The 56,262-nt window shown below is 61.7% G+C and carries 54 protein-coding genes, 2 pseudogenes and 1 riboswitch (1 of these 57 only partly in view); of the genes and pseudogenes, 30 read left to right on the top strand and 26 right to left on the bottom strand.

Annotated features, from left to right (window positions below; genetic code table 11):
- Nucleotides 1-298 carry the 5' portion of a carboxy terminal-processing peptidase gene (locus QM707_RS10955; protein ID WP_415001907.1) on the bottom strand. Its footprint begins 1,841 nt before the window's first position, so the window shows 298 of its 2,139 coding nt (coding positions 1-298); its start codon is at nucleotides 296-298; its stop codon lies beyond the left edge, outside the window.
- A 124-nt stretch (nucleotides 299-422) separates the two neighbouring features.
- Between QM707_RS10955 and QM707_RS10950 the strand changes: the two genes are divergently transcribed.
- A complete protein-coding gene (locus tag QM707_RS10950) occupies nucleotides 423-710 on the top strand; it encodes a hypothetical protein (protein WP_415001906.1) in 288 nt (95 codons plus the stop codon).
- A 28-nt stretch (nucleotides 711-738) separates the two neighbouring features.
- Here the strand turns inward: QM707_RS10950 and QM707_RS10945 are convergent, their stop codons facing one another.
- Nucleotides 739-987 carry a hypothetical protein gene (locus QM707_RS10945; protein ID WP_415001905.1) on the bottom strand — a complete coding sequence of 83 codons (249 nt, stop codon included), beginning with the start codon at nucleotides 985-987 and terminating at the stop codon, nucleotides 739-741.
- 128 nt (nucleotides 988-1,115) lie between these two features.
- A complete protein-coding gene (locus QM707_RS10940) occupies nucleotides 1,116-1,307 on the bottom strand; it encodes a hypothetical protein (protein ID WP_415001904.1) in 192 nt (63 codons plus the stop codon).
- A gap of 229 nt (nucleotides 1,308-1,536) precedes the next feature.
- On the opposite strand from QM707_RS10940, the gene QM707_RS10935 reads away from it, so the two are divergent.
- Nucleotides 1,537-2,499: a Gfo/Idh/MocA family protein gene (locus QM707_RS10935; protein ID WP_415001903.1), complete on the top strand. Its 963-nt coding sequence runs from the start codon at nucleotides 1,537-1,539 to the stop codon at nucleotides 2,497-2,499.
- A 59-nt stretch (nucleotides 2,500-2,558) separates the two neighbouring features.
- Here the strand turns inward: QM707_RS10935 and QM707_RS10930 are convergent, their stop codons facing one another.
- From QM707_RS10930 to gspC, 5 genes are all read right to left on the bottom strand, one after another.
- Nucleotides 2,559-2,825, bottom strand: coding sequence for a hypothetical protein (locus tag QM707_RS10930; RefSeq protein ID WP_415001902.1), 267 nt, complete (start codon nucleotides 2,823-2,825; stop codon nucleotides 2,559-2,561).
- A gap of 101 nt (nucleotides 2,826-2,926) precedes the next feature.
- Entirely contained in the window at nucleotides 2,927-4,156 is a 1,230-nt protein-coding gene (gene gspF, locus QM707_RS10925) for a type II secretion system inner membrane protein GspF (RefSeq protein ID WP_415001901.1), read from the bottom strand.
- A 12-nt stretch (nucleotides 4,157-4,168) separates the two neighbouring features.
- Nucleotides 4,169-5,650 carry a type II secretion system ATPase GspE gene (gspE, locus tag QM707_RS10920; protein ID WP_415002146.1) on the bottom strand — a complete coding sequence of 494 codons (1,482 nt, stop codon included), beginning with the start codon at nucleotides 5,648-5,650 and terminating at the stop codon, nucleotides 4,169-4,171.
- 57 nt (nucleotides 5,651-5,707) lie between these two features.
- Nucleotides 5,708-7,792, bottom strand: a complete 2,085-nt coding sequence (gene gspD / locus QM707_RS10915) for a type II secretion system secretin GspD (protein ID WP_415001900.1) — start codon at nucleotides 7,790-7,792, stop codon at nucleotides 5,708-5,710.
- Nucleotides 7,793-7,821: 29 nt separating this feature from the next.
- On the bottom strand, nucleotides 7,822-8,853 hold the full coding sequence (gene gspC / locus QM707_RS10910; RefSeq protein WP_415001899.1) for a type II secretion system protein GspC: 1,032 nt from the start codon (nucleotides 8,851-8,853) through the stop codon (nucleotides 7,822-7,824).
- Between the two features lie 387 nt (nucleotides 8,854-9,240).
- Between gspC and clpS the strand changes: the two genes are divergently transcribed.
- On the top strand, nucleotides 9,241-9,558 hold the full coding sequence (gene clpS / locus QM707_RS10905; protein ID WP_415001898.1) for an ATP-dependent Clp protease adapter ClpS: 318 nt from the start codon (nucleotides 9,241-9,243) through the stop codon (nucleotides 9,556-9,558).
- A 44-nt stretch (nucleotides 9,559-9,602) separates the two neighbouring features.
- Nucleotides 9,603-11,876 (top strand): ATP-dependent Clp protease ATP-binding subunit ClpA, encoded by a 2,274-nt coding sequence (gene clpA, locus QM707_RS10900; protein ID WP_415001897.1) that lies wholly within the window; start codon nucleotides 9,603-9,605, stop codon nucleotides 11,874-11,876.
- 104 nt (nucleotides 11,877-11,980) lie between these two features.
- Here the strand turns inward: clpA and infA are convergent, their stop codons facing one another.
- The 4 genes from infA to trxB all read right to left on the bottom strand — a co-directional run bounded on the left by infA (nucleotide 11,981) and on the right by trxB (nucleotide 15,158).
- Nucleotides 11,981-12,199, bottom strand: a complete 219-nt coding sequence (gene infA, locus QM707_RS10895; RefSeq protein WP_415001896.1) for a translation initiation factor IF-1 — start codon at nucleotides 12,197-12,199, stop codon at nucleotides 11,981-11,983.
- 105 nt (nucleotides 12,200-12,304) lie between these two features.
- A complete protein-coding gene (aat, locus tag QM707_RS10890; RefSeq protein WP_415001895.1) occupies nucleotides 12,305-12,916 on the bottom strand; it encodes a leucyl/phenylalanyl-tRNA--protein transferase in 612 nt (203 codons plus the stop codon).
- Between the two features lie 50 nt (nucleotides 12,917-12,966).
- Nucleotides 12,967-14,160 carry a GNAT family N-acetyltransferase gene (locus QM707_RS10885; protein ID WP_415001894.1) on the bottom strand — a complete coding sequence of 398 codons (1,194 nt, stop codon included), beginning with the start codon at nucleotides 14,158-14,160 and terminating at the stop codon, nucleotides 12,967-12,969.
- An 11-nt stretch (nucleotides 14,161-14,171) separates the two neighbouring features.
- Nucleotides 14,172-15,158 (bottom strand): thioredoxin-disulfide reductase, encoded by a 987-nt coding sequence (gene trxB / locus QM707_RS10880; protein WP_415001893.1) that lies wholly within the window; start codon nucleotides 15,156-15,158, stop codon nucleotides 14,172-14,174.
- A gap of 287 nt (nucleotides 15,159-15,445) precedes the next feature.
- Between trxB and QM707_RS10875 the strand changes: the two genes are divergently transcribed.
- The 5 genes from QM707_RS10875 to serS all read left to right on the top strand — a co-directional run bounded on the left by QM707_RS10875 (nucleotide 15,446) and on the right by serS (nucleotide 21,728).
- Nucleotides 15,446-17,755 (top strand): DNA translocase FtsK, encoded by a 2,310-nt coding sequence (locus tag QM707_RS10875; protein WP_415001892.1) that lies wholly within the window; start codon nucleotides 15,446-15,448, stop codon nucleotides 17,753-17,755.
- An 89-nt stretch (nucleotides 17,756-17,844) separates the two neighbouring features.
- Nucleotides 17,845-18,591, top strand: coding sequence for an outer membrane lipoprotein chaperone LolA (gene lolA, locus QM707_RS10870; RefSeq protein ID WP_415001891.1), 747 nt, complete (start codon nucleotides 17,845-17,847; stop codon nucleotides 18,589-18,591).
- Nucleotides 18,591-18,977 carry a VanZ family protein gene (locus QM707_RS10865; protein WP_415001890.1) on the top strand — a complete coding sequence of 129 codons (387 nt, stop codon included), beginning with the start codon at nucleotides 18,591-18,593 and terminating at the stop codon, nucleotides 18,975-18,977. The genes lolA and QM707_RS10865 overlap by 1 nt, the downstream gene beginning before the upstream one ends.
- 53 nt (nucleotides 18,978-19,030) lie before the next feature.
- A complete protein-coding gene (locus QM707_RS10860; RefSeq protein WP_415001889.1) occupies nucleotides 19,031-20,314 on the top strand; it encodes a replication-associated recombination protein A in 1,284 nt (427 codons plus the stop codon).
- Nucleotides 20,315-20,447: 133 nt separating this feature from the next.
- Nucleotides 20,448-21,728, top strand: coding sequence for a serine--tRNA ligase (gene serS, locus QM707_RS10855; protein ID WP_415001888.1), 1,281 nt, complete (start codon nucleotides 20,448-20,450; stop codon nucleotides 21,726-21,728).
- Between the two features lie 145 nt (nucleotides 21,729-21,873).
- On the opposite strand, the gene QM707_RS10850 is transcribed toward serS, so the two are convergent.
- The 4 genes from QM707_RS10850 to QM707_RS10835 form a co-directional block, all read right to left on the bottom strand.
- Entirely contained in the window at nucleotides 21,874-22,578 is a 705-nt protein-coding gene (locus QM707_RS10850; RefSeq protein WP_415001887.1) for a hypothetical protein, read from the bottom strand.
- Between the two features lie 364 nt (nucleotides 22,579-22,942).
- Nucleotides 22,943-23,572, bottom strand: a complete 630-nt coding sequence (locus tag QM707_RS10845; RefSeq protein WP_415001886.1) for an AAA family ATPase — start codon at nucleotides 23,570-23,572, stop codon at nucleotides 22,943-22,945.
- On the bottom strand, nucleotides 23,565-23,915 hold the full coding sequence (locus QM707_RS10840) for a type II toxin-antitoxin system Phd/YefM family antitoxin (protein WP_415001885.1): 351 nt from the start codon (nucleotides 23,913-23,915) through the stop codon (nucleotides 23,565-23,567). The genes QM707_RS10845 and QM707_RS10840 overlap by 8 nt, the downstream gene beginning before the upstream one ends.
- 186 nt (nucleotides 23,916-24,101) lie before the next feature.
- On the bottom strand, nucleotides 24,102-24,734 hold the full coding sequence (locus QM707_RS10835) for a TetR family transcriptional regulator (protein WP_415001884.1): 633 nt from the start codon (nucleotides 24,732-24,734) through the stop codon (nucleotides 24,102-24,104).
- 177 nt (nucleotides 24,735-24,911) lie between these two features.
- On the opposite strand from QM707_RS10835, the gene QM707_RS10830 reads away from it, so the two are divergent.
- The 6 genes and pseudogenes from QM707_RS10830 (at nucleotide 24,912) to metB (ending at nucleotide 33,322) form a co-directional block, all read left to right on the top strand.
- Nucleotides 24,912-26,138: an efflux RND transporter periplasmic adaptor subunit gene (locus tag QM707_RS10830; protein WP_415001883.1), complete on the top strand. Its 1,227-nt coding sequence runs from the start codon at nucleotides 24,912-24,914 to the stop codon at nucleotides 26,136-26,138.
- Nucleotides 26,139-26,156: 18 nt separating this feature from the next.
- Entirely contained in the window at nucleotides 26,157-27,848 is a 1,692-nt protein-coding gene (locus QM707_RS10825) for an efflux RND transporter permease subunit (protein ID WP_415001882.1), read from the top strand.
- Nucleotides 27,751-29,319, top strand: a complete 1,569-nt coding sequence (locus QM707_RS10820) for an efflux RND transporter permease subunit (RefSeq protein WP_415001881.1) — start codon at nucleotides 27,751-27,753, stop codon at nucleotides 29,317-29,319. Before QM707_RS10825 ends, QM707_RS10820 begins: the two co-directional genes overlap by 98 nt.
- A complete protein-coding gene (locus tag QM707_RS10815) occupies nucleotides 29,312-30,754 on the top strand; it encodes an efflux transporter outer membrane subunit (RefSeq protein WP_415001880.1) in 1,443 nt (480 codons plus the stop codon). The genes QM707_RS10820 and QM707_RS10815 overlap by 8 nt, the downstream gene beginning before the upstream one ends.
- A gap of 101 nt (nucleotides 30,755-30,855) precedes the next feature.
- Nucleotides 30,856-30,982: riboswitch (SAM riboswitch) on the top strand.
- 152 nt (nucleotides 30,983-31,134) lie between these two features.
- Nucleotides 31,135-32,130, top strand: coding sequence for a homoserine O-succinyltransferase MetX (gene metX, locus QM707_RS10810; protein WP_415001879.1), 996 nt, complete (start codon nucleotides 31,135-31,137; stop codon nucleotides 32,128-32,130).
- An 11-nt stretch (nucleotides 32,131-32,141) separates the two neighbouring features.
- Nucleotides 32,142-33,322: pseudogene (metB, locus tag QM707_RS10805) on the top strand (cystathionine gamma-synthase).
- Between the two features lie 121 nt (nucleotides 33,323-33,443).
- Here the strand turns inward: metB and QM707_RS10800 are convergent.
- Nucleotides 33,444-34,343 (bottom strand): fructose bisphosphate aldolase, encoded by a 900-nt coding sequence (locus QM707_RS10800; RefSeq protein ID WP_415002145.1) that lies wholly within the window; start codon nucleotides 34,341-34,343, stop codon nucleotides 33,444-33,446.
- 419 nt (nucleotides 34,344-34,762) lie between these two features.
- Between QM707_RS10800 and QM707_RS10795 the strand changes: the two genes are divergently transcribed.
- The 7 genes from QM707_RS10795 (at nucleotide 34,763) to QM707_RS10765 (ending at nucleotide 42,139) form a co-directional block, all read left to right on the top strand.
- The gene (locus QM707_RS10795; RefSeq protein WP_415001878.1) at nucleotides 34,763-35,215 is read left to right on the top strand and encodes a POTRA domain-containing protein; all 453 of its coding nucleotides are present in this window, start codon (nucleotides 34,763-34,765) and stop codon (nucleotides 35,213-35,215) included.
- A 142-nt stretch (nucleotides 35,216-35,357) separates the two neighbouring features.
- Nucleotides 35,358-35,798: an RrF2 family transcriptional regulator gene (locus tag QM707_RS10790; protein ID WP_415001877.1), complete on the top strand. Its 441-nt coding sequence runs from the start codon at nucleotides 35,358-35,360 to the stop codon at nucleotides 35,796-35,798.
- Nucleotides 35,799-35,950: 152 nt separating this feature from the next.
- The gene (locus tag QM707_RS10785; RefSeq protein WP_415001876.1) at nucleotides 35,951-36,379 is read left to right on the top strand and encodes a group III truncated hemoglobin; all 429 of its coding nucleotides are present in this window, start codon (nucleotides 35,951-35,953) and stop codon (nucleotides 36,377-36,379) included.
- 167 nt (nucleotides 36,380-36,546) lie between these two features.
- Nucleotides 36,547-38,823, top strand: a complete 2,277-nt coding sequence (locus tag QM707_RS10780) for a nitric-oxide reductase large subunit (protein ID WP_415001875.1) — start codon at nucleotides 36,547-36,549, stop codon at nucleotides 38,821-38,823.
- A gap of 79 nt (nucleotides 38,824-38,902) precedes the next feature.
- Nucleotides 38,903-39,301, top strand: coding sequence for a SirB2 family protein (locus QM707_RS10775; protein WP_415001874.1), 399 nt, complete (start codon nucleotides 38,903-38,905; stop codon nucleotides 39,299-39,301).
- A 106-nt stretch (nucleotides 39,302-39,407) separates the two neighbouring features.
- On the top strand, nucleotides 39,408-40,733 hold the full coding sequence (locus QM707_RS10770) for an NAD(P)H-dependent flavin oxidoreductase (RefSeq protein ID WP_415001873.1): 1,326 nt from the start codon (nucleotides 39,408-39,410) through the stop codon (nucleotides 40,731-40,733).
- Between the two features lie 56 nt (nucleotides 40,734-40,789).
- Entirely contained in the window at nucleotides 40,790-42,139 is a 1,350-nt protein-coding gene (locus tag QM707_RS10765; protein ID WP_415001872.1) for an HPP family protein, read from the top strand.
- On the opposite strand, the pseudogene hisIE reads toward QM707_RS10765, so the two are convergent.
- From hisIE to QM707_RS10720, 9 genes and pseudogenes are all read right to left on the bottom strand, one after another.
- Nucleotides 42,052-42,685, bottom strand: a pseudogene (gene hisIE / locus QM707_RS10760) (bifunctional phosphoribosyl-AMP cyclohydrolase/phosphoribosyl-ATP diphosphatase HisIE). The gene QM707_RS10765 and the pseudogene hisIE overlap by 88 nt on opposite strands.
- A gap of 20 nt (nucleotides 42,686-42,705) precedes the next feature.
- On the bottom strand, nucleotides 42,706-43,473 hold the full coding sequence (hisF, locus tag QM707_RS10755) for an imidazole glycerol phosphate synthase subunit HisF (protein ID WP_415002144.1): 768 nt from the start codon (nucleotides 43,471-43,473) through the stop codon (nucleotides 42,706-42,708).
- Complete coding sequence (locus tag QM707_RS10750; RefSeq protein ID WP_415001871.1) at nucleotides 43,418-44,194, bottom strand: HisA/HisF-related TIM barrel protein; 777 nt, start codon at nucleotides 44,192-44,194, stop codon at nucleotides 43,418-43,420. The genes hisF and QM707_RS10750 overlap by 56 nt, the downstream gene beginning before the upstream one ends.
- A gap of 17 nt (nucleotides 44,195-44,211) precedes the next feature.
- On the bottom strand, nucleotides 44,212-44,805 hold the full coding sequence (hisH, locus tag QM707_RS10745) for an imidazole glycerol phosphate synthase subunit HisH (RefSeq protein ID WP_415001870.1): 594 nt from the start codon (nucleotides 44,803-44,805) through the stop codon (nucleotides 44,212-44,214).
- Nucleotides 44,806-44,814: 9 nt separating this feature from the next.
- Nucleotides 44,815-45,882, bottom strand: coding sequence for a bifunctional histidinol-phosphatase/imidazoleglycerol-phosphate dehydratase HisB (gene hisB, locus QM707_RS10740; protein WP_415001869.1), 1,068 nt, complete (start codon nucleotides 45,880-45,882; stop codon nucleotides 44,815-44,817).
- Entirely contained in the window at nucleotides 45,879-46,964 is a 1,086-nt protein-coding gene (gene hisC, locus QM707_RS10735) for a histidinol-phosphate transaminase (RefSeq protein ID WP_415001868.1), read from the bottom strand. The genes hisB and hisC overlap by 4 nt, the downstream gene beginning before the upstream one ends.
- Nucleotides 46,961-48,289, bottom strand: coding sequence for a histidinol dehydrogenase (gene hisD / locus QM707_RS10730; protein WP_415001867.1), 1,329 nt, complete (start codon nucleotides 48,287-48,289; stop codon nucleotides 46,961-46,963). The genes hisC and hisD overlap by 4 nt, the downstream gene beginning before the upstream one ends.
- Nucleotides 48,290-48,307: 18 nt before the next feature.
- Nucleotides 48,308-49,207: an ATP phosphoribosyltransferase gene (gene hisG / locus QM707_RS10725; protein ID WP_415001866.1), complete on the bottom strand. Its 900-nt coding sequence runs from the start codon at nucleotides 49,205-49,207 to the stop codon at nucleotides 48,308-48,310.
- Nucleotides 49,208-49,278: 71 nt separating this feature from the next.
- Entirely contained in the window at nucleotides 49,279-49,608 is a 330-nt protein-coding gene (locus QM707_RS10720; protein WP_415001865.1) for a YerC/YecD family TrpR-related protein, read from the bottom strand.
- 408 nt (nucleotides 49,609-50,016) lie between these two features.
- Between QM707_RS10720 and rpsP the strand changes: the two genes are divergently transcribed.
- The 8 genes from rpsP to QM707_RS10680 all read left to right on the top strand — a co-directional run.
- Complete coding sequence (gene rpsP, locus QM707_RS10715) at nucleotides 50,017-50,274, top strand: 30S ribosomal protein S16 (protein WP_415001864.1); 258 nt, start codon at nucleotides 50,017-50,019, stop codon at nucleotides 50,272-50,274.
- A gap of 69 nt (nucleotides 50,275-50,343) precedes the next feature.
- Nucleotides 50,344-50,898, top strand: coding sequence for a ribosome maturation factor RimM (rimM, locus tag QM707_RS10710; protein ID WP_415001863.1), 555 nt, complete (start codon nucleotides 50,344-50,346; stop codon nucleotides 50,896-50,898).
- A 61-nt stretch (nucleotides 50,899-50,959) separates the two neighbouring features.
- Entirely contained in the window at nucleotides 50,960-51,724 is a 765-nt protein-coding gene (gene trmD, locus QM707_RS10705; RefSeq protein WP_415002143.1) for a tRNA (guanosine(37)-N1)-methyltransferase TrmD, read from the top strand.
- Nucleotides 51,725-51,771: 47 nt separating this feature from the next.
- Nucleotides 51,772-52,119 carry a 50S ribosomal protein L19 gene (gene rplS, locus QM707_RS10700; protein WP_415001862.1) on the top strand — a complete coding sequence of 116 codons (348 nt, stop codon included), beginning with the start codon at nucleotides 51,772-51,774 and terminating at the stop codon, nucleotides 52,117-52,119.
- 358 nt (nucleotides 52,120-52,477) lie between these two features.
- Nucleotides 52,478-54,319: a signal peptide peptidase SppA gene (gene sppA, locus QM707_RS10695; RefSeq protein WP_415001861.1), complete on the top strand. Its 1,842-nt coding sequence runs from the start codon at nucleotides 52,478-52,480 to the stop codon at nucleotides 54,317-54,319.
- Between the two features lie 15 nt (nucleotides 54,320-54,334).
- Nucleotides 54,335-54,640 carry an RNA-binding S4 domain-containing protein gene (locus tag QM707_RS10690; RefSeq protein WP_415001860.1) on the top strand — a complete coding sequence of 102 codons (306 nt, stop codon included), beginning with the start codon at nucleotides 54,335-54,337 and terminating at the stop codon, nucleotides 54,638-54,640.
- Between the two features lie 180 nt (nucleotides 54,641-54,820).
- Complete coding sequence (locus QM707_RS10685) at nucleotides 54,821-55,528, top strand: queuosine precursor transporter (protein WP_415001859.1); 708 nt, start codon at nucleotides 54,821-54,823, stop codon at nucleotides 55,526-55,528.
- A 40-nt stretch (nucleotides 55,529-55,568) separates the two neighbouring features.
- The coding region (locus QM707_RS10680) for a YdiY family protein (protein ID WP_415001858.1) at nucleotides 55,569-56,262 on the top strand (694 nt) is incomplete at its 3' end.

The raw sequence follows: 56,262 nt of genomic DNA, 5'->3' as shown, positions 1-56,262 counted from the left end.
CCAGGAAGTAGCTGCGGGCGGCGTCCAGCGACTCCAGATAACGGTCCAGCATCACCGAGGAAATCGGATCATTGATGGCCGACTGGCGGTAGTGCGAGCGTTCCACCACGGCGCTGACCAGTTTGCTGACCCGCCGCTGCTTTTCGGTGGGAGCGTAATTTTCGGTACCGGCGGCGCTGGCTTCGTTGATGGGGGTTTGCGAGGAGGTGGACAGGCCCAGTACCAGCACGGCGACAACAGCGCTGCTCAGCCACAGGCCGCGCTTGTGTAGATATCTGCTCGCAGTCGGTAAAGTCATTGCCTGTTACACTCGCTGTACCAAAATCCGCCCCGTCCGGTGGTCAGAGTAGAGGCGGGCATCAGGGCAATCAAGCCCTCAATCGAGAGACTTTTGTGGCAAATCGTGAACAGGAGCGGCCATCATGGGGCCGTTAGCGGCGTTGAACGCCATTGTGCTGGGGTCGGCTGTGGCGATCGCTTTCGGCCTGAGCGCAGTACTGGTCATTTTTCTGGTGATCCGTGGTGATTCCGAGCAGGTGGGGGTGGAGATAGGCCGCCTGCCCGTGTACTGCGTGCTGTTTCTGGCCTTGTCGGCAGTGGCCGGGGCAGCGATGTTCAGCCTGATGAAAGAACTACGCTGGCGCTGGTGGGCACAGCTGGCTATGTGGTCGTGTGTGGCCGGACTGGTGCTGTGGTTCGCACTGCGCTGAGTGACAGGCAAGTCCGGGCGTGTCCTGCCTATTTGCGGATCACGCGTTCCCAGGTGCGTCGGCTATCGAAGACGCCGCTGTTATAGGGATCAAAACCCTTGTTGCTTGATTTGACCGCCGGGTTGCCTGAGTCCTCGGCCAGTTCCAGTGTCTTTGCCTTGCCATTGGTGGCTGTAGCGCGGGATGGACGCACAGAAGCGGGTGTGGCGGGTTTGGCCGTATCGGTCGGCGTATCACCGGTGGTGTGCGGAGTTTTGGCGGATTTCCAGAACGCCATGAGAGCCTCGGATATCTGGTGCTTGGTAATTCAACTGACTACAGAGAGTACATAACACTCCATCCGCAGTCCTGCTGGCCGCGGGTTTTGTGAGGAGCGTCACGCTTTTTCCGGGGCTTTACCCGGTTTCAATTGCCGACGGTGGGTTCGCGCCGCAGCGGACGGGAACGATTGCTGGCGGCGGCAGGCGGGGTGTGGCGGGTGAGGAAAAACAGCAACCGCAATCCGAACAGGGCGATGGCTGGTACCAATGCCAGCGCCCAGGCCGCCAGCCGCGGCACACTCAGGTCGCTGAGGGTGGCCTGATACAGACTGGACATGCTGGCGCCATACGTCGCCAAACAGCCGGCTGCCCACCACATAAATCAATCCCGGCAGGGTCAGCAGACTCAGCGGAATCATTAAGGCGGCGATCAGCAGTTCGCGCGGGAGTGAGTAATGACGGTTGGACATAGTGGGAACAGGCTGCCGGTGCGGTGCATCTTCCAGTAAAGTGCCGGCGCATTGCAAATCCGCCAACCGCCATCTTTGATGAGAAGTGAGCCGAGGATGACCGAACAGAGCCAACAGTCCCCGTTGCGTACCGCCGTGATTGGCGTGGGTTATCTGGGCCGGTTTCATGCGCAGAAGTATCGCGACCTGCCGGGTTCACAGCTGGTGGCGGTGGTGGACAGCGTGCCGGCAGCGGCCGAGCAGGTGGCGGCCGAACTGGGAGTGCCGGCGCTGGCGGATTATCGCGAGTTGCTGGGTAAAGTGGACGCGGTGAGCATCGTGGTGCCGACCCCGTTGCACTTCGCCGTGGCCGAAGCCTTCCTTGAACATGGCGTGCATGTGCTGGTCGAAAAGCCGATTACCGAAACCATCGAGCAGGCGCGTGCCCTGATCGAACTGGCCAGACGCCGCGGTTGTGTGCTGCAGGTGGGGCATCTGGAGCGTTTCAATCCGGCCATCCAGGCGGCCGCCAAGGTGATCAGCACGCCGCGTTTCATCGAGTCGCATCGCCTGGCGCCTTTCAAGCAGCGTGGTACGGATGTCAGCGTGGTGCTGGACCTGATGATCCATGACATTGACCTGATCCAGGAACTGGTGGGGCGGCCCATTGCCAGCATCGATGCGGTGGGCGCGGCGGTGTTCTCGCAGGACATCGACATTGCCAACGCACGTATCCGTTTCGAAGGAGGCTGCGTGGTGAACACCACGGCCAGCCGGGTCAGCCTGAAGCAGGAGCGCAAACTGCGTATCTTCCAGGACGATGCCTATCTGTCGATTGATCTGCAGCAGAAAATTCTCAGCACCGTGCGCAAGCGCGCGGCCGGTCCGGTGGAATCGCCGGCGCAGGTGGCCATCGACGAGCAGAGTTTCGATCAGGGCGACGCGCTGCGCAGCGAAATCGCAGCCTTCCTGCAGGCAGTTCGCGAGGGTTCCGAGCCGGTGGTTACGGGCGAGGATGGCTTGCGGGCACTGGCCACGGCCATCAAGATCACCGAACTGGTGAATCAGCAGCGTCAGTAAGCTGGAATGATGCTGGGGGAGGGCGTTGGCCCGGGCCGTCGTTCTTGCCGGCGCGGTGCTCAGAAGCTGGGGCGGTGCTTGCGCCGCTTTTTGCCGCTCCCGTCATCGCCGATGTCGTAATCGTCGAAGTCGGACAGTTGCTCGGCGGTCTGTTTCTGTTCGCGGTATTTTTCCAGCTTGCGCCAGGCAGGTTCACCTTGCGGTACTGCGCCGCGTTTGGGGCGTCCCAGGTCTTCCAGCAGGAACTCATAATCCGAGTCATCGGTACCGGCGCCCGGCAGATCGGCGTCGTCGTCAAAATCGTCTGATTCCGGTTTCTCGCTCATGGACGAATCCGTACGGGTCGGATGTCAGGGAACTGCGCGAATATATATTTCGATTCCCGGCGTCCTGCAAGCACCGCGTGTGACCAGCTGAGTGAGTTTGCTCAGCCTGTCACCAGTTCGTTCAACTGGAAGATGGGCAGCAGCATGGCCAGCACGATGAACAGCACCAGGGCCGCCATCACCACGATCATCAGCGGACCCAGCAGGCCGACAAAGGCGCCGAGTACGGCGTCCATCTCGCGCTCCTGGTTGCTGGCGGCGCGATCCAGCATGGTTTCCAGTTCGCCGCTGGCTTCGCCGCTGGAGATCAGGTGGATCATCATCGGCGGAAACTGTTTGGTGGCGCCCAGCGAACGGCCGATGGGAGAGCCTTCGCGTACCTTGACTGCTGCGGCCTGTACCGCCTCGCGCATGGGCAGGTTGTTGATCACTTCGCCTGAAATACGCAGTGCGTCCAGCACCGGCACGGAGCTGGAGGTCAGCGTGGCCAGGGTGCGGGCGAAGCGTGTGGTGTTGGTGCCGCGCACCACTCGTCCCAGCAGCGGTACGCGCAGCAGAAAGGCATGAAAACGTCGCCGGTTGTCGGCATTGCGCAGCGAGCGGGCAAACAGGAAGCCACCGATGATCAGTGCGGCCAGCAACCACAGTCCCCATTCGCGCATGAAGTTGGAAAACGCGATCAGGATGCGCGTCATCACCGGCAGGGTGGCCTTGGCATTGTCGAACTGCTTGACGATCTTGGGTACTACATAGGTGAGCATCAGCATGACGATGCCCGAACACACCAGGAACAGCAGCACCGGATACAACAGGGCATTGATGGTGCGGCTGCGCAGCTGCTCGCGCGCCTCGGTGTAGTCGGCCAGCCGTTCCAGCACCGTGTCGAGGTGACCCGACTGTTCGCCGGCCGCGACCGTGGCACGATAGATTTCCGGGAAGGAACTGGGAAAGTCACCCAGACCATCCGCCAGCGGGTGGCCTTCCAGCACCTTGGCGCGCACACCCATCATGATGCTGCGGATATGCGGGTGTTCGGTCTGTTCTGACACGGCCAGCAATGATTCATCCAGGGGCAGGCCAGAGCGCACCAGTGTGGCCAGCTGGCGGGTCACCAGCGCCAGATCGTGCGCGTTCATCGATTTGCCGCGCTTCAGGCTGAAGCTGCTGGATTGCGCCAGGCGTGCTTCGCGGCGCTGCACCTCTTCGACAGTGACCGGCAGCAACTGCTGATCGCGCAGTAACTGGCGAACCTGCTTGGCGGTATCGCCCTCCAGGACGCCCTGGCGTTCCTGGCCGGCATTGTCGATGGCCGTGTATTGAAAGGCGCCCATGGTCGCTCAGCTTCAGTCTTCGCGGGTGACGCGCAGCACTTCTTCGATGGTGGTAATCCCCTGCAGGATTTTGGCGCGGCCATCATCACGGATGCTGGGTGTCAGGGTGCGGGCGTAGCGTTCCAGTTCGTGTTCGCCGGCTCCATCGTGGATCATGGTGCGCAGGGTGTCGTCCACCGGTACGAATTCGTGGATGCCGGTACGGCCCTTGAAGCCCTGGGTGGCGTCGGGGCGTGGCCGGTACAGGGTGACCGGTGGCGCCTCAGTAGGAATATTGAGCAGGCGACGTTCGTAGTCGCTGGCGATGTAGGCTTCGCGTTGTTCCGGATTGAGCACCCGCACCAGGCGTTGCGCCAGCACGCCCAGCAGCGACGATGACAGCAGGAAGGGCTCGATGCCCATGTCGCGCAGACGGGTCACGGCGCCCACTGCGGTGTTGGTATGCAGGGTCGACAGCACCAGATGACCGGTGAGCGAGGCCTGCACGGCAATCTGGGCGGTTTCCAGGTCACGGATTTCGCCTACCATCACCACGTCCGGATCCTGGCGCAGGATGGCACGCAGGCCACGTGCGAAGGTCATGTCCACCTTGGTGTTGACCTGGGTCTGACCGATGCCATCGATGTAGTACTCGATGGGGTCCTCCACGGTCATGATGTTGCGGGTGTTGTCGTTGATGCACTCCAGCGCTGCATACAGGGTGGTGGTCTTGCCCGAGCCGGTGGGACCGGTGACCAGCACGATGCCGTGTGGACGATGCACCAGCTGGTCCATCCACTGCTGGGTGTCGGTGGCCATGCCCAGCGAATCGAGGTTGAGGCGGCCGGCCTGTTTGTCGAGCAGGCGCAGCACCACCCGTTCGCCATGACCGGCGGGAATGGTGGAGACGCGTACATCCACCGCACGACCGGCCACGCGCAGCGAAATGCGGCCGTCCTGCGGCAGGCGTTTCTCGGCGATGTCCAGTTTGGACATCACCTTGATGCGCGACACTACCAGCGGCGCTACCGCGCGTTTCGATTGCAATACTTCGCGCAGCACGCCGTTGACACGGAAGCGCACTACCAGCCGGTTTTCGAACGGCTCGATGTGGATGTCCGAGGCGTTTTCCTTCACTGCCTGGGTGAACAGTGCATTGATCAGCTTGATGATGGGCGCGTGATCATCGCTTTCCAGCAGGTCGGCCTGTTCCGGCAGGTCCTGGGCCAGGTGCGCTAGATCGGTATCGTCTTCCAGGCCACCCGCGGCCTGTTGTGCCGCATTGTCGCCGGCTTCGTACTGGCTGCGCAGTTCGCGTTCGAACTGCTCGGCATCGATGCGTCGCAGGGTCAGGGGCAGATTGATGTAGCGACGCACCTCGGCGATGGCGGCGGGGGTCACATCCTGACGGCACAGCAGCAGCGGCGCAGTGTCCGCGGCTTCCAGCAGCAGCACACCATGGCGCTTGGCGAAACCGAAGCTCAGCAGTGGCGACTGGCGGTGTGGCGCGGCCATGGCTGCCGGTTCGGCCTGCTTGTCGAATGAGGCGCTCATGGGCTGCTGACGTTCCGCTTATTGTCCGGACAGGGGCGTGGTGACCACGCCGGTTTCAGCGGGAGCGGCCGCTGCGCCGGGTTTGATGACCAGCTCCGGCAGCGTGGGTTGTTTCTCGCCGGTCTGCAGCGTCACTTTGCCGCCGTTGATATTCAGCTGCTGATTGCGCATCAGATTGTATTTGGAGTTGGTTTCGATCGCAGCCTGTACACCGTCGCGCAGGATGGTGGGACGGATGAACACCATCAGGTTGGTTTTGGTCTTCTGGCTGTAGCGGGCCTTGAACAGGTTGCCGATGATCGGCAGCGAACCCAGGATGGGCACACGCGAATTGGTTTCCTTGAGGTCATCGCCCAGCAGGCCGCCGAGCACGATGATGCCGCCGTCTTCCACCATCACCTTGGTGTTGATGCTGCGCTTGTTGGTGACCAGATCCACGGCATCGCCCTGGGTGCCGAGAGAGGACGCTTCCTGTTCGATGGTCAGGCGTACCGAATCGCCTTCATTGATCTGCGGGGTGATCTTCAGCTTGGTGCCCACCGATTCACGCGAGATGGTCTGGAACGGATTGACCGACGAGCTGCTGGTGCCGCTGGTGGTAGTTGAGGAATACTGGCCGGTGACGAACGGCACTTCCTGCGCCACTTCGATGGTCGCCTCCTCGTTGTCGAGGGTGATGATCGAAGGCGTGGAGATGATGTTGGTGTTGCCGTCTTCACGCAGTGCCCGGAGGATGGCGGCAAAGCTGGCGCCGGAGTCCACCACCCGGCCAATGCCCAGCGTGGTGCCGGTGGGCAGCGACGAGATGGAGTCGGACAGCGCCAGGGTGGCGATGTCGGTGATGTTGGTGTTGCCACCGCTGAACACGGCAGCCGGCACATTCGAACCATCGCTGCCGTAAAGTGCCCAGTTCACGCCCAGCTCGGCAGTTTTGGTGGCCGAGAGTTCCACCACAATGGCTTCGACATGCACCTGGGCGCGGCGGATATCCAGCTTGTCCACGATGGCCATGATCTGCTGCATGATTTTCGGCTGGGCGCTCACCACCAGAGCGTTGGTGTTCTTGTCCGCCCAGATCGAGGTGCTGTTGCTGGCGCTGCTGCTGGTGGTGCTGGCTGCCGGTGTTGCGCCAGCCGGCGCGGCCGTGGCGGCGGTGGCCTGGGTGATGCCCTGGATCTGTTCCTTGAGACTCTTGGCCAGGGTTTCGGCATCGGCATAACGCAGATAGCGGATCTGGGTGTTGCCACCACTTTGCAGCGGGGTGTCGAGATAGGTGATCAGGGTCTTGACCCGCAGCCGGGCCGACTTGTCGCCGCTGAGCAGGATGCTGTTGGTGCGGTCATCGGATACCACCCGCAACGGCTGGCCGCCATCGGCGGTGGCCTGCGCGGCGGCGCCGGTGGTGGCGTTCAGCGCGGTGACCGTCTTGACCATTTCGGCGGCCGTGGCGTTCTGCAGCTGGATGACTTCGATCTCGTCATCGCTGGTGCGGTCGATGCGCTCAATGATGCGCATCATGCGGTTCACGTTGTTGGCGCGGTCAGTGATGATCAGCATGTTCGAGGCCGAATAGGCGGCCAGCTGGCCATACTGTGGAATCAGCGGCCGCAGGATCGGCACCAGCTGCGCGGCGCTCACGTTGCGCACGGCAATCACCTGGGTGACCAGTTCGTCGGAACTGCTGCTGACGCTGCCCGGCAGGTCGTTGCCAGGTACCTGGCGCGCATTGGCGTCGGGAATGATCTTGATGGTGTTGCCGGCCGGGACGGCCACATAGCCATGCACCTGCAGGATGGACAGAAAGGCTTCATAAAACGCATTGGGCGACATGGGCGTGGATGACAGCATGGTCACCTGGGCCTTGACGCGCGGGTCGATAATGAAGGTCTTGCCGGTGACGGCGCTGACCGCTTCGGTGATCTGCGCCAGATCGGCATCCTTGTAATTGGGCGTGATGGTGGCGCGTGAACCATTCTGCTGTTGTGCCTGCACGCCGCTGGCCGTGGTCAGCAGCAGAGCGGTCAGCAGCAGGGCCAGAGGCCGTATGCCCCGGCCTGGCAGGCGGAGCGATGGCCGGACATTGTCTGGATAGTGATAAGTCATCATCGGTCCTGGATTACTGTGTGCTGGCTTCACCGGACTGCCCGCCCGGCGTACCACTGCGGTTGCTGCGCGAGCCCCCGGTTGCCCGGCGGGCCATTGAAGCCGCCGCGTGGCGACTCGCTGTTGCCGCTGCTTTCCGAGCTGCTGGCCCCGCTGCTGCTCTCCGGCAGGGCGAGTTGCGCCATGTCCAGAGTCAGCTGTTGACTGGCGCCATTGCGTTCCACCGTTACCTGGGCAGTGGTGGCTGACGTCAGGGTGTTGAGAATTTCCGTACCGCGATTCGGATCATCCAGGGCGCTGCCGTTGATGGCGGTCACCAGATCGCCCGGCTGCAACCCCAGTCGGGTGAACTGCTGGCGATCCCGTCCCGGATATACCCGATAACCTTTTTGCACACCATTGCTGAACACCGGCTGCGCGCGCATCAGTTCACCCAGTGCACTGGGATTGCTGCTGGCCAGCCGGCGCAGGTTGTCCCCCGGTGTGTTGGTGTTCGCTACGGTTCGGGCGCTGGGTACGGGGGCGGTGCTGGGCGTGCCTCGTGGCAGGATCAAGGTCTCCAGGGTGCCGTTGCGTTCGATGATGACCCGTTCCGGATACACCGAGTGCAGGCGGGCGCTGCCATTGATGCTGGCTCCCACCTTGTAGAACTTGGCGCTGGCGGCGGTTTCGCCCACGATGGCATAGCCGGCTTCCGGATCATCCAGCGCCATGGTGCCGGCCAGCACCAGGCTCATGCTGGTCTGCGGCAGATTGTTCGGATCGGCGCCGGTGCTGGGTGCGCCGGCAATGCCAAACAGGTGCGCGTCGGCCACCTGTTGCGGGTTGACCCGCTCAGCGGCAGCAGCCGGGGAGCAGCAGCTTACTGGTTGTGCCATCGTGTTTCCGGTGCCGGACGCCAAGCCCAGCCAGGTCAGCTGTGCGGCCTGCCAGGCGATGCCGACCACTGCCAGTCCGGCGACCAGTTGTGGCGCGTAGCGCCGGCCCAGTTCCATCAGTTGCGCACCGTCCAGCGCGCCGGACGGCAACAGCGTGGTCGATGAATTGAGCTGGAAAATCATGGCGTCATGTGCTGGGCGTGAGGGGCTGACCGGTATTGCGGGTATCCAGAGGACAAGCTTAACCTGTTCTGTAGCCAAGAAATTGTTTCAATTCGACTACAGGGGCGCAAGGCTTGCTGCGGTTGATTTGGCAGTTTTTGCATTTCCTCACGCAAGTGTCGGGGTAGGTAAAAATCCTGTCGGACCGGGTCAAGAAACCGGCTATGCCGGCCGTTAGCTTGTTCAGGTTGTGATCGTGTGCCATGGCCGGTTTGCAGGTGCATCCGCCCAGTTTGCCAGCCGTGCATGACAGTATTTTTGACCGTTGTTGATCGCCTGCTGCGAGCAGCGCTTGTTTTGCACTGCGCGGGCTCCTATATAGGGAGCTGACAACTGTCCTGAATGGTCATGAGCGAACACAACCCCGATTACGAACGTGGCCTGGTGGTGGAGGAGGTCGCGCCCAAGCTGAAGCGGCCGCCTCTGTACCAGGTGCTGCTGCTGAATGATGACTACACCCCGATGGAGTTTGTGGTGGATGTGCTGGAGCGGGTGTTCGGACTGGATCGTCCGACCGCCACGCGTGTGATGTTGGAAGTGCATACCCGCGGCAAGGGGGTATGCGGCGTCTTTACCTACGAGATTGCCGAGACCAAGGTGGCCCAGGTCATGGCCTTCGCCCGGCAGCAGCAGCATCCGCTGCTCTGCACGATGGAGGAGGCCTGAAATGCAGCCGACATTGACTCTGGTCCCGGCAAGAGGGTGCGTGAGTGTTAAGCAGCGAACTTGAACTGTGCCTCAATGAGGCATTCCAGGCGGCCCGCGAGGCTCGGCACGAATTCATGACGGTCGAGCACCTGCTGCTGGCCATCGTCGACACCCCCAAGGTGCGTGAAGTGCTGCGCGCCTGTGGCGCGGATGTGGTGCGTCTGCGCAAGGAGCTGCAGGAGTTCATCGATCAGACCACGCCACGTCTCAAGGAAGGCGATGATCGCGAGGTGCAGCCCACCCTGGGATTCCAGCGGGTGCTGCAACGTGCGGTGTTCCATGTGCAGTCCAGCGGCAGGAAGGAAGTGACCGCCGCCAATGTGCTGGTGGCCATTTTCAGTGAAAAGCATTCGCATGCCGCCTACCTGTTGTCCATGCAGGAAGTGGCGCGTCTGGACGTGGTCAATTTCATTTCGCACGGCCTGTCCAAAGTGGGCGACGACGCGGTGCCCAAGGACAAGGACGAGGCCGGCACCGAGGCCGGCGATCGCGACAGCGAGGGCGGCGCGGCGCTGGAAAAATACGCCACCAATCTCAACAAGCAGGCGCTGGAAGGGCGTATCGATCCGCTCATCGGCCGTCAGCATGAAATCGAGCGGACGGTGGAAATTTTGTGCCGCCGTCGCAAGAACAATCCGCTGTATGTCGGCGAAGCCGGCGTGGGCAAGACCGCGCTGGTGGAAGGGCTGGCGCGCCTGATCGTCGAAGGCAAGGTGCCTGAGGTGCTGAGCGACTGCACCGTGTATTCACTGGACCTGGGCTCGCTGATCGCCGGTACCAAGTACCGGGGCGATTTCGAGAAGCGTCTGAAGGCGGTGCTGTCCGAGCTGAAGAAAAATCCCGGCTCGATCCTGTTCATTGACGAAATCCATACCGTCATCGGCGCTGGTGCCGCTTCGGGCGGCGTGATGGATGCCTCCAACCTGATCAAGCCGGCGCTGGCCAATGGCGAGCTGCGCTGCATCGGCTCGACCACCTATACCGAATACCGCGGCATCTTCGAGAAGGATCATGCGCTGGCGCGGCGCTTCCAGAAGGTGGACGTGTTGGAGCCCAGCGTGCCCGAGACCGTGGAGATCCTCAAAGGCCTGCGTTCGCGTTTCGAGGAGCACCATGGCGTGCGTTACGAGGACGAAGCGCTGAAAGTGGCGGCCGAGCTGGCGGCGCGGCACATCAACGATCGCCAGCTGCCGGACAAGGCCATCGACGTGATCGACGAGGCCGGTGCCCGCCTGCGCCTGAAACCGGTGGGTGAGCGCGACAGCGTGGTGACCGTGACCATGATCGAAGACGTGGTGGCGCGTATTGCGCGCATCCCGCCCAAGAATGTCTCGACCTCGGACCGCGATCTGCTCAAGAACCTGGAGCGCAACCTCAAGCTGGTGATCTACGGTCAGGATCCGGCCATCGAATCGCTGGCCTCGGCGATCAAGATGGCCCGCTCCGGCCTCAACGACCAGCGCAAGCCGGTGGGTTCGTTCCTGTTCGCCGGCCCCACCGGTGTGGGCAAGACCGAAGTCACGCGCCAGCTGGCGCTGGCGCTGGGGGTGGAGCTGATCCGCTTCGACATGTCCGAATACATGGAGCGCCACACCGTGTCGCGCCTGATCGGTGCGCCGCCCGGCTATGTCGGTTTTGACCAGGGTGGACTGCTGACCGAGCAGATCAACAAACATCCGCATGCGGTGCTGCTGCTGGACGAAGTCGAGAAGGCGCATCCCGATGTGTTCAACCTGCTGTTGCAGGTCATGGACCACGGCACACTCACCGACAACAACGGCCGCAAGGCCGATTTCCGTCACGTCATCATCGTCATGACCACCAATGCCGGCGCCTTTGAAATGAGCCGGCCGGCCATGGGCTTTGTGCCGGGAGACAATGCGCCGGATGGCATGGAGGCGATCCGCCGGCTGTTCTCGCCGGAATTCCGCAACCGTCTGGATGCCATCATCCAGTTCAATGGCCTTGACCAGCGCACCATCCAGCGGGTGGTGGACAAACTGCTGGTGGAAGTGGAGTCGCAGCTGGAACAGAAGGGAGTACTGCTGCACATCGATGACAGCGTGCGCGAATGGCTGGCAGCCAAGGGCTATGACCCGAAGATGGGCGCACGGCCGATGGCGCGTCTGATCCAGGAGTCGATCAAACGTGCGCTGGCTGAGGACCTGTTGTTCGGGTCGCTGGTCAATGGCGGCCATGCTTATGTCAGCGTTGGCAAGGACGAGCAGCTGAAGATCGAAACCCGTTCCCACGAGGAGCCGGCGCTGCTGGAGTGAACGACGTGCTGCCCTGATTCACCAGGGCTGAAACGCAAAAAGGCCGACGCAATGTCGGCCTTTTTTGTTGCAACCGCTCTTGGGTTGCGGTGCGGTCGCCGGAATCAGCGGGCGCGGTAAACGATGCGGCCCTTGCTCAGGTCGTAGGGCGTCAGTTCCACGGTGACGGCGTCACCGGTGAGGATGCGGATGTAATTCTTGCGCATCTTGCCGGAAATGTGGGCGATCACTACATGGCCGTTGTTGAGTTCGACCTTGAAGGTGGTGTTGGGCAGCGTATCGATCACGCGGCCTTCCATCTGGATGGCATCTTCCTTCGACATGTAGCTCGCAGTTCTGAGTCGTTATCAGGGTTTGGGCCGGAAAAGGCGCGCGAATTGTGCATAAGTGCGCGCCCCAATGCAATTGCCGACTGGCGGCGGCGGTTGTCAGTCGAGATATTGGTGCAGCAAAGCCTGGAATTCACGGCGTTCGATGCTGCGTACGCCCAGGCTCAGCAGATGATCGGTAGTCATCTGGCAGTCGATCAGCCGTACCGGCCGGGCAAACGGCTGCTGGCACAGGCCAAGCAGCGCAACCTTGGAGGCATCGCTGACCCGGCTGAACATGGATTCGCCGAAAAATACCGAGCCCAGCTGCACGCCGTACAGGCCGCCCACCAGTTGTTCGTCCAGCCAGATTTCCACGGAATGCGCATGGCCGAGGCGATGCAGCTGCAGATAGGCCTGACGCATTTCTCGGGTGATCCAGGTGCCTTCGGGGCGCAGCAGCGGATCGCCGCAGGCGGCCATGACGCCGGCAAAATCGCTGTTGATCCGGGTGACGAAGCCACGGTTGCGGGCGCTGCGGCGCAGGCTGCGCGAGACCCGCAGTTCTTCGGGAAACAGCACGGCACGCGGATCGGGTGACCACCAGAGGATCGGCTGGTCATGGGAATACCAGGGAAAAATGCCGCGCCGGTAGGCCGCCAGCAGCCGCTCCGGCCGCAGATCGCCACCAGCGGCCAGCAGGCCTGGCGGGTCGAGCAGCGCGTGTTCCACGGGTGGAAAGGCTTCCGGTGGATCGGTATCGCTCAGCCAGACCAGCTGGGTCATGGTGCGTCACTCGCGGCGTCTGCGTCTGGCGCGGTGGCTGGAGCGGCGTGAAAGGGTATATGCCGGCGCATCTGCTGCGCGTACTCGGCCACCGCTTCGCGTTCCCAATGCAGGTGGGCCTGCACGGCCTGACGGAATCCGGGATCACGCAGGTAGTGGGCCGAATGGCTCAGCGTGGGCTCGAAGCCGCGGGCAATCTTGTGTTCACCCTGGGTGCCGGGTTCGAAGCGCTGCAGGCCGCGTTCGATGCAGAACTCGATGCCCTGGTAGTAACAGGTTTCAAAATGCAGGCTGTCGTACTGACCGGCGGCGCCCCAGTAGCGGCCGAACAGGGTGTCGTGGCTGTGAAAGAAAATGGCGGCAGCCACCGGTCGGCCCTGATGTTCGGCCAGCTTGACCATCACCTGATCCGGCAATGCCTGGGCCACCCGCTGCAGGAAATCGGCGCTCAGATAGTGTTCGTGACCATGCTGGTGAAAGGTGTTCTCGGAAAAGCCGAACACCGTGCGCCATTGTCGGGCATCCAGCTCTGCGCCCTTCAGGGTCTGGTAGCGGATGCCGTATTCCTCCAGTACCCGCCGGCGTTCGCGTTTGGCCTTCTTGCGTTTGTCGGCGCGAAAGGTACCGAGAAAATCATCCATGCGGGCATAGCCGCGATTGAACCAGTGAAATTGACAGCTGGTGCGTGGCAGCCAGTCGGCATCGACCAGGATTTGTTGCTGGTGCTGTATGGGAAATAGGGTGTGGGCGCTCGACAGGCCCAGTTCTGCAGTCAGATCCTGCAGGGCGGTGACCAGCCGGGTGGCGGTGTGGGGTGGGGCGTTGCGGGCCAGCAGCAGGCGTGGACCGCTGGCCGGCGTAAAGGGTATGGCGCTGACCAGCCGTGGATAGTAGTAGCGGCCCTGTGCCTGAAAGGCACGGTCAAAAGCCTGCGCCCAGCTGAAATCGAATACGAATTCGCCGAAGGAATGTTCTTTCAGATACAGCGGCAGCGCGCCATGCAGCTGTCGAGTGTGTTCATCCCGCAGCAGCAGGTGCTGCGCCGTCCAGCCGGTATCGGCGGTGGCGCAGCCAGTGTCTTCCAGCGCGGCCAGGAATTCGTGGCGCAGGAAGGGCTGTCCGTGTAGTTCGAGTGCGTTCCATTCGGCCGGCTCGACCTCATGAATGGAACGCAGTACCCGGACAGTCATTGTCGTGGATTTTAGTGTCCGGCGTCGTGCCCGGCATCGAGCTGGTCCAGATACTTGTCGGCGTCCAGCGCCGCCATGCAGCCAGTGCCGGCCGAGGTGATGGCCTGGCGATACACATGGTCGGCCACATCGCCGGCGGCAAACACGCCGGGAATGCTGCAGGCCGTGGCATTGCCCGCTGAGCCGCTCTTGACCACCAGGTAGCCGTTGTTGAGCTCCAGCTGGCCTTCGAACAGCTGGGTGTTGGGCGCATGGCCCACGGCGATGAACACGCCGGTCAGGTCCAAATCCTGCTTGGTGCCGGCAGGCTCGCCATTTTCGGTGGCGACCACTCGCAGGCCATTCACGCCCGAGTCGTCACCCAGCACTGCATCCACGGCGTGATTCCACAGGATTTTCACCTTGCCTTCCTTCTCCTTGGCGAACAGGTGGTCCTGCAGGATCTTTTCCGAACGCAGCTTGTCGCGACGGTGCACCAGGGTCACGTGATCGGCAATGTTGGACAGGTACAGTGCTTCTTCCACGGCGGTGTTGCCGCCACCGATGACTGCCACTTTCTGGTTGCGGAAGAAGAAGCCGTCGCAGGTGGCGCAGGCCGACACACCGCGACCGCGGTATTCCTGTTCCGAGGGCAGGCCCAGGTACTTGGCAGTGGCGCCGGTGGCGATGATCAGCGCGTCGCAGGTGTACTTGCCGGCATCGCCTTCCAGCGTGAAGGGGCGTTGCGACAGGTCCACCTTGTTGATGTGGTCGTTCACAATCTGGGTGTTGAACCGTTCGGCATGGGCGCGCATGCGTTCCATCAGTCCGGGACCGGTCAGGCCGTGGGCATCGCCGGGCCAGTTGTCCACTTCGGTGGTGGTCATCAGCTGGCCGCCGGCTTCCATGCCGGTGATCAGCAGCGGCTGGCGGTTGGCACGGGCCGCATACACGGCAGCGGCATAGCCGGCCGGACCGGAACCCAGAATGATCAAGCGCGAGTGGACAGGGGCCGTCATGTATACTCCAGAGTCATCGTGTGAGCGGGCAGGCGTGGTGTTGGCACCCGTGCCAGCCTTGGAAATTCAATACCTTGTTGCAAGTTCGTGGTGCATGGTTCTCAAGCCTGCCGGCGTGAGAGCGGGCCATGGTATGTGAGCATGGTGGGCGCGCCAAGCGGCTTGCAAACCGGTTCCATGCGTATGGGGGCGGTCGGCGCCAGCACAAGCCCGCAGCGCGATCAGGGTACTGAACAAATGCTTGGGTCGATATGAATGATGGTTGGTTGTCAGCACAGGTTGAGTGAGTGAGCAGTTCAGCAGCACAGGCGAAAGGGGTGAGTGGTCTGGTGGCGCGCGCGCTGCGCGAGAGCGCCCTGTTCGTGCTCGGCGCGCTGGCGCTGATCCTGTTCGTGGCGCTGCTCAGCTTCGACAACGCCGACCCGTCGTTCTGGACCACGGGCGAACCAGGTCCGGTGGTCAACTGGATCGGTCCGGTGGGCGCCAATCTGGCCGGCCTGCTGATGTGGCTGTTCGGCCGTCCCGCCTTCCTGTTTCCGGTGATGCTTGGTCTGGCCGGCTGGCTGGTGTATCGCGGTGTTGCTAACGACAGCGAAGCCCAGAGCCGTGCCACCCTGGCATTCCGCAGCGGTGGATTCATCCTGACCCTGCTCACCAGCTGTGGTCTGGCGACCCTGCATTTTTCCGGCGTCGGCTATCCCAATACCGCGGGTGGCGTGCTGGGCGATCTGATCGGCAGTGGCCTGCTCAAGGGCCTGAACATTCTCGGTGCGACGCTGCTGCTGCTGGCGCTGTGGCTGGCCGCGGTGTCGCTGTTCTCCGGTCTGTCCTGGATCGAGGTGATGGATCGCATCGGCCAGTGGGTGCTCAAGGGCATCGAATGGTCGCAGGCGCGCAGGCAGGAAGCGCAGGACAAGAAGGTCGGTCGTGAAGTGAAGGAAGCGCGTCTGGAAGTGGTGCGCGAGGAGCAGAAGCGCGTTGCCAAACGTGCGCCGCCCAAGATTGAAGCCGCCGTGCCCAAGGTCGAGAAAAGCGAGCGCGTCGAGAAGGAGCGGCAGGTGCCGCTGTTCGATGCCACCACGCCCAACGATCTGCCGCCGCTGTCGCTGCTGGACGATGCGCCGCCACGTCAGGTGGGCTATTCCGCCGACGCGCTGGAAGCCATGTCGCGTCTGGTGGAGCTGAAGCTGCGCGATTTCGGTGTGGAAGTGGAAGTGGTGGCAGTGCATCCGGAACCGGTGATCACCCGTTTTGAATTGCAGCCGGCATCGGGCGTGAAGGTCAGCCAGATCAGCAATCTGGCCAAGGATCTGGCGCGTGCGCTGTCGGCCATCAGTGTCCGCATCGTGGAAGTCATTCCGGGCAAGTCCACGGTGGGTCTGGAAATTCCCAACGAGAAGCGCGAACTGGTGACCTTGGGCGAGATCATCAAGTCCAAGGCCTATGACGACATGGCTTCGCCGCTGGCGCTGGTGCTGGGCAAGGACATCAGCGGCGCGCCGGTGGTGGCCGATCTGGCGCGCATGCCACACCTGTTGGTGGGCGGTACCACCGGTTCGGGCAAGTCCACCGCCGTAAATGCCATGGTGCTGTCGTTGCTGTACAAGGCCAGCGCCGATCAGGTGCGCCTGATCATGATCGACCCCAAGATGCTGGAGCTGTCGGTGTACGAAGGCATTCCGCATCTGCTGGCGCCGGTGGTTACCGACATGAAGCAGGCGGCCAATGCACTGCGCTGGTGTGTGGCCGAGATGGAGCGGCGTTATCAGCTGATGGCGGCACTGGGCGTGCGCAACCTCGCTGGCTTCAATCGCAAGATCAAGGAAGCCCAGGACGCCAAGCAGCCGATCCGCGATCCCATCCAGATGAAGCGCCTGCCGCCGGATGGCACGCCGGAGATGGTGCCGTTCCTGGAGCCGTTGCCCTTCATCGTCGTGATCGTGGATGAGCTGGCCGACATGATGATGATTGTCGGCAAGAAGGTGGAAGAATTGATCGCGCGTCTGGCGCAGAAGGCGCGCGCTTCAGGCATTCACCTGATTCTCGCCACGCAGCGTCCGTCGGTGGATGTGATCACTGGTCTGATCAAGGCCAACATTCCCACGCGTATTGCCTTCCAGGTGTCCGCCAAGGTGGACTCGCGCACGATTCTCGACCAGATGGGCGCGGAACAATTGCTGGGGCACGGTGACATGCTGTTTCTGCAGCCGGGTACTTCGGTGCCGCAGCGTGTGCATGGTGCGTTCGTGTCGGATGCCGAAGTGCATCGGGTGGTGGGCGCGCTCAAGAGCACCAATGGTCCGACCTACATTGACGAGATTCTCGATGGTCCCACCGGTGCGATTCCCGGCCTGCCGGGTGAAGAGGGCGAGGGTGGCGAAGGCGGCGATGCCGAGCAGGACAACCTGTATGACGAGGCGGTCAAGATTGTGGTGGAGAGCCGTAAGGCATCCATTTCCTATGTACAGCGCCGCCTGAAGATCGGCTACAACCGCGCAGCGCGCATGCTGGAATCGATGGAAGCTGCCGGACTGGTCAGTCCGCTGCAATCCAACGGTTCGCGCGAAGTGCTGGTGCCGGGACCGGAGCAGGAATAAGCCGCTTGTGAAGTTTGCTGCATGGGTCTGGTCTTATGAGCTTCGTCCCATGAGCTTCACTCTATGAACTTCGACCCATGAACTTAGACATGTATGTGCCGGTCGGACAGATATCCGGTCGCGAGGTGACGCCCGCCATGTATCAGGCCATCTATCAGCATTTGTACAAGCAGGGCATGTGGATGCTGACCCTGCTGTGTGTGTGGGTGATGGTGCCGGCCACGGTGTTGGCACAGGACGTGGTCAGCGCCGAATCCGGTGCCGTGCAGCTGGACAAATTCATGACCGGTCTGCAGTCCCTGCAGGCGTCGTTCACGCAGACCGTGAAAGACAGCCGCAATCAGCTGGTGGAACAGAGCAGTGGTACGCTGGCCATCAAGAAACCGGGCAAGTTCCGCTGGGAGTATCTCAAACCCAATGCCCAGACCATTGTGTCCGATGGCGCGCGTATCTGGCTTTACGATCCCGAGCTGGAACAGGTGACCATCCGCCGTGCCGAGCTGTCGCTCAATGGCACGCCGGCCGCGCTGCTGTCCGGCACCGGTGGCAGCTGGCGCGACAGCTTCGAAGTGGAGCATGTCGAGCAGCGTGATGGCATGACGGTACTCAACCTTGCGCCCAAGCGTACCGACACCGATTTCAAGCTGCTGCAGATGGCGCTGCGCAAGGATGAGCTGGTGGCCATGTCGCTCACCGACAAGCTGGGCCAGACCACCTTGCTCGAGTTCCGCCAGTTCAAGCGCAATGCCGGCGTGACCGAAGCGCAATTCAAATTTGCTGCGCCCAAGGGTGTGGATGTCATCGATCAGAGCGGCGCTGCCGCCAAGGGCCAGTGATGTTGTCGGGTCTGCGTTATGGCTATTTCTGGTGGTTGTTCGGCTGGTGTGCGGTGGCGGCGGCGCTGGTGCTCAGCCTGTTGCCCAGCTCGGCGCCGGTACTGCCACACTGGAACGACAAGCTGCAGCATGCGCTGGGTTATTTCCTGCTGACTTTCTGGTTCTGCGGCATCTATCCGCGGCAGCGTTACTGGCTGGTGGCGCTGGCCATGTTCGGCATGGGGGTGCTGGTGGAAGTATTGCAGGGCGTCATGCATCTGGGGCGTCAGGCCGAATGGCGTGATCTGCTGGCGGATGCAGTGGGCATCGTGCCGGCGGTGCTGCTGGCGTTGACGCCGCTGGGACAATGGCCGCGCTGGATCGAAGCACTGATTAGGCGTGCCTGACTTAAGTCCACATGACCCAAGTTCATATGACTCAGGTCCACATAACTCAGGAGATGGCCAGTCCTGACAATCGCCCACTGGCTGACCGCCTGCGACCGCAGGCGCTGGAAGAGGTGGTGGGGCAGGAGCATCTGCTCGGTCCCGGCAAACCCCTGCGGCGCATGCTGGAAGGGCAGCACCTGCATTCCATGATCCTGTGGGGACCGCCGGGCACTGGCAAAACCACGCTGGCCCGGCTGATCGCACAGCGCTGCGACGCCGAATTCATGATGCTGTCGGCGGTGATGGCCGGGGTAAAGGACATTCGCGCTGCGGTGGAGCAGGCGCAGCTGGTCCGGCAGCAATCGGGTCAGCGCACCCTGCTGTTTCTGGACGAAGTGCATCGCTTCAACAAGTCGCAGCAGGATGCCTTCCTGCCCTGGGTGGAAGACGGCACGGTGACCTTCATCGGTGCGACCACCGAAAATCCTTCCTTCGAACTGAACAATGCCTTGTTGTCGCGCGCTCGCGTGTATGTGCTGCGCGCTCTGGACGAATCGCAGCTGCTCAGCCTGCTGCAACGTGCCGTGCAGCTGGAAGCGGCGCGTGGCAACGGCTGTGTACTGGCGCCTGCGGCACTGGAGCTGATTGCCAAGGCCGCCGATGGTGATGGCCGTCGTGCGCTCAACATGCTGGAACTGGGGCTGGATCTGGCGCAGGCAGAAGTACCGCCCGCCCTGACGCTGGCCATTGCCAATGAAGTGGCTTCCGGCACTTTGCGGCGCTTCGACAACAAGGGCGATGCCTTTTACGACCAGATTTCCGCGCTGCATAAATCGGTGCGTGGCAGCGATCCGGATGCGGCGCTGTACTGGCTGTGCCGCATGCTCGATGGCGGCTGCGATCCCCGTTACATCGCCCGGCGTGTACTGCGCATGGCCAGCGAGGACATCGGCAATGCCGACCCGCGCGGTCTGACCCTGGCGCTGGAGGCTTGCGAAGTGTACGAACGGCTGGGCAGTCCGGAAGGCGAGTTGGCGCTGGCGCAGGCGGTGGTGTTCCTCGCCGTGGCTGCCAAAAGCAATGCCGTGTACATGGCGTTCAACGAAGCCATGCAGGATGCCCAAAATTCCGGCTCGCTGGACGTGCCCATGCGTCTGCGCAATGCGCCGACACGCCTGATGAAGCAGCTGGGGCACGGCGAAGGCTATCGCTATGCCCATAATGAACCGGATGCCTACGCTGCCGGCGAAAAATACTTTCCAGATGCCCTGCCGGCGCGACATTATTATCGTCCGGCGCCACGCGGCCTGGAGATCAAGATTGCCGAGGCGCTGGAAAAATTGCGGAAGAAATAGGTTTTTGCAGGGGTGCCTCATGAGGCGCCCGATTTGAATGAATGCGAAAGGGCGAGGCATGCTTTGCCCCGGTAGATAAACCAAGGCCCCTCATTTCCGCGCAGGCGGGAATCAAGCTCACAACGAATACATCATGCTCGACTCAAAACTACTGCGTACCGACACTGAAGCCGTGGCTGCCAATCTCGCCCGGCGTGGCTTTCAACTGGATGTAGCCAGGCTGCAGCAGCTGGAAGAACAGCGCAAGAAGTGGCAGATCAAGGTGGATGAGCTGCGCAACGAGCGCAACCAGAATGCCAAGTCGGTGGGCATGGCCAAGGCCAAGGGACAGGATGTTGCGCCCCTGCTCAAGCAGGTGGAAGACCTGGGCAACCAGCTGACGCAGGCGGAAACTGAATTCAATGCCGTGCAAGCCGAGCTGGATCAACTGGCGCTGGGGCTGCCCAACCTGCTGCAGGACAGCGTGCCCGATGGCAGCGATGAAAATGCCAATGTCGAAGTGCGTCGCTGGGGAACGCCCAAACAATTCGAATACACGCCGCTGGATCATGTGGCAATTGGCGAAGGTCTGGGCTTGCTCGACTTTGCCGCGGCGGCCAAGATCACTGGTTCGCGTTTCGTGGTCATGCATGGCGCACTGGCCAGGTTGCAGCGTGCGCTGACGCAGTTCATGCTCGACCTGCACACTACTGAACATGGCTATCAGGAAGTGTATGTGCCGTACATGGTCAACGCTGCATCACTGCTCGGCACCGGTCAGTTGCCGAAGTTTGCCGATGACCTGTTCGGCCTGAAGGGCGAACACGGCTACTGCCTGATTCCTACCGCCGAAGTGCCGGTCACCAATCTGGCGCGCGATGAAATCATCGATGCGGCACGCCTGCCGATCCGCTACGTGGCGCATACGCCATGCTTCCGTTCCGAAGCCGGCTCGGCCGGCAAGGACACTCGTGGCATGATCCGTCAGCATCAGTTCGAGAAGGTGGAAATCGTGCAGCTGGTGCGCCCGCAGGATTCACGGGCAGCACATGAAGAACTGACTTCGCATGCCGAAGCCGTGCTGAAAAAACTTGAACTGCCCTATCGCGTCATGGCGCTGTGCGCCGGCGATATCGGCTTTGGTTCCTCGAAGACCTACGATCTGGAAGTGTGGTTGCCCGGCCAGCAGAAGTATCGCGAGATTTCTTCCTGTTCCAACTTCGAGGCCTTCCAGGCGCGGCGCATGCAGGCCCGCTGGCGCAACCCCGATACCGGCAAGCCCGAACCGCTGCATACCTTGAACGGTTCCGGTCTGGCGGTCGGCCGCACCCTCGTCGCCATCTTGGAGAATTATCAGCAGCCGGACGGCAGTGTCGCGATTCCTGATGCGCTGCGGCCGTATATGGGTGGAGTGGAGAAGATTCGGAAGGGTTGAGATGAAGGCTAAGGGCGTCGGTAAGTGCGTCGCGCTTGCCACACCCTGTGCGGGCTGGGTTAAAGGCTTTTTGAAAGTTGGCATTCGAAAAAAGAAAGGCCGGGATTTCATCCCGGCCTCGCCAATGAAAATGATTACGCCCTTGTTACAAGGGCAAAGCATCAAACGTTTCATACACATTTCGTAACCACACTTTCACGCGCTGCCGTTCCAGCATGCCGAGCGCGTCGGCAGAGCTACGATCATTGACGGCAGCCCAGAAGCTGGTGTTGAAGCGATCAATCTTGTTCATGCTGGCTTCGTGCAGTTGCGGCAAGTCGATCACGTGGGCACCTGTGGATAGTGCTTTCTGCATGGATTCTGATTTATCGAGATAGCTGAAGTCGGAGCCGCGTCCCTGGTTTCTCACCACAATGTAGTTGGGCCGGGCGCCATAGGTATTGATCAGGCGAGTCAGCAGATCGACGGAATCCTTGCTGGAGTCGGTGACATGCCAGAAGTTGGTGGTAACGCCCATGTCGGACAATAGCGTGAGCAGGTCTGCATCCATGATCCAGCGTGAGAGCGGCGCGGCGGTTTGAGCGGCGAGGTCCACGATAACACTGGTGGCCGTATTGCTTTGCGAGGCTTCATCGAAGTTGCCGACGATCTGGTCCAGTCCTTCATAGCCATCGACAACCACGGGCGATGCATAGTCGGCATAGAAACGCGCGAACGAATTGTGTGAGCGATCGGTATCGAAGGCAGTGAACGGCTGATTCTTGTCGATGAAGTACTGGGCCAGCAGTCGTGCGGTAACTGATTTTCCTACGCCGCCTTTTTCGCCGCCGATGAAATTGAGTGAGCTCACAGAATTGTCCTTTAAAATCGAATTAATTCGATAATTATAGGCATTTATGCATGGTTTACGTTGCAAAAAATTGAATTCTCAGATGCACCAGGATTGATCATTTTAGGGAATTTGTTGGTGCAATGGATAAGGGGCTGGGTGAGGGTAATTCTTCATCGTTCAAGTTATGAGGATGAAATATGGATCATGTTCGCTGCGTAGCGTCTTTGTTAATCGTCAGATAGCGGGGCGATGCGTAATTACTCATTAGTGTCATATGCGCCAGATGGCGTGCCCGGCACCTTCGAAGTAGTTTGCGAGGCCCGCAATCGTGAAGATGGCGCCAAGGCGCTGGAGTTGCCACCGCCTTGGGTGTAAGCGCTGATTACTTGCTGAGTGCTGCTGCCACAATCGGCTTGGCCCAGTCAGGCGTGCTTGCCAGCCGTTTTGGTCCCACTACCTTGCCGCGCAGGGTATGCAGCACCAGTTTCGGAGCGGGAGTCTTGCCGGCATGTGGATCGGCTTCGAAGCTGTTGTCGTAGACACGCAATTCGGTGAGCAACGGAAGCAGCCTGATGAGATTCAGGCGGCTCTGGTTGAAGCGGTGTCGCACGTCTTTCTCCGGAATATCATGGCCGCCTTTTTTGACGCGGGCTTTGACGCGCGACAGATGGGTGTCCACATTGCTTAAGCCCACGTACCAGATGCGGACTTCGATGCCCTGCTGTAGCGCCTGCTCCAGCAGATGGGTGATGGTGTGACCGCCCAGTGTGGTTTCAAAGTTGAAGTGCAGGCGCTCCTTGATGGCGCGTTCCAGCAGTCTTCGGCCTTGATGCCAGGCGAGGCTGTTGGCTTCGGCGATGCTCAGTTTGGGATTGAGCTTGAGAATGCGTCGTGCCGCTTCATCCGGATTGAAGTACTCGCTGCCTTGCTCACGAAACATGCTGCCGGCAACGCTGCTTTTGCCAGCACCATTGGTGCCGGCAAGCACATGGATGCAGGGTGTATCAGCCACGCTTGCGGGCTTGGCTGACTGCGGCCTTGCCTAGCGCGGAGGGCGCGGCGTTGAAGGCCGTGCGTGCGCCACGTCTGGTTTTTGGTGTCTGCATCTGTGCCAGCAACGAGTCGAATTCCTGGCTCAGATCGTCCAGTTTCTGGCTGCCGGCATCCACCAGCGCCTGATACTGCTCGATGGACAGCAATACGGCCTCTGGCGCGTTGTGACGGGTGATGGCTACCGCGCCTTTGCGGGCTGCAGCCTGCATCAGTTTGCCAAAGCTGTTCTTGGCATCGGTGGCGGCATAGCTGGGCATGGCCACGGTTTCGCCGCTGCGGTTGCGGAAACTCAGAGTGCTCATGAGGGCCTCGCTGGTTGACTGCCACTGGTCCCGTTCCGGAGGCGGGCAGGAGTGGCTGATGGCTATTGTAGCCAAAATAGCTAATCTGGCCAGATGTGTGGCGGACCGGGGAAAGTATCCGGTATCAGGTTGACAGCGGTCGTGCGTTTGCGTCGCCAGCGGCGAGGCAACACTGAGGGTGCTGGTTTACTTGCTGGTGGTATCGGCCGGCGCATCGAGACAGGCCTGGATGGCGGCGCCGAGCAGGGGAATGATCTTGTCGCGGTCGGCGGCGACCATGGAGGGGGAGTTCAGGGCCTCGCGCAGGGTGAGAATGCCGATGATGTAGGCAGAGATCAGTCCAGCCCGCATCTGAGCATCGGGGCCGGGCAGCAGCTTGGCCAGGGGTTGCAGGAATTCACTGTGGAAACCGTCCGAGACGACACTGGCCGTGGTCGGGCTGGCGGCCGAGCTGAGCAGCAGCTGCAGGGCGTCGCAGTCTTCGGCGCTGCATTCGCTGTTATCGGCCAGCAGGCTGCGTGCCATCCGGTAGCCCAGATCCGGCACCTGCTGGCGCGCGGCGTCCAGATCATTGGCCATGTGCTGTTCCAGACAGAAGGCCCCGGTAACCACCTCGGCAAACAGTTTTTCCTTGGAGCCGAAATAGCGGCAGACCAGTGCCGGATCGACGCTGGCGGCGCCGGCAATGTCGCGGATTCCCACGGATTCGTAGTTGTTGCGTGCAAAGCAGGTGCGCGCGGCGGCCAGGATGCGTGCCCGGGTATCGGCCAGACATCGGGCGGGGCGGGTGCTGGGCAGTTCTGAGGTGGTGTCGTTCATGGGCCCTAAAAAGTTTATCAACAGCTGTTGACTGGCACTATTGATGCGCCGCACAATCCTGTCAACAACTGTTGACGAGCCGGATTATCCATTAGTTCCCCAATAAATCCGGTTCAGCATCGTCCTGGCAATACCCAGATTTCAGCCCCGGTACCTCCGAGTCATAAGGACAATCACATGTCTCCCCGCCATTCTGTAGAGAGCCTTCGTCTGCTGCCAGTCTTGACACTCGCGGCGTTGCTCAGCGCCTGTGGTAACGGCCAGTCGCAGGAGGCAGCGGCCGGTGGCATGTCGGCACAGGCCGTGACCGTGCAGACCCTGGCGGCGCGTGATGTGGCCATCGACTTCGAATATCCGGGCCAGACCGCTGGTTCGCGCGAGGTGGAAATCCGTGCCCGGGTCAGCGGCATCATCGACCGGCGCTTCTATGAGGAAGGCAGCCAGGTCAAGGCGGGCGCGGCACTGTTCCGCATCGATCCGGCGCCTTATGCCGCGGCCGCGGCAGCGGCTGAAGCCAATGTGGCCACGGCACAGGCCAACCTAGCCAAGGCCGAGCGTGATCACGCGCGTTACCAGCCGCTGATCGAAGCCCGGGCCATCAGCCAGATGGATTTCGATAACGTGGCGTCGGCGCTGGACATCGCCCGCGCCAACCTGAAGGCGGCTCAGGCGCAGTACAACACCGCGCGCATCAATCTGGGCTATACCGAGATCCATGCGCCCATTCCCGGCGTGATTGGTCGGGCATTGAAGGTGGAGGGCGCGCTGGCTTCGGCGGACAGTGACAGCCTGCTGGCCACCATGGCGCAGATCGATCCCATCGATGTGAACTTTGCGGTGTCGGATGCTGACCGCACCAAGCTGCAGAGCGAGGCGCAGGCCGGCACGCTGCTGCTGCCGGCCGGCAACGCTGGCTACAGCGTCAGGCTGAAAAGCAATGACGGTCGCTGGCTGGCCCAGGCTGGCAAGCTGAATTTCAGCGATTACAAGGCGGATACCAACACGGGTGCCTACTCCACTCGTGCCCGGTTCAATAACCCCAAGGGTGAACTCACGCCCGGCCAGTTCGTGCGGGTGGTGGTCAGTGGAGTGAAGCGTCCTAATGCCATCGTGGTGCCGCAGCGTGCGGTGCTCGACGGCGCCACTGGCAAGTATGTGTACGTGGTAGGCAAGGGCCAGGATGGCAAGCCGGCCGCCGAGCCGCGTCCGGTGGTGCCCGGTGAATGGGTGCAGCTGGAAGGTGCGGAAGGCAACGGCTGGGTGATCAAGCAGGGTCTGAAGGCTGGCGACCAGGTAGTCGTGGATGGCACGGCGCGCATTTTCTTCCCGTTCCAGCCCATCAATCCGCTCACTGCCGAACAGGCCGCTGCCGCAGCTGCTGCACAGCCGGCTGCACGTCAGTAATTCACGGAGGCCACGGACATGTTCTCACGATTTTTTATCGACAGGCCCATTTTTGCCTTCGTGATTTCTATCTTTGTCGTCATCGCCGGGCTGGCGGCGATGCGTGTGCTGCCCATTGCGCAGTATCCGGAGATCGCGCCGCCGGTGGTGACCGTGCGCGCCTTCTATCCCGGCGCTTCGGCTGAAACCATTGCCGAGACGGTGGCTGCCCCCATTGAAAACGCCATCACCGGTGTGGAGAACATGATGTACATGTCCTCCACCTCGACCTCCAACGGTGCGGTGGAAATTTCCATCACCTTCGAGATCGGCACCGATGTGGACCAGGCGGCGGTGAACGTCAACAACCGCGTCAAGCAGGCGGATGCGCGCCTGCCGGAAGAAGTGCGCAAGCAGGGTGTGACGGTGGAGAAGGGCTCCTCGGCCTTCCTGCAGATCTATGCCTTCTATTCGCCGGATGGCACCTATGACGATCTGTTCACTTCCAACTACGTGACGCTCAACGTGCTGGATGCGGTGAAGAAGATTCCGGGCACCACCAACGTGCAGATCTTCGGCGCCAAGGATTACGCCATGCGCATCTGGCTCAAGCCGGACCGCATGACCCAGCTGCGCGTGACGGTGCCGGAAGTCGCCGCCGCGTTGCAGGAACAGAACGCGCAGTTCGCGGCCGGCAAGATCGGCCAGTCGCCCAACGGCGGCGGCCAGGAACTGGTGTACACCGTGACCGCCAAGGGCCGTCTGTCCACGGTCGAGGAATTCGACAACATCATCCTGCGTTCCAACGCCGATGGCAGCCAGCTGCGCCTGAAGGACGTGGCGCGGGTGGAGCTGGGCTCCAAGGACAATGATTTCAACGGCACTTACAACGGCATGCAGGCCGTGCTGCTGGCCGTGTTCCTGCAGCCGGGCGCCAATGCACTGGATGTGGCCACCAGCGTCAAGAACACCATTGAGCCAATGGCCAAGAATTTCCCACAGGGGCTAAGCTACGCCATTCCTTACGACACCACGCGTTTCGTCGAAGTGTCCATCGAGGAAGTGATCAAGACCCTGGGCGAGGCCATGGTGCTGGTGTTCCTGGTGGTGTTCCTGTTCCTGCAGAACTGGCGCGCCACGCTGATCCCCACGCTGGCGGTGCCGGTGTCGCTGATCGGCACCTTTGCCGGCCTGCATCTGCTGGGCTACTCCATCAACACGTTGACGCTGTTCGGCATGGTGCTGGCCATCGGCATCGTGGTGGACGACGCCATCGTGGTGCTGGAGAACATCGAACGCATCATGCACGAGCAGCACCTGCCGGCGCGTGAGGCGGCGACCAAGGCCATGCAGGAAGTTACCGAGCCGGTGGTGGCCATCGTGCTGGTGCTGTGCGCGGTGTTCATTCCCATCGCCTTCCTGGGCGGCCTGACTGGCGAGTTGTACCGGCAGTTCGCTGTCACCATCTCCATTGCTGTGGTGCTGTCCGGCATCGTGGCGTTGACCATGACACCGGCGCTGTGCGTGTTGATGCTGCGTCGTGAACACAAACACACAACCGGCTTCGCGTTGTGGTTCAACGATTTCTTCCATCGCATCACCGGACGCTATACCCGATGGCGTGAGCTTCATGATGCAGCGTTCGCTGCTGGGCATCTTCCTGTTCGTCGGCATGGTGATCATCACCGGCGTGTTGTGGAAGTCCACACCCAGCTCGCTGGTGCCGGATGAGGACCAGGGTTACTACATCACGGCAGTCTTCCTGCCTGACGGCGCATCGCTGGAACGTACCGACAAGGTAGTGGCGGAGGTTGTCAAGACTGCGCAGTCGAATCCGGCCAATGAACATGTGATCGCGTTCAGTGGCCTGGACTTCATCGGCGGCGGTTACAAGAACAACGCGGCCACCATCTTCGTGGCGCAACGCGCCTGGTCGGAGCGCGACGTGTCGTCCAGCCAGCTGGTGGGCGAGTTGTATGCCAAGACCGCCTCGATCAAGGAAGCGCTGGTGCTGGCGTTCAGCCCGCCGGCGATCTTCGGTCTGGGCAACACCGGCGGTTTCGAACTGTACGTGCAGAATCGTGGCGAGGGTGGCACCAAGCAGCTGGTGGCGGGCATGCAGCAGTTGCAGGCGGCCGCACAGCAGAGCCCCGTGTTGTCGGGTGGTCTGCAGACATTGTGGAAACCCAATGCGCCGCAGCTGTTCGTCGATGTGGATCGCGATCGCGCCAAGGCGCTGGGCATCTCGCTGGATGATGCCTTCAATACCCTGGCCGGCACACTGGGTACTTACTACGTCAACGACTTCAACAAGTTCGGTCGTGCCTGGCAGGTACTGCTCAGCGCCGACAACCAGTACCGCAAGCGTCCGGAGGACATCGGTCGCATGTATGTGAAGAATGCGCGCGGCGAGATGGTGCCGCTGTCGGCGTTTGCCAGTGTCACCTACAGCAGTGGCCCGGACACCATGGACCGCTACAACAACCTGCCGGCGGTCAAGCTGCTGGGGTCGGCGGCACCCGGTTATTCGTCGGGACAGGCGCTGGCGGAAGTGGAGCGACTGGCGGCGCAGGCGCTGCCCGCCGGCGTGAGTTTCGAATGGACGGGTTCGGCCTATCAGGAAAAGCTGGTGTCGAATGCCGCGGCGTTCTCGCTGATCCTGGCGGCCATCATGGTGTTCCTGATCCTGGCTGCGCAGTATGAGAAATGGTCATTGCCGTTCTCGGTGTTGCTGGCCATGCCGTTCGGCATCTTCGGCGCACTGGTGGCGGTGTGGTTGCGCGGTTATACCAACGATGTGTATTTCCAGATCGGTCTGGTGACCCTGCTGGGGTTGGCGGCCAAGAACGCCATCCTGATCGTGGAATTCGCGGTGATGAAACATCGCGAGGGTTATCCCGTGGCGGCCGCGGCGATCGAAGCGGCACGGCTGCGTTTCCGTCCCATCATCATGACCTCGCTGGCCTTCATCCTGGGTGTGTTGCCGCTGGCGCTGTCCACCGGTGCTGGTGCGGGCGCGCGTACCTCGGCGGGTACCGGTGTGGTGGGCGGCATGCTGGCTGCTACCTTCCTGGCGATCTTCTTCGTGCCGCTGTTCTACAAGCTGATCACCGATCGCCGGTTGCGCACTCCACCTGAAGAGCTGTTGCCACCGCCTGAGACACCGTCGGCCACGGTCAGCGGAGGTCACAGCCATGACTAATTCAATTTCTTCGCGGCAGCGGCTTGCATTGGCGGTGCTACTGGCACTGGGATTGTCTGCCTGCGCCAGCACGTATCGTGCACCGGCGCTGGAGCTGCCGGTGGTCGAGCCAGCCAGCGCTGAGTCGGCCCCAACTATATTGACTGAGGCCACGCCGGAACTGACCAGCTGGTGGCAGTCATTCAATGATCCGGTGTTGACGGCGCTGGTGAGCGAGGCATTGACGCATAACGTCGATGTATTGAGCGCCATGCAGAGTGTCGAACAGTCGCGCAGCACGCTGCGCCAGGCCTGGTTGACACTGCTGCCTGACATCAGCGCTGGCGGCAGCGTCACGCGGCAACAGCCCAGCGACTACACCGCACAGCCGGGACAGAGCGGCATCAGCAATGTGTACAGCGCTGGTTTCAGCGCCTCGTATGAAATCGACTTGTGGGGCCGTGCCTGGAAGGCGCGCAGCGCTGCCAGCAGCCAGCTGCTGGCCAGTCAGTACGCACGTGACACCGTGCGCAGCAGCATTGCGGCACAGACCGCCAGCAGTTACTTCGCACTGCTGAGGCTGGATGCACAGCTGGCCCTGTTGCAGCAGACACAACGCACCCGTAGCGAAGCCCTGGAATTGCAGCAGGTGCGCAACCGCGCCGGTGTGTCCGGCGATTACGAACTGCAGCTGGCGCAGGCGGAACTGGCGGCCATCGACGCGCAGTTACCAGCCACCCGTTCGGCACTGACACAGGCTGAGGCGGCACTGGCGGTGTTGCTGGGGCGGTCGCCCCGCGCCGTGATGTCCGGACAGATCGAGCGAGGCGGCGCATTGCAGTCGCTGGCGGCCACGCCGGAAATTCCGGCCGGGCTGCCGGCCGATCTGCTGGTGCGTCGTCCTGATGTGCGTCAGGCCGAGGCCCTGCTGGCTGCGGCCGATGCCAGTCTGCAGGAAACGCGGCGTCGTTACTTTCCAACGCTGGGCATCACCGGCTTCTTCGGCAATGAAAGCCTGACGTTCTCGACGTTGTTCGATCAGGCGGCACGCAGCTGGAATGTGGCTGGTGCTGTGACCCAGCCCATCGTCGGACTGGCCAGGACCCGTGCTCAGGTGAAGGCGGCGCAAGCGGCGCGTGAACAGGCCGAACTGGCCTATGCCCAGGCGGCGCGTGCCGCTTATGGTGATGTGCGCAGTGCACTGGCCGCTCATCTGGCGGCGCGCGAAACACTGCAGGCCACCCAGCGCCGAGTCGACAACCAGAATCGGGTGAAGGCCATTGTCGAGCAGCGCTACGAAGGCGGCGCATCCAGTTATCTGGATCTGCTCAATGCCGAGCGTGACCGGCTGGCAGCGGAGAGCGAGCTGATCAGTGCCCTGCAGAACCGGCTCACGGCACTGGTGGGCGTGTATCAGGCGCTTGGCGGCGGCTGGGACGCCGCGGCATTCGAATAGCCTGTGACCGGTGAGTCCCGTTGCGTTGGGGCTCACCGGTTCACGGCGGCTGGCGCAGCTCTGGCTTGACGCTGCTCGACAGCACTCCGTAGACTCGCGGCCACTCATCGAGACCGGCGGAGGGAAAGGCCCTTTGATGCCGGGGCAACCGACGGATCACTCACACAGGGTGGTCCGGAAAGGTGCCAACTCCTGCGGCAGGCTTCAGGCTTTGCCGGCAGATGAGGCGCTATGCAGCTGAAGTTGGGCCGGATTCCGGTATCGAACGCAAACATGGCGACCTGCAGCGGGTTCTCCGCAGGAGCTCCGATGGGATTGTCCCGCCTGATCTGATGATCGGGTCTTGTACGGAGCCTTTGGTTTTAATGTCTGAACTGTCAATGTCGGGTGAAGCGGCCAATGTGCAGCAGGGTGAGCTGCGGCTGACGGCTGCACTGCCGCTGCATTTTGGTGGCGAACTGAACCCTGTGCAGATTGCCTGGCGCATGGAAGGCGCGGCAGGCAAACCGGTGGTGCTGGTGCTGGGCGGCATTTCCGCCGGCCGGCAGGTGGTGGCGAATTACTACGCCAACCAGTCGCAGGGCTGGTGGAAGGAAGTCATGGGCCCGGAGCGGCCACTGGATACCCGTCACTATCGCGTGCTCGGCATCGACTTTCTCGGTGGCAGTGGCCAGAGCACCGGTCCCAGAGCCGGACAGACCGATTTTCCCAGCATCAGTGCCTACGATCAGGTGGCCGCCATCGCCCAGCTGCTGAGCCATTTGCAGGTTGCGCAGCTGTATGCGGTGATCGGCGCGTCGTATGGCGGCATGGTGGCGCTGGCGCTGGGTGAGCGGGCGCCGCAGCTGGCGCAACGCCTGATCGTGATCAGCGCCGCGCATCGCACCCATCCCATGGCCACGGCCTGGCGTTGTGTCCAGCGCAACATGGTGCGTTATGCCGCTACGCGTGGTGAAGGCGCCGAAGGCCTGAAGCTGGCGCGTGCGCTGGCCATGGCCACCTACCGCACACCTGAAGAATTCGTGCAGCGTTTCGCGGGTGAGCCGGAACGGGGGGCGCAGGGTTTCGTGTTTCCGGTGGAGAAGTATCTGTTCTCGCGCGGCGATACCTATGCGGCCAGCTATGTGCCGGAATCGTTCGTGTGTCTGTCCGAATCCATTGACCTGCATCGGGTCAACGCCGCGGCGATCCGCTTGCCCACCACGCTGGTGGCCATCATCGAGGACCAGCTGGTGCCGCTCAGTGACATGCGCGAGCTGCATGCGCAGCTGGCCGGACCGAAGCAGCTGATCGAGCTGCCCTCGTTGTATGGACATGATGCCTTCCTGAAAGAGACCGAAGCACTGCGCCGGGTATTCGCCGCGGCGCTGGCCTGAGTGAGTTCGACATGACACAGAAATTGCCTGCTGATGCCCGTGACTCCACCCGGGCGGTGCGCACCGCGCTGGACAGCGATACGCAACACGGCGCCGTGGTGCCGCCCATTCATCTGAGCTCCACCTATACGTTCGCGGCGTTCGGCGAGCGGCGTGCCTACGATTACTCGCGCTCTGCCAATCCCACCCGCGATGCGCTGGCAGAAGCGCTGGCGGCGCTGGAGCGGGCGCCGGTGCGGTGATCACCGCTTCCGGCATGGCGGCGGTGAATCTGGTGTGCCAGTTGTTGCGGCCCGGCGAAGTGCTGATGGCGCCGCATGACTGTTACGGCGGCACCTATCGTCTGTTTGATTCGCTGCATCGGCGCGGCGTGATCAATACCGTGTTTGTCGATTATCAGGATGCAAAGGCCGTGGCTGCCGCCCTGCAGCAGCAGCCGAAGCTGGTGTGGGTGGAAACGCCCAGCAATCCCTTGCTGCGCATTACCGATGTGCGCGCCATGGCGCAGCAGGCCCGCGCCGTCGGTGCCTGGCTGGCGGTGGACAACACCTTCATGTCGCCGGTATGGCAGCAGCCGCTGCAGCTGGGCGCAGACATCGTGGTGCATTCCACCACCAAGTATCTCAACGGCCACAGCGACGTGGTGGGCGGTGCGGTGATTGCCGCCAGCAAGGAACTGCACGACCAGTTGTTATGGTGGGCCAACTGCACCGGCGTCACCGGCGCGCCGTTCGACAGCTATCTCACCTTGCGCGGCGTGCGCAGCCTGTATGCACGCATGACGGTGCATGGTGAGAATACGCAGCGTATTGCCGAATTGCTGGCTGCACATCCGGCGGTGCAGCAGGTGTACTACCCGGGTCTGCCGACCCATCCCCAGCATGCCTTGGCGCAGCGCCAGCAGTGTGCCTTCGGCGCCATGGTGAGTTTCGAGCTGCGTGGTGGTCTGTCGGCAGCGCGTGCCTTTGTCGATGGTTTGCGGCTGTTCTCCTTGGCCGAATCGCTGGGTGGCGTGGAAAGTCTGGTGGCGCATCCGGCCACCATGACTCATGCGGCGATGAGTCCTGAAGCGCGTGCGGCGGCTGGTATCACCGATGGCTTGCTGCGGCTGTCGGTGGGCATCGAAGCCGCTGAGGATCTGCTGGAAGATCTGCAGGCAGCGCTGCAGCGGGCTGCAGCGCTGTTAACATGAAAGACCGAATGGTCTGAAACAGTTGCCAGAACTTTGTCCAGACTCTGCCTGTCCTGATGATCCGAAAATAAAAAAAAGCCCCGTAAAACGGGGCTTTTTGTTTCATCATGAAGACGAGTTATCAGGTTCTGGAAGCCTGATAGATGCCATCGATGTTCGAATCCAGCTTGGCGTTGAATTCCGTTTCGCTTTGCTGGGCGAACAGGCCTTCGGCCAGTGCGCGCGAGAAGCTGGCCACCATGCCGTTGTTGCGCGACAGGCGGGCGTTGGATTCCACCAGCGAATAACCGCCGGACAGCGCCACCACTTTCAGCACCTTGGCATGCTTGATCAGGTCGCTGTAGAAATTGTCCGTTTCCGGCAGGGTGAGCTTGAGCATCACCATCTGATCGGCGGGCAGCTTGCTCAGTTCATCCAGAATCGCGGCCTTGAGCAGGGCTTCGGCTTCGGCCTTCTGCGGGCACTTGATGTCCACTTCCGGCTCGACGATCGGCATCAGGCCGGCGGCGATGATCTGTTTGGCGACTGCGAACTGCTGAGCTACCACGGCCTTGATGCCGGCGGCATTGGCCTGCTTGATCACCGAACGCATTTTGGTGCCGAAGATGTTCTTGGCCACGGCCTTTTTCAGCAGCACATCCAGTTGCGGCATGGACTTCATCAGCTGCACACCGTTCTGTTCGTCTTCCAGGCCCTTGTCCACCTTCAGGAACGGCACCACATTCTTGTCCTGCCACAGGTAGTCGGCGGTGGCCTTGCCCTTGATCTCGCGGTCCATGGTGTTTTCGAACAGGATGGCGCCGATCAGGCGCTGGCCGGTGAAGGCGGGGCTGGTGATGATGCGGGTGCGCATCTCATGCACCACGCGGTACATGCCTTCCTCGTCGGTCCAGGCGTCTGGCTGCACGCCGTACAGGGCCAGCGCCTTGGGGGTACTGCCGCCGCTCTGGTCCAGTGCGGCGATGAATCCGGACTCGGTCTTGATCTTCAGCTTCTGCTGTTCGAATCTGCTCACTGTGATTATCCTCAGTGTAGGTGAGTGTCGATGAATGTCGATGGTTATCGTGGGGGCTGGCCCGATTTTTCTGGCGCGAATTCTACATCGAAACCCCCGGACCAACATTCAAATGCGGTCACAGAAAGCACTGCCGCGGCTGGCACCACGCATCCTGGTGGTGCGCTGCGGCGGCCATGTTGCGGGGTTCAGGCCTGTAGTGGTCTTGGCGGTTCATCGGCTGCGGTGGCAGGTTTGGCCGCTGCTGCCGGTCGATACCCGTCTGGCGGTGCGAATTTGCAAAAGTTTTCTGATTGCCTGCTCCGCGGGTACATGAGCGTCGCTGTGCCGGATGCTAGTCTGTGCCGGTCACAGTCAATGCTTGCTGCCACTGGGCAGGCGAGTTCCGGGCTGACACACAACCACACAAAAGTAGGGGATTCATGATGCATATCGAAACTCGTCGGGCGCGCCGCATGCTGGCCGCCTTACTCATGGCTGCGTGGCTGCCGGTTGTGCCTGCGCTGGCTCAGGCGCCCGCTGCCCCCGGAGCTGCCGCACCGGCTGCCGTGCAGCGCACCATCCAGGAGATCAAGTTCACGGGCAACAAGAAACTCAGCACCGAGCAATTGAGCAAGGAAATTGGCATCAAGGTGGGCGATGTCAACACCAAGGAAGGCGTGGGCGGTGCCATGGACAAGATTGTTGCGGCTTACAAAAAGATCGGCAGCGATCTGTCCCTGATGGTGGACATCAGCCTGCCCGATCCTGCGCACACCGTCGTCAATTTCCTGATCGATGAAAACGGCACCGGCGGCAACAAGGGCGCTGCGCCGCGCGCAGGTGGCGCGGGTGGCCCGCCGCCCGGTGGTGCTCCGCCTGCAGCGCCCGCCCGCTGAGTCTGACCATTAAGCTCAGCCATTGATTTCATCCATCAAACAGTACCGGGCAGGTCGTGAAGACCTGCCCGGTACTGCAGCGGTGCCGGTTTGCTAGAGTAGCAGTCGCTGATCTGCCACTACTTCCGCGGCCCGCTGTTTCATGCGTTTAACTGTCCACACTGATTACGCCCTGCGCTTGTTGATGCTGCTGGCCATGGAGCCGGCGCAGCGCCATACCATCGAGGAAGTGGCGGCGCGTTACGCCATCTCGCGCAATCATCTGATGAAAGTCACCCAGACCCTGGTGCAGGCAGGGTTTGTCAGCAGTCTGCGTGGTCGCGGTGGTGGTCTGTCACTGCAGCGTGCACCGGCAGATATCCGGCTGGGTGACATTGTGCGCGCCACTGAAGATGGTTTTGCTCTGGTCGAGTGTTTCAATGACCAGCGAAATCATTGCGTTATCACGCCGGTGTGCGGCCTGCGCGGGCCACTGGAAGAGGCGTTGCAGGCATTCCTCAAGGTGCTTGATTCCTATTCTCTGGCGGATCTGTTGCGCAGCCCGGCGGGCGTGCGACGCCTGAAAGCGTTGCTCGGTAACTGAGCGTTGCTTCCTGCCTGATGCAGGTGAGCAGAAGGCATAAGGGGATGTACTGGCAATAAGAGGTATTGAATATACCTTTTATGAGTCCTATGCTTTGCGACGTCTACTTTTGCGTGTTTGCATGACGGCGGCCATGTGCCTGCAGGAACTCCATGCCCGACTCAGAGCCCATTTCAGAGCCCATTGATGAATTGCTCATTGAACAGCTGGTGCGGCGCTTTTATGCACGTATTCGGCTGGATGAAAAACTGGCTCCGATCTTCGCCGCGCGTATCGAGGACTGGGAAGCGCATCTGCAGCGCATGATGGCGTTCTGGTCCTCGGTGATGCTGGCCAGTGGCCGGTATCACGGTCACCCCATGCAGAAACATGCGTCGTTGCCAATCGATGCACGGCATTTCGATCACTGGCTGGCGCTGTTCGAGGCTACAGCCAATGAAGTCTGCGGCACCGCACGTGCCGGTCAGTTCATGGAGCGGGCGCGTCGCATTGCCACCAGCCTTGAAATGGGGCGTGCAGATACGCAGGGTCTGCTGCTGGCTCGGGGCCAGCGTTTTGTTGATCCGCAGCTGACGGCATGAAGCCACGGCTGCCGCCTGATACGGGCCTGTCGCCCTGCTGATCGTAGTTACCGGACGTAACGGCGCGTCCTGACAGTCATGTGAGATGAGTTTCGGTCATTGGCCATCATGCGCTGCATGCTGGTTGCTGTGCCGCGGGTTATTGCCTGCTGTTGTGGAGCCTTGTCATGGATACCAGCAAACGTCTGTGGATTGGCCTGGGCCTGTTGTTGACAGTGACTTTTGCCGTGCTGCTGTGGATGGGACGGGAGGTGTATGTACATGCGCCGCCGGTACCGGACACTGTGCTGTCTGCCGATGGCCAGGTGTTGTACACCGCTCAGGACATGCAGATCGGCCGGCAGGTCTGGCAGAGCTTCGGTGGTCAGCAGCTGGGCTCCATCTGGGGGCATGGCGCGCTGATTGCGCCGGACTGGAGCGCTGACTGGCTGCATCGTGAAGCGGAAGCGCTGCTTGAGCTCTGGGCACAGCGTGATGCGGGCATGTCTTATGCTCGGCTGCCGATGGCGCAGCAGGATGCGTTCAAGGCGCGGCTACGCGAAGAATTGCGTCCCAATGGTTACGATGCGGACACCCGGATCCTCACGGTATCGGTGGACCGCGCTCAGGCGATCAGCCGTGTTGCGGCGCATTACCTCAGCGTGTTCGGCGATGATCCGGCCACGGCGCAGCTGCGTGAAATCTATGCCATGCGTGATGCCACGGTGGATACGCCAGAGCATCGGCGTCAGCTCACTGCGTTTTTCTTCTGGACCGCCTGGGCGACGGTCACCGAGCGGCCGGACTCCAGCGCCAGCTACACCAGCAACTGGCCCTACGAGCCGCTGGTGGGCAATACGCCCACTGCCGGCACGTTCCTGTGGACGGTATTCAGTGTGCTGTTCATGATCGCCGGCATTGGCCTGCTGGCCTGGCATTACGCGGCGTATCACCGCAAGGAGCCGGTGCTGGCGCCGCCGGCCAGCGATCCGCTCAAAGGCCTGGCGCTGATGCCATCGATGCGCGCCACGCAGAAATATTTCTGGATCGTGATCGCGTTGTTCCTGACGCAGATCCTGCTGGGCGCGATCACGGCGCATTACCAGGTGGAGCGGCAGTTCTACGGCGTGGAAATTTCCGAAGTCCTGCCTTATTCGTTGACACGCAGCTGGCATACCGAGCTGGCCGTGTTGTGGATCGCCACCGCCTGGCTCGGCACCGGCCTGTACATTGCACCGGGAATTTCGGGTCATGAACCGAAGTATCAGCGACTGGGGGTCAACTTCCTGTTCGCTTGCCTGCTGATCATCGTGGTGGGTTCGTTTGCCGGCCAGTGGCTGGCGGTGATGCAGAAGCTGGGCCTGAATTTCAATTTCTGGTTTGGTCATCAGGGCTGGGAATACACCGATCTCGGCCGGTTCTGGCAGATCTTCCTGTTTATCGGCCTGCTGTTGTGGCTGGCGCTGATGGGGCGGGCGTTGTGGCCGGCGTTGCGGCGCAAGGATGCGATGGCATCGATCGTCGGTCTGTTGTTCCTGTCCACCATTGCCATCGGTCTGTTGTATGGCGCCGGTCTGATGTGGGGTGAACACAGCCACCTTGCCGTGGTCGAGTACTGGCGCTGGTGGGTGGTACATCTGTGGGTGGAAGGTTTCTTTGAAGTGTTCGCGGTGGCGGTGATCAGTTTCCTGTTCGTCAAGCTGGGGCTGGTACGTGCCGGCACGGCCACGGTGAACGTGTTGTTCGCCACGCTGGTGTTCATGGCTGGTGGCGTGCTGGGGACGTTCCATCATCTGTACTGGAGCGGCACACCCACCGCTGTGCTGGCACTGGGTGCTTCATTCTCGGCGCTGGAAGTGGTGCCGCTGGCGCTGATCGGTCTGGAGGCGTATGAGACCTGGTCGCACAGTCGTGCCACACCATGGATGGCGCGTTATCGCTGGCCGATCATGTTCTTTCTGGCCGTGTCGTTCTGGAACCTGGTGGGTGCCGGCCTGTTCGGTTTCCTGATCAATACGCCGCTGGCGCTGTATTACATGCAGGGACTCAACCTGACGCCGTTGCATGGCCATACCGCACTGTTCGGTGTGTACGGCATGCTGGGGCTGGGCCTGATGCTGTTCTGTCTACGCGGCCTGAAACCACTGGTGGAGTGGCAGACCGGGTTGTTGCGAGGCGCCTTCTGGTCACTGAACATCGGACTGGCCTTGATGGCTCTGCTGACTCTGTTGCCGATAGGCGTGCTGCAGCTGCAGGCGGCACTGGAACAGGGTTACTGGTATGCACGCTCTGCCGAATTCATGAGCCAGCCATTGATCCATCTGCTGGTCTGGCTGCGTATGCCGGGCGACACCATCTTTGCCATGGGCGCGCTGCTGGTGGCCTGGTTCGTGTTGCGGCTGTGGCTGGCGCCGCAGCGTGCCAGTACCGAAGACCGAAACGGGGTGCGGCATGAATCAGCATGAAGTTCCGCAGAGCGAATCTGCTATGCGTGCTGAATTTGCCATGGAGCTATCTGTTGCCTTGAGTCAGGGGCGGTGATTCATGGTGGTGTTCTATACGCAGATCAAATGGTTGCATGTCCTGTGTGTGATCCTGTCCGGCAGTCTGTTTGCTGTGCGTGGCCTGCTGGTGCTGAGTGGCGTCACACTGGGCAATCATGCGGCGCTGCGCTGGTTGTCCTATGCCATTGATACGGTGCTGCTCACCGCGGCGCTGATGCTAGTGACGATCCTGCAACAATATCCCTTTGTGCAGGCCTGGCTGACGGTCAAGATCCTGCTGTTGGTGGCATATATCGTTCTGGGCATCTTTACGCTTCGGTTGGCCCGCACCCGTTGGGCGCGTCTGATATGTTTCTGTAGTGCAGTGGTGATTTACCTGTGCATGGCCGGTATTGCCCGTACCCATGATCCGCTGGCACCGCTGCGGATCTTTCTTTGATTAAGCCGGCTGCTTGAACGTATAGCCGCGCCTGCGGTTCTGATTTAACGGGGAGGGATTCGTGCCTGGGCGAACAGAGACATCACTGCACACCCCGGTGTGTGACTTGCTGGGCTGTGATGTGCCGGTGGTGCTGGCGGGCATGGGCGGCGTATCGCGCGCCGAGCTGGTGGCGGCGGTGAGTAATGCGGGCGGCTTCGGTTTTCTGGGCATGGTGCGTGAATCACCGGCACTGATCCGCAGCGAGATTGCGGCAGTGCGCGCGGCTACTGCACGTGAGTTTGGTGTGAATCTGATCCCGGCCGCCACCGATCCCGTTTTGCTGGAGGCAGAGCTGGAAGCGGTATTAGCTGAGCAGGTGGCGGCCGTGACCCTGTTCTGGGATCTGCGACCGGATATCGTGCGGCGTCTGCGAGATGCCGGTTGCAAGGTGCTGTGCCAGGTAGGTTCGCTGCGGGAAGCGCAGGCCGCCGAGGCAGCGGGCGCGCATCTGGTGATTGCACAGGGCATCGAAGCTGGTGGCCATGTGCGCGGCAGCCAGGACCTGCGTGAGCTGGTCGCCGAGTTGGTGGCGCAGGTGCATATTCCGGTGCTGGCGGCCGGTGGCATTGTCAACGGCCGGGGCCTGGCCGACATGTTGGCGCTGGGTGCACAAGGCGTGGTGATCGGCACCGCATTTCTGGCGACACGTGAGTCATTCGCGCATGACTACCACAAGCAGCGCATTGTTGATGCCAGGCCTGGCGATACGATTCATACCAGGGTATTCCACATCAACTGGCCGGTCGGCGCGCCGGTGCGGGTGTTGCACAACAGCGTGACTCGTGGCGAGCGGGGAAACCCTTTCTCGACAGTGCGGCAGATCATTGGTCATGAGCAGGATCGTCCCATCTATCTGTTCAGCACGGATTCGCCGTTGTGCAACATGCACGGCGATTTTGAAGCCATGGCGTTGTATGCGGGCGAGGGTTCAGGGGTCATCCACCACATTCCAGGCGCGGCGCAGCGACTGCGCGACATCGTGACGGAAGCGCGTGAGCTGCTGGCAAGTACAACAGAAAAAATCCGGGATGATGCAGTGGTGGAGCTGGCGTCGCCGGCCTGTGCCATGAGTGCAGCGGATGATGAGTTCATGGGTTATGCCGGCAGGGATGAGCTGGTGCAATGCCTGGTTGAAGCACTGCAACTGGCTGGTGGTGTGGATCGACAATTGTCGCTTTCGCCGGATCGGGAACGCCTGAGAAACAGGTTGCTGGCGCAGCTTCGGCAACTGGCCGGTACCAGTCATACGCTGCATGGCAATACGCCAGTTTCAGACCGCGGCGAGATACTGCAACGGCTACGCCAGTGGCTGCCACGGGTGCGCAATGATGTCTTGCATGCGGATCTGACAGAGTGGCTGCGTAGCCACGAGGCTGACAGCCCACGTTGACACTGTCATTGCGCACCGGCAGGCTGCGCGCCCCTGGTTAACCGATGTGCAGAGTCGTGACCAAGCCGGATTCAATCACTACTGATAATGCTGTTGCCCCGCAGACGTTGCGCTCCAGAGTCAGACTCTGGCTGCGGGCATTCCGCGCCGTACAGTTGCCGGTGGATGGCCGTGAACGCTGGCGTGCCGTGGCCGGTGCACTGCTGGGCGTGGCGTTTGCCGCGTGGCTCAGCCGCTGGTTGGGTGGAAACAACGCAGCCGCGGTCTGGCTGGTGGCGCCGCTGGGTGCCAGCGCGGTGCTGGTGTTCGCTGTGCCGGCCAGTCCGCTGGCACAACCCTGGTCGGTGGTGGGTGGCAATACCCTGTCGGCGCTGGTGGGCATCGCCTGTGCGCAGTGGATTCCCGACCCGGCAATGGCGGCAGCGGTGGCCGTGGCGGTGGCCATTGCGGTGATGTTCCAGTTACGTTGCCTGCATCCGCCCGGTGGTGCCATGGCGCTGCTGGCGGTGCTGACTCATGCCACGCACTGGTCATTCGCCTGGTTCCCGGCCATGACCAATTCGCTGCTGCTGGTGCTGGCGGGTATGGCCTATAACACGCTGACCGGTCGGCGTTATCCGCATGTGCAGGTGGTCAACCGCAATCAGCAGCAGCGGACCGCCAGCCGCTTCAGCGCTGCCGACCTGGATGCTGTGCTGGCGCGCTACAACCAGGTGCTGGACGTCAGTCGTGATGATCTGGAATCGATCCTGCAGGCCACGGAGCTGCAGGCCTATCAGCGTCAGCTGGGTGAGCTGCGTTGCGCCGATATCATGTCGCGCCAGCTTATCGTGGCGAACTATGCCACCACGCTGCAGGAGGCCTGGCTGCTGATGCGTCAGCATCGCATCAAGGCGTTGCCAGTGGTGGATCGTCACATGCGCATGCTGGGCATCGTTACGCTGGCGGATTTCATGCGTTACGCGAATATCGAGGGTCATGGGGAAATCGCTGCGCGTCTGCGCGCGTTGCTCAGACCTACCACTGCTTTGCATACCGACAAGCCGGAAGTGGTGGGGCAGATCATGACCACCCAGGTGCGGGTGGCCAGTCAGGAACGGCATGTGGCGGAATTGGTGCCGCTGTTCTCCGAGGGAGGACACCACCATGTGCCGATCATTGGTGAGCACAGCCGCCTGGTGGGCATCATCACCCAGATCGGATCTGGTGCGGGCGTTGTATCGTGCCGTGGCGCCGTCTGTTGTTGGCTGAAGTGCGCTGTCTTCACTGGGTGCGGGCAGTGGTCGGATTCTGCATCCGACCACTGGAGAACTGAAACTCAGGACTTGGCAGCGTGCCGTTGCTCCAGCTCGCGCACTACATCAGCGAGCGACAGGTTGCGCGCCTTGAGCAGCAGGGCCAGGTGATACAACATGTCGGCTGATTCGGAAACCAGTCGTTCTTCTTCCTGCACGACTGCAGCCAGTGCGATCTCCACGCCTTCCTCGCCCACTTTCTGCGCCATGCGTGTCAGGCCGCGTTCCCACAGGCGCGCGGTATAGCTGCCTTCGGGTTGGTCGGTGATGCGTTGCGCCAGCACGGCTTCCAGACGGGCAAGGAAACTGATGCGTTCGGCGGCTGTCACCGGTTCATCACCGAAGCAGGTCAGGGTGCCGGTGTGACAGGTGGGGCCCACCGGATTGGCGGTAACCAGTAATGTGTCGTGATCGCAGTCGACATGGATGTCCACCAGGTGCAGAACATGTCCGGTGGTTTCTCCCTTGGTCCACAGACGCTGCTTGCTGCGGCTGTAAAAATGTCACCTGCCGGCTGCTGAGAGTCTGGTCCAGTGCCGCCTGGTTCATGTAGCCCAGCATCAGGACCCGGCCGCTCTGGTAATCCTGTACCACGGCAGGCAGCAGGCCGGCTTCGCCCTTGTTCCAGTCCAGCAGATTGAGTGCGTTGTTGTTCATGGCGGTGATGGTGGCGTGACTCAGGGACGGATCTCGATGTGTTCGGCGCGCAGATAACGCTTCAGGTCGGGAATGGCGATGTTGCCGCTGTGGAACACGCTGGCCGCCAGTGCGCCATCCACCCGGGCGATGTTGAATACATCGCGGAAGTGCTCGGGTGCACCGGCGCCGCCGGAGGCAATCAGCGGCACCTTGCAGATGTCACGAATCACCTGCAGCTGGGCCAGGTCGTAACCGGTGCGCACGCCATCGCTGGCCATGCAGTTCAGTACGATCTCGCCGGCACCGCGGTCCTGCACTTCGCGAACCCAGTCGGTGGTGCGGCGTGCGCTGTCGCGGGTACGGGTGGGATCACCGGTGAACTGATACACCCGGAAGTCGCCATCGATGGTCTGGCTGTCGATGCCCACCACCACGCACTGCGCGCCGAAGCGTGCACTCAGACGGCTGATCAGATCCGGATCGCTCAACGCGGGGGAATTGATGGAAATTTTTTCCGCGCCTTCACCCAGCACCTGTTCGGCCTCGGCCACCGAGCGGATGCCACCGGCGACGCAGAAAGGGATGTCCAGAATGCGGGCAATGCGCGTGATCCAGCTGCGGTCAACGGTGCGGCCATGCGGACTGGCGGTGATGTCGTAGAACACCAGCTCGTCGGCACCTTCGTCGCGATAACGCGTGGCCAGATCGATGATATCGCCCACGACCACGTGGTCGCGGAAGCGCACGCCTTTAACAACCTGACCGTCGCGAACGTCGAGGCAGGGGATTATGCGTTTCGCAAGAATGGCCGTAACTCCTCAGAGAAATCTTGTTTTCCAGCAGCGCTTTGCCACTGATGACCGCGGCCACGCCGCAGTCGCGCAGTTCATGCAGATCGCGCGCCGATGACACACCACCCGAGGCCTGCCATGACACGCCGGGGAAGCGTCGGACGGCATCGGCATACAGGGCCACGTTGGGGCCGGTCAGTGCGCCATCACGGGCGATGTCGGTACACAGCACATGCTGGAAACCGGCTGCCACATAACGTTCCAGCAACGACCACAGGCTGACATCGGAAGTGTTCACCCAGCCATGGGTGGTTAGGAACGGCGTGTTGCCGGCATCGATGCGTACATCGAAAGCCAGCACCAGTTTGTCGGCACCCAGCACCTGGCCCCAGCGCATGACTTCATCGGGGCTCGAGACCGCGACACTGCCGATCACTGCGCGCTGCACGCCCAGCGACAGCAGCGCCTGTACGCGTTCCAGCGTGCGCAGGCCGCCCCCCACCTGCAGCTGCGCCACCTGTTTGCCGGCAAAGCTGGCGATCAGGCCGTGGTTGGCCTGCGATCCATCCTTGGCGCCGTCCAGATCCACCACATGCACACGTTCGGCGCCCAGCGCCACGTAGCGATCGAGAATTTCAACCGGGTTGGTGCTGTACTGCGTTTCCGCAGCGAAATCGCCCTGGAACAGGCGCACACAGCGACCGTCCTTGAGATCAATGGCGGGAATCAATTGCATGATGGATGGAGACTCGGCTAGTCGATGGACAGGAAGTTCTTGAGCAGCAGCGCGCCGGACCTGGCCGAACGTTCCGGGTGGCACTGCACGCCGAACACGTTCTCGTGCTGCACCACTGCGGAGAACTGTTCGCCATAGTTTGTAGCGGCCAGCGTGTCGTCACCCACCGGTGCGCAGTAGCTGTGCACGTAGTACAGGTAATCGTCTTCGCTGAAGTCCTTCAGCAGTGGCGAAGGATGCATGATCTCCAGGTTGTTCCAGCCCATGTGTGGCACTGGCAGCCCGTCGCGATCCGGAAAACGGCGTACCCGGCCAGACAGCAGCCCCAGGCAATCGACATCGCCTTCTTCCGAGGAATCAAACAGCAGCTGCATGCCGACGCAGATGCCCAGGAAGGGTTGTTGCAGGTTGATGATGGTGTCAACCAGATCGGCGCGCTCCAGGCGGCCCATGCAATCGGCGGCCGCGCCCACGCCCGGCAGGATGACATGGGTGGCATTGCGGATCACCAGCTTGTCGGTGGTGAGGTCGGAGGGCACGCCCAGTCGTTCGATGGCGTAGCGCAGCGACGCAATATTGGCGCCACCACTGTCGATGATGGCCAGACGCATGGGACGCATTTACAGAACACCCTTGCTGGAGGGCAGTTCCGTGCCTTCGATGCGGAATGCCTGGCGCAGCGTGCGCCCGACGCCCTTGAAACAGGCTTCAATCATGTGGTGAGTATTCTCGCCGGTAACCTTGATGTTGATCGCCGCGCCGAGCGTGTCGGACAGCGAACGGAAAAAATGCGGCACAAGTTCGGTGGGCAGCTGGCCGACCTGGTCGCGGCCGAACTGGCCTTCCCAGACGAAGTAGGCGCGGCCCGACAGGTCGATGGCCACCTGCGCCAGCGATTCGTCCATCGCCAGCAGGAAGCCATAACGGCCGATGCCTTTCTTGTCGCCCAGCGCCTGACGCAGCGCCTGGCCCAGGGCCAGCGCGCAGTCTTCGATGGTGTGGTGTTCGTCCACATGCAGGTCGCCCTGGCAGCTCAGCTGCAGGGAGAAACCACCGTGCCGGGCAATCTGCTCCAGCATGTGATCGAAAAAGCCCAGACCGGTTTCGATATGCACCGGTGTTTCACGATCGAGATTGACCAGCACCTTGATATCGGTTTCCTTGGTCTTGCGGCTGATCTCCGCCTTGCGTTCGCGTCTAGTCAGCTGCTCGGCAATCTCGTTCCAGGTGAGCCCGGGGCTGTTCGGTGTGGCGATACGCAAGCCCTGCACGCCGATGTTCTGTGCCAGTTCCAGATCGGTGGCACGGTCGCCAATCACATAGCTGTTGGCCAGATCGATGTCGTGGCGCAGGTAGTCAGTCAGCAGGCCGGTCTTGGGCTTGCGGCACTCGCACTGGTCCTTGGCGAAGTGCGGGCAGAAAAACTCCGCGCCAAAAAATACGCCCTGTGAGTTGAACAGCTCGCGGATGAAGTCCTGCGTGACCAGAAAATCCTGCTCGGGAAAACTGTGGGTGCCGAGACCATCCTGATTGCTGACCACCACCAGCTCATAGCCGGCCGCTTGCAGCTTGAGCAGCGCCGGAATGACGCCGGGCAGCAGTCGCACCTTGTCGATGCGGTCCACCTGCTGGTCGGCCGGTTCTGCCACCAGCGTGCCATCACGATCAATGAACAGTACTTTTTTCATGCGGACAGTTTCCCGGCATTGCGGATGCCTTGCAGCAGCCGTGCATTCTGTTCCGGCGTACCGACGGTAATGCGCAGGCATTGGCCACATTGCGGCTGTTTGCGCTGATCGCGAACCACCAGGCCCACCGATTTTGCGGCATTGAACACCACGTCGGCGTCCACGCATTCCACCAGGATGAAGTTGGCGTCGCTGGGAAACACATGCCGGATCAGGCTGCAGTGCTGCAATTCCTGACTCAGGCGGCTGCGTTCGCTGATCAGCAGTTCGATCTGTTGCGCGATGCGCGTCCGCTGTTCGGGCGCGGTGGCGGCCAGCACCGACTCCACCGTGGAGGTGGGAATGGCGTAGGGCGGAATCACCCGTGCCAGCACGCTGATGATCTCGGCATCGGCAATGGTGGTGCCGCAGCGGGAGCCAGCCAGCGCATAGGCCTTGGACAGCGTGCGCAGAATCACCAGATTCGGATGATCGGCCAGCACCTGGGTGAAACTTGGGCGGCCGGTGAATTCGACATAGGCCTCGTCCACCACCACCAGCGCGCGACCATTGAGCTGTGTGCACAGCGACAACATCTGTGCGCGATCCAGCGCATTGCCCGGCGGATTGCCCGGTGAGCACAGGAACACCAGCTTGACATTGGTATTGTTGTGACAGGCGGCCAGCACCTTGTCCGCGTCGAGGGCAAATCCCTCGTTGCTGCGGATCAGCGGTACTTCGATCACGCCGGCACCCTGTACTTCGGCTGCCACGCGATAGAAACCGAAGGTGGGCGGGCAGGTGATGATGCTGTCCTGTCCGGCACGGCAGAAGCTGCGGATCAGCAGGTCGATACCTTCATCGCTGCCACGACCGGCCAGCACCTGACGGATGTTCACGCCATACAGTTCGGCCAGGCGGGCGTGCAGTGCTTCCGCGGGGGATTCGGGATAGACGTTCAGGCCCAGCGTCGAGTCGTCGCCTGCCGCACGCCAGGGATTCTCATTGGCGTGCATGCGCTCATAGCGGTGATCCCACGCTGCATACACATAGGGCTGCAGTGTCAGGATTTCCGGTCGCGCCAGATTCAGGTTGGGGTTCATGCCGCACCTTGTTTCAGGGTGGCCATGCGCAGCTTCACCGCATTGGCGTGGGCGTCCAGGCCTTCCAGCTCGGCGATGGTCACGGCGGTGGGGCCGAGATCCTCAAGACCTGCGCTGCTCAGTTCCTGCACCGTCATGCGTTTCATGAAATCCACCAGCGACAGGCCACTGTAGGCGCGCGCGAAACCATAGGTGGGCAGCACATGATTGGTGCCGCTGCAGTAGTCGCCCATGGTCTCCGGCGTCCACGGGCCGAGAAACACTGAACCGGCATTGCGGATCTGTGGCAGCCACTGGCGTGCGTTGTCCACCTGCACGATCAGATGTTCGGGCGCGTACAGATTGCTGACTTCAAAAGCAGTGTGCAGGTCCTTCACCAGAATCAGCCGTGCATGTTCCAGTGCCTTGAGCAGCGTGTTCTCGCGTGACAATTGTGAGGTCTGACGGTCCAGCTCTGCCTGCACCCGTTCAATCAGCGCGGCGGAGGTGGTGACCAGGATGGCCTGTGCGTCTGCACTGTGTTCGGCCTGCGCCAGCAGGTCGGCGGCCACGAAGGCGGCATTGGCACGGTCATCGGCCAGCACCAGCACTTCGGAAGGACCCGCCGGCAGGTCCAGGGCTGCACCCTGTGCGTCATTGGCCACCAGCATCTTGGCGGCAGTGACCCAACGATTGCCGGGGCCATAAATCTTGTCGGTCTTGGGCACGGATTCGGTGCCGTAGGCCATGGCGGCCACAGCCTGTGCACCGCCGATCTTGAAGACCTTGTCTATGCCGCACAGTCTGGCGGTCACCAGTACCGCGGGATCGGCCGAGCCATCACGGCGTGGCGGAGTGCACAGCACACGGGTCGGGCAATTGGCAATGCTGGCCGGTACCGCCAGCATGATGACGGTGGAGGGCAGGGGCGCCGTACCCGCCGGCGCATACAGGCCCACGGCATCGATGGCGCGATAGTGGCGCTCACAAACCACGCCCGGCGAGGTTTCCACACGCAGCGGTTCGCTCAGCTGCGCTTCATGAAAACGTTGCACGTTGCCGATGGCGCGCTTGAGTGCGGTCAGCTGCGTGGCAGTCAGTGCCTGTTCCGCGGCAGCAAACTCGGCTTCACTGACCTGCAGGTTGTGCAGGACGGCGCCATCGAATTTTTCGGTCATGGCGCGCAGCGCGGCATCGCCACCGCGGCGTACTTCATTGATGATGCCCTGGGTGGTCTGCAGCAGCTCGGCGGCGTTGTCCTGCGCCGGGCGGTTCAGTACGGCTGCGCGCTGGGCGGCATCCAGTGCCGTCCAGTCAATTACCCGCGCCTTGATTCGGTTGCTCATGTTGATGCGTCAGACTGCTCAGTTCAGCATTTTCTCCACCGGCAGGACCAGCATGGAGCTGGCGCCGGCGGCCTTCAGGCCTTCCAGGGTTTCCCAGAAGACGTTTTCGCGGCACACCGCATGTACCACCACCTTGTCCGGATGGCCTTCCAGCGGAATGATGGTGGGCGACTCGCTGCCCGGCAGCAGCCGCTTGATTTCTTCCAGGCGTGCACGCGGCGCATGCAGCAGGATGTACTTGCTTTCCTTGACCTGCTGGATGCCGTCCATGCGCAGCATCAGGCGGTGGATCCAGTCCTGTTTTTCCGGGCTGACCGCCACCGGGGTGCGGATGATGGCGGCTTGGCTCTCCAGGATGACCGCCACTTCCTTCAGATGATTGGCGGTCAGGGTGGCGCCCGAGGACACCAGGTCGCAGATGACATCGGCGCGACCCAGGCGGGGCGCGATTTCCACCGCGCCGGACAGGGTGACGATCTCCGCCTGCACATTGTGCTGTTTCAGGAAGCGACCGAGGATGTTCGGATAGGTGGTGGCGATGCGCTTGCCCTGCAGCGATTGCGGGTTGTCATAGCGGAAGTCGTCCGGCACGGCAATCGACAGGCGGCAGCGGCCCTGGTCCAGGCGCATCAGCACTTCAAACAGCGGCTGGATGCCACGAGCTTCGAAGGCCAGGCGCTTTTCCTCGATGACGTTGATGCCAACGATGCCCAGATCCGCCACATCCTGCTGCACCAGATCGGGAATGTCGTCGTCGCGCACCAGCAGGATGTCCAGCGGCATGTTCTCGCCGTGGCAGATCAGCTGGTCCTTGCCACGATTGAATTTCAGCCCGCAACGGGTCAGCAGCTCCAGTGAATGCTCGGTCAGGCGACCGGATTTCTGGATGGCGACTTTGAGGCGAGTGTGTTTGTCCATGGTGGGCTGCTGTAAAAGGTCAACGGTTGAATATCAGTGGATATATGGGGGCGGGGAGCGGCCGGCGCGAATCAGGCGTGTTCGGGCCGGTGCTGCTTCTCGTGCAGCCGTTCGCTGGCCAGCTGGTAGCCGCCATCGCCGTCCAGCAGGCAGCGCGCCACCCGGCCGATGGTGGTCAGGCTGACGCCGGTCTGTTTGTGGATCTCACGATAGGGCAGGCCGGCTTTGAGCAGGCCGACCACTGCCCATCGGTCCGCCAGTGCCTGCAGCTCCGCCGGTGTGCACAGGTCGCGCAGGAAGGCCCGGCATTCCTCTGCGGACTGCAGGGTCAGAAGCGCATCGAACAGGGCCCGTTCGGCGAGCGCCTGCTGCCGTGGACTTAAGTTGCGGTGATCTTTCATGCGGCGGGTAGGCTGTGCGACCGGTGCTGGCTGTAGGGCTGGCCGGTCTGCTGAATTAGGGTCTCAACAAGCGTGTGCTATAAAGTTTGTACTAATGTACTAGTACATTAAAACGGTCTGAGGGCCGCGGTCAAGCTTGCTGATGGCAAATGAGGGAACCGCTGAGGAAGCCGTATGGTCATGACAGCCAGTGTGCCCGGCCGGACAGGGGGACAGTGATGGATGGACTGGCGCATGGACTGGTGGATGCGCTGGCGGGCGAAACTGGCGTAAGCATTTCACTTTGCGAATTTTTTCAGTACACTTCGCGCCCCTTATTCGGCCCGGGGCAGGCGTGCTGCTTTGCCTCGGGTTTTTATGGTTTGCGAAATCTGTATTTTTTGAGCGATTTTTGAGGCACTAGAACTCATGGTTACGATCCGCCTGACCCGCCGCGGCGCCAAAAAGCTGCCCTTCTATCACATCGTGGTCACTGACAGCCGCAAGCGTCAGGGTGGCTCGATCCTGGAACAGATCGGCTTTTTCGACCCGGTTGCCAAGGGTAAGAGCGTCAAGCTCAACCTGGATCTGGCGCGCGTTGACTACTGGCAGCAGAACGGTGCCAAGCTGTCTGACCGCGTGCAGGCGCTGGTGGCCGACTACCGCAAGCAGGCTGTTGCTGCCTGAGTCCTCAAGGGCGTTGATGCAGTGATGCCGGCGTGAAGTGCGCCTTTAGCTGCAACAGCGTCAACCCCCATGTCTGAGCCGACTGCTTCTGCCAATGTGCCGGTGAATCAACGCCGGGTGACACTGGGAAGAATCAGGTCAGCAGTCGGGCTGGCGGGCTGGGTGAAGGTGGAAACCTTTACTGATCCTGCTGAAGGTATTTTGCGTTACCGGAGCTGGCAGCTGCAGACGCCACAGGGCTGGCGTGTGCTGCGGGTGCAGAACAGCCGCTGGTCCGGTCAGGGTTTACAGGTGCAGTTCGAAGGTATTGCTGATCGCGATGCTGCCGAGTTGCTCCGCAACACCGAGGTGGCGGTGTTCCGGCATGAAATGCCGTCGCCACCGGCTGGTGAGTACTACTGGGATGATCTGCTGGGCCTGACGGCCTATACCCCGCAGGGGAATTGCCTCGGCCAGCTGGATCATTTCCTGGACAGTCCTGCCCATCCCTTCATGGTGCTCCATGCGAAGGATGAGCAGCAGGCCCGGGTGGAACACCTGGTGCCGCTGGTCAAGGGGCGCATCCTGAGCGTCGATTTTGCTCAGGGTAGGATGGTTCTGGACTGGACACTGGATTGGGTTTGATGGGCCAGGTCGCCGTTGGCGGTGGCAGGTCCGGATGAGGTTTGTGAAGGAAACGGAGTCGATGCAGTTTGGTGTCATCACACTGTTTCCGGAGTTCGTGACGACTGCCGTGCAGGTGGGCGTGCTGGGCCGGGCCGTGGCACGGGAGCAGGTAGCGATTCGGGCGGTGAATCCACGTGATTTTGCCGACGACGTGCGCAAGACGGTGGATGACCGGCCTTACGGGGGCGGTCCGGGCATGGTGCTCAAGGTGGAACCGACACGTTCGGCGCTGCGGGCTGCCAGGGCTGCGTTACCGGCCGGTTCGCGTTGCGTGTACCTGGGGGCGGATGGTGCGCCTCTGACGCAGGCTAAGGTGGCCGAGCTGGCTGCGCTGCCGGGGCTGCTGCTGCTGGCGGGGCGTTACGAAGGTGTGGATGAGCGTCTGCTGAGCACTGAAGTCGATGAGACCATTTCCATCGGCGACTATGTGCTCTCCGGCGGTGAATTGCCGGCGCTGGTGCTGATCGATGCCATCGTTCGCACCTTGCCTGGGGTGCTGGGTGATGAGGCGTCGGCGCAGCAGGATTCGTTCATGACGGGTCTGCTGGACTGGCCGCACTACACGAGGCCGGATGTGTTTGAGGATATGCCGGTTCCCGAGGTGCTGATCGGCGGGAACCATGAGGCGATCCGGCGCTGGCGTCTGAAACAGGCGCTGGGTCGGACCTGGATCAGGCGGCCGGATTTGCTGGCCGCCAAGGCACTGACCGCAGAAGAGCGGGCATTGCTGGTGGAATTTCGTGCCGAGCAGGTCGTAACGGATCTGCCGCCGAGTCGTGACTGAGTTGATGAATTTTGGTTTTTACTGGTTTTGAGTTTAGGGCGGAGTTTATGAGCAACATTATCAAGGCGCTGGAACAGGAACAGATGACCCGTCAGATCCCGGACTTCAGCCCCGGTGATACCGTGGTGGTCGAAGTGAAGGTGAAGGAAGGCGATCGCGAGCGCGTGCAGGCTTACGAAGGCGTGGTTATTGCCAAGAGCAACCGCGGCGTGAATTCCTCGTTCACCGTGCGCAAGATTTCGCACGGCGAAGGTGTGGAGCGCGTGTTCCAGAGCTACAGCCCGTCGCTGGGTGAGATCACCGTGAAGCGTCGCGGCAATGTGCGTCGCGCCAAGCTGTACTACCTGCGCGAGCTGACCGGCAAGGCCGCCCGCATCGAAGAAAAGATTCAGTAATACCCCTCCGGGGTTCTGCTGCCAGCAGCAGGATGCTTCAGCAAGGGCGAGTGGTCATGCCACTCGCCCTTTGTTTTTGCCGTACAGGGATGTACCAATGCCGCGGAGCACAGGAAGTGCGAAAGCGGCGGCCGTACAGGGATGTATCCCTGAAGGGACTTCCTGTGGTCGCCAATGGCCGCGGAGCACACGAAGTGCGAGAGCGGCAGCCGTACAGAAACTGTCTTCATGATCGTGCGGTGCAGTCTGCACGAAGACGGCAAGATGAATCGTGTGCTCGCGGCAGTCACGCAAGCGGCGCATCTGGCGGCGTGATAAAAGACGGGTAAATATCTGTCTGCAGCAAGGCGGGAGACGCATGCGTTACTTCCTGGGTTTCTTCAAGTACAGCTGGTACCTGCTGGATGGCATCCGCAAGGTGCTGCACCTGTTGCTGCTGCTGGTGTTTTTCGGCCTGATCCTGGTGGCACTGTCGCCACAGATTCCGCTGGTGCCACGCTCGGCGGCCCTGCTGATTGCGCCGCAGGGACAACTGGTGGAACAGAACAGCGGTGGGCCGCTGGACCGCGCCATTGCCGAGGCCTCGGGTGAGCAGGAATTCGAGGTGCGGGTGCGTGATGTGGTCGAGGCTATCGAGCGTGCCCGCGACGATGAGCGCATCAAGGTACTGGTCATGGATCTGGATGGCCTTACCGGTGGCGGTATCGCCAAGCTGGAGGAAGTTGCCGAGGCGCTGCGCGAGTTCCGCACCAGCGGCAAGCAGGTGATCGCCATGGGGCAGTCCTTCGATCAGCAGCAGTACTATCTGGCTGCACAAGCCGATCAGATCTATCTCGATCCGCATGGCATGGTGCTGATCGATGGCTTTGCCTATTACACGCAGTACTTCAAGGAGGCCATCGACAAGCTGGGCGTAAGCGTCAATGTGTTCAAGGCTGGCAAGTACAAGTCGGCCGTGGAGCCGTTCCTGCGTCAGGACATGTCGCCGGAGGCGCGTGAGGCCAATCAGCAGTGGCTGGATTCGTTGTGGCGCACCTATCAGGCCAAGGTCACTGAGGCGCGAGGTCTGGACGCGGGCGCCCTGACTGATTACGCCGAACAGCTGTTGCCGTCGCTCAAGGCGGTCGAGGGTGACTTTGCCAAGCTGGCTGTGGAGCGGCGTCTGGTCACGGAACTCAAGACCCGCGAACAGGTGATCGAACAGCTCAAGCTGCAGGTGGGTGAGGACGACGACGATCACTCGTACCGGCGGGTTCATTTCCAGGACTATTTGGCAGCTGAACATGCCGAACATCCGCTGGAGAATCGCGGCAGCAACAAGGTGGGTATCGTGGTGGCGGCTGGCGAGATCGTCGATGGCGAACGCACGGCGGGTACCGTGGGCGGTGATTCGCTGGCAGAGCTGTTGCGTCAGGCGCGGTACGACGATGACCTGAAGGCGGTGGTGCTGCGTATCGACAGTCCGGGTGGCAGCGTCATGGCTTCGGAAGTGATCCGGCGCGAGATTGCTGCGCTCAAGGCGGCTGGCAAGCCGGTGGTGGCTTCGATGAGCAGCACCGCAGCGTCCGGTGGTTATTACATCGCCATGGATGCCGATGAAATCTGGGCCAACCCCGCCACCATCACGGGTTCCATCGGTGTGTTCGGCATCATGCCCACCTTCGAAGGCACGTTAGGCAAGCTGGGCATCAGCACCGATGGTCTGGGGACCACTTCGATCGCCGGCGCCTTGCGCAGCGACCGCGCCATGAGCAATACCGCGCGAGAGGTGTTTCAGCTGTCGGTTGACCATGAGTACACGCAGTTTGTGAACAAGGTGGCCGAGGCGCGCAAGCAGCCCTACGAAACCATCGATGCCGTGGCGCAGGGGCGGGTATGGGCCGCTGACGATGCGGTGAAGCAGGGTCTGGTCGATCAGCTGGGCTTGCTGCAGGACGCCGTACAGGCGGCCGCTGCGCGCGCCCAGCTGGGAGAGGACTACCAGCAGGAATACCTGGATGTGGATCTGTCCTGGCGTCAGTTGCTGGCGCAGCAGGTCAATGCGCTGACAGCGCGTGTCACCCGCATGCTGGTGCCGGATCTGCAGTTGCTGCGTGGTCTGCAGCAGCAGTTCACGCCGCTGCAGCGCGAGACCCTGCGTCTGCAGCGCATGGCTGACAGCCGACAGCTGTATTACTACTGTGCCTGCACGGTGGAATAGGCGGGTGACTGGTTGATGAAGCGCAGCGAGCAGGATGACTCCGGTGCCGGACAGACACTGCGTCTGGACAAGTGGCTGTGGCATGCACGTTTCTTCAAGAGCCGCTCGCAGGCCACTGATGCAGCGGCTGGTGGGCACGTACATGTGAACGGTGAGCGGGTGAAGGCCTCGCGTGAAGTGCGCATCGGTGACCGTCTGGAGATCACCCGCGAGGAGCAGCGTTTCGAGATCATGGTGCGCAGCATTCCGCTGCGGCGCGGCCCGGCCAGCGAAGCGCGTTTGTGTTACGAGGAAACCGTCGAACAGCATCAACCGGCGTGAGCAGCGTCGTGAACAGGAGCGATTCGTTGCTCCGGCACCCAGCCGTCGGCCGGACAAACAGCAGCGGCGGGCGCTGCGGGGGCTCAAGGGGTACTGACGCGGGTGCTGAACAGATCTGCTGGATCTGTTCAGGAGCGGGACTTGAGCAGGGTGCGATCGCCTGTGCATACTGCCCGGACCATGAGCCAAGCCAGCGCCACGCGTCAATTCCGATACTACGATCTCATTCTCGGCGCCTATGTCTGCGTCTTGTTGTGCGCCAACCTGATCGGGCCGGCCAAGGTGTCTACGGTGACGGTGCCGCTCATCGGTGACGTCACCTTCGTGGCGGGCGTGCTGTTTTTCCCCATCTCGTACCTGTTTGGTGATGTGCTCACCGAAGTGTATGGCTATGCCCGTGACCGGCGGGTGGTGTGGAGCGGCTTTGCCGCGCTGGTGTTTGCCGCGATCATGGCGGCTGTGATCGTGGCGCTGCCACCCGCGGCGGCGTGGGGCGATCAGCAGGCGGTGCAGACCATTTTCGGCAGCACGCCGCGCATCGTGACCGGTTCGATCATTGCTTTCTGGACCGGCTCACTGGTCAACAGCTATGTGCTGGCCAAGATGAAGTTGTGGACTCATGGCCGCTGGCTGTGGACCCGCACCATCGGCTCCACCCTGTGTGGTGAACTGGTGGATTCGGTGCTGTTCTATTTCATTGCCTTCTATGGCGTGTGGAGCATGGAGCAGTTGCTGACGGTGACCGCCACGCAATATGTGCTCAAGACGGTCTGGGAAGTGGTGATGACGCCAGTAACTTACCGGCTGGTGGCGCGGCTCAAGCAGGCCGAAAATTCCGATCACTATGATCGCGATACCAACTTCACGCCGTTTTCGCTGCGTACCTGAGTACGCCGACCCTTTTCTGTGACCGTAAGGAGATTGATTGATGAAAGCATCTACCACCGCCATGACCCTGGCCATGCTGACCATGCCGATGTTGGCTGAGGCTGCATGGTCCGGCAAGGGAGAGGCCGGTGCGGCCCTGGCAAATGCCAATACCGGCGCCACCACTACCACGGTGACGGTCAAGTTCGACCTGGCTCGTGAAGATGAACAGTGGAAACACGCTTTTGGCGCTTCCACCATCTATACCTCGGCGCGCGCCGAGGCCAGTGCCGATGAGCCGAATCCTGATGAAGAAACCACCGCCAAGCGTTGGGAAGTGCATGAACAGTCGGACTACAAGTTCAACATGCGTGCTTTCTGGTTCGGCGCGGTACGTCATGAAAATGACGATATCGGCAGCTTTCGTTACCAGTCGGCACTGACCACCGGTTTGGGGTATCACCTCATCGATGACGAGGCTACCAAGCTGTCGCTGCAGCTCGGTGCTGGTTACAAGCGTTTCAGGAATCGTGGTGAGCCGGATGCCGAGGGAGATGCAATAGTGACCGGCCTGGTCGATTTGCGGCAGGTGCTGACCGCCAACACCGTGTTGCTTAACAAGCTGTCTGTGGAATCCGGCGCCAGCAATACCCTGATCCAGAATGATTTGGCGTTGCAGGTGAAGATCAGCGATGTCCTGGCCCTGGCGCTGGGTTATCAGGTGAAATCCAACACCGAACCGGGTGCGCATGCCT

Origin of the sequence: Arenimonas sp., assembly GCF_047602345.1 — a bacterium.
Classification (GTDB): domain Bacteria; phylum Pseudomonadota; class Gammaproteobacteria; order Xanthomonadales; family Xanthomonadaceae; genus Arenimonas.
This window is presented reverse-complemented; position numbering and strand designations above follow the sequence as displayed.

Excerpts from the sequence above, each read along its gene's own strand:
- QM707_RS10950 (WP_415001906.1), top strand. The coding sequence starts at position 423 with ATGGGGCCGTTAGCGGCGTTGAACGCCATTGTGCTGGGGTCGGCTGTG.
- QM707_RS10945 (WP_415001905.1), bottom strand. The coding sequence starts at position 987 with ATGGCGTTCTGGAAATCCGCCAAAACTCCGCACACCACCGGTGATACG.
- QM707_RS10940 (WP_415001904.1), bottom strand. The coding sequence starts at position 1,307 with ATGTCCAGTCTGTATCAGGCCACCCTCAGCGACCTGAGTGTGCCGCGG.
- QM707_RS10935 (WP_415001903.1), top strand. The coding sequence starts at position 1,537 with ATGACCGAACAGAGCCAACAGTCCCCGTTGCGTACCGCCGTGATTGGC.
- QM707_RS10930 (WP_415001902.1), bottom strand. The coding sequence starts at position 2,825 with ATGAGCGAGAAACCGGAATCAGACGATTTTGACGACGACGCCGATCTG.
- gspF (WP_415001901.1), bottom strand. The coding sequence starts at position 4,156 with ATGGGCGCCTTTCAATACACGGCCATCGACAATGCCGGCCAGGAACGC.
- gspE (WP_415002146.1), bottom strand. The coding sequence starts at position 5,650 with ATGGCCGCGCCACACCGCCAGTCGCCACTGCTGAGCTTCGGTTTCGCC.
- gspD (WP_415001900.1), bottom strand. The coding sequence starts at position 7,792 with ATGACTTATCACTATCCAGACAATGTCCGGCCATCGCTCCGCCTGCCA.
- gspC (WP_415001899.1), bottom strand. The coding sequence starts at position 8,853 with ATGATTTTCCAGCTCAATTCATCGACCACGCTGTTGCCGTCCGGCGCG.
- clpS (WP_415001898.1), top strand. The coding sequence starts at position 9,241 with ATGAGCGAACACAACCCCGATTACGAACGTGGCCTGGTGGTGGAGGAG.
- infA (WP_415001896.1), bottom strand. The coding sequence starts at position 12,199 with ATGTCGAAGGAAGATGCCATCCAGATGGAAGGCCGCGTGATCGATACG.
- QM707_RS10885 (WP_415001894.1), bottom strand. The coding sequence starts at position 14,160 with ATGACTGTCCGGGTACTGCGTTCCATTCATGAGGTCGAGCCGGCCGAA.
- trxB (WP_415001893.1), bottom strand. The coding sequence starts at position 15,158 with ATGACGGCCCCTGTCCACTCGCGCTTGATCATTCTGGGTTCCGGTCCG.
- lolA (WP_415001891.1), top strand. The coding sequence starts at position 17,845 with ATGTATGTGCCGGTCGGACAGATATCCGGTCGCGAGGTGACGCCCGCC.
- QM707_RS10865 (WP_415001890.1), top strand. The coding sequence starts at position 18,591 with ATGTTGTCGGGTCTGCGTTATGGCTATTTCTGGTGGTTGTTCGGCTGG.
- QM707_RS10860 (WP_415001889.1), top strand. The coding sequence starts at position 19,031 with ATGGCCAGTCCTGACAATCGCCCACTGGCTGACCGCCTGCGACCGCAG.
- serS (WP_415001888.1), top strand. The coding sequence starts at position 20,448 with ATGCTCGACTCAAAACTACTGCGTACCGACACTGAAGCCGTGGCTGCC.
- QM707_RS10840 (WP_415001885.1), bottom strand. The coding sequence starts at position 23,915 with ATGAGCACTCTGAGTTTCCGCAACCGCAGCGGCGAAACCGTGGCCATG.
- QM707_RS10835 (WP_415001884.1), bottom strand. The coding sequence starts at position 24,734 with ATGAACGACACCACCTCAGAACTGCCCAGCACCCGCCCCGCCCGATGT.
- QM707_RS10830 (WP_415001883.1), top strand. The coding sequence starts at position 24,912 with ATGTCTCCCCGCCATTCTGTAGAGAGCCTTCGTCTGCTGCCAGTCTTG.
- QM707_RS10825 (WP_415001882.1), top strand. The coding sequence starts at position 26,157 with ATGTTCTCACGATTTTTTATCGACAGGCCCATTTTTGCCTTCGTGATT.
- QM707_RS10820 (WP_415001881.1), top strand. The coding sequence starts at position 27,751 with ATGCAGCGTTCGCTGCTGGGCATCTTCCTGTTCGTCGGCATGGTGATC.
- QM707_RS10815 (WP_415001880.1), top strand. The coding sequence starts at position 29,312 with ATGACTAATTCAATTTCTTCGCGGCAGCGGCTTGCATTGGCGGTGCTA.
- metX (WP_415001879.1), top strand. The coding sequence starts at position 31,135 with ATGTCGGGTGAAGCGGCCAATGTGCAGCAGGGTGAGCTGCGGCTGACG.
- QM707_RS10795 (WP_415001878.1), top strand. The coding sequence starts at position 34,763 with ATGCATATCGAAACTCGTCGGGCGCGCCGCATGCTGGCCGCCTTACTC.
- QM707_RS10790 (WP_415001877.1), top strand. The coding sequence starts at position 35,358 with ATGCGTTTAACTGTCCACACTGATTACGCCCTGCGCTTGTTGATGCTG.
- QM707_RS10785 (WP_415001876.1), top strand. The coding sequence starts at position 35,951 with ATGCCCGACTCAGAGCCCATTTCAGAGCCCATTGATGAATTGCTCATT.
- QM707_RS10780 (WP_415001875.1), top strand. The coding sequence starts at position 36,547 with ATGGATACCAGCAAACGTCTGTGGATTGGCCTGGGCCTGTTGTTGACA.
- QM707_RS10775 (WP_415001874.1), top strand. The coding sequence starts at position 38,903 with ATGGTGGTGTTCTATACGCAGATCAAATGGTTGCATGTCCTGTGTGTG.
- QM707_RS10750 (WP_415001871.1), bottom strand. The coding sequence starts at position 44,194 with ATGCAATTGATTCCCGCCATTGATCTCAAGGACGGTCGCTGTGTGCGC.
- hisH (WP_415001870.1), bottom strand. The coding sequence starts at position 44,805 with ATGCGTCTGGCCATCATCGACAGTGGTGGCGCCAATATTGCGTCGCTG.
- hisB (WP_415001869.1), bottom strand. The coding sequence starts at position 45,882 with ATGAAAAAAGTACTGTTCATTGATCGTGATGGCACGCTGGTGGCAGAA.
- hisC (WP_415001868.1), bottom strand. The coding sequence starts at position 46,964 with ATGAACCCCAACCTGAATCTGGCGCGACCGGAAATCCTGACACTGCAG.
- hisD (WP_415001867.1), bottom strand. The coding sequence starts at position 48,289 with ATGAGCAACCGAATCAAGGCGCGGGTAATTGACTGGACGGCACTGGAT.
- hisG (WP_415001866.1), bottom strand. The coding sequence starts at position 49,207 with ATGGACAAACACACTCGCCTCAAAGTCGCCATCCAGAAATCCGGTCGC.
- QM707_RS10720 (WP_415001865.1), bottom strand. The coding sequence starts at position 49,608 with ATGAAAGATCACCGCAACTTAAGTCCACGGCAGCAGGCGCTCGCCGAA.
- rpsP (WP_415001864.1), top strand. The coding sequence starts at position 50,017 with ATGGTTACGATCCGCCTGACCCGCCGCGGCGCCAAAAAGCTGCCCTTC.
- rimM (WP_415001863.1), top strand. The coding sequence starts at position 50,344 with ATGTCTGAGCCGACTGCTTCTGCCAATGTGCCGGTGAATCAACGCCGG.
- trmD (WP_415002143.1), top strand. The coding sequence starts at position 50,960 with ATGCAGTTTGGTGTCATCACACTGTTTCCGGAGTTCGTGACGACTGCC.
- rplS (WP_415001862.1), top strand. The coding sequence starts at position 51,772 with ATGAGCAACATTATCAAGGCGCTGGAACAGGAACAGATGACCCGTCAG.
- sppA (WP_415001861.1), top strand. The coding sequence starts at position 52,478 with ATGCGTTACTTCCTGGGTTTCTTCAAGTACAGCTGGTACCTGCTGGAT.
- QM707_RS10690 (WP_415001860.1), top strand. The coding sequence starts at position 54,335 with ATGAAGCGCAGCGAGCAGGATGACTCCGGTGCCGGACAGACACTGCGT.
- QM707_RS10685 (WP_415001859.1), top strand. The coding sequence starts at position 54,821 with ATGAGCCAAGCCAGCGCCACGCGTCAATTCCGATACTACGATCTCATT.